Here is a 55,409-nt window from a genome sequence, read left to right on the forward strand (position 1 = left end):
GCCCGCGCACCGGTAGCGGATGCGGACCGGCTGCACCGGAACCCCGGCGTCCAGAGCCGCCTGGAAGACCGCGCGGCGGAAGTGTCCCTGGGCCCGGCCGCACCAGGTGCTGCCCTCGGGGAACGCCGCGACCGCCGCACCGTCGCGCAGCACCCCGGCGACGGCGGCGACCGTGCCCGGCAGGGCGCGCAGCCGGTCGCGGTCGATGAACAGCACGCCGCCGCGCGCGGCCAGCGCCCCCGCCACGGGCCAGCGCCGTATCTCGGACTTGGCCAGCATGCGGGCCGGGCGGACCACCGCGAGCAGCGGTACGTCCAGCCAGGAGATGTGGTTGGCGACGAGCAGCAGTCCGCCCGTGGGCGCCGCGGTTCCGGCGATGCGGACCCGGACTCCGGCGGCACGCACGATCCACCGGCACCACCGGCGCACCGGGCCCGCCGGGATCCGCGGCCCGAGCGGCAGCAGCGCGATCCCGGCGAGCAGCAGGAGACCGACCGCCGCCAGCCGCAGCACCGCCAGCGGTACGGCCGCCGCGCGCGTCGTCGGTTCCACACAGCCCCGCGGGGTGCAGGGCGCGCCGGGCAGCCAGACGCTCATCAGGACGGGACGAGGGAGAGGAAGTGCCGCAGATAGCGGGGGTTGACCCGGTTCATCGGCAGCAGGACGTAGAGGTCGGCGACGCCGAAGTCCACGTCGTGCGCGGGCTCGCCGCAGACCCAGGCGCCGAGCCGCAGGTAGCCGCGCAGCAGGGCGGGCAACTCGGTGGGGGCGGCGGGCGCGGCGGTCTTCGGCAGCCAGGGCAGCAGGGGGCGTACCCGGTACTCCTCGGGTGCGAGGTGCTTGTCCCGCACGCGGTCCCAGGTGGCGGAGGCGAGCGCGCCCCCGTCGGCGAGCGGGATGGAGCAGCAGCCGGCCAGCCAGGCATGGCCGTGGTCGGTCATGTAGCGGGCTATGCCGGCCCAGATGAGCCCGATGACCGCGCCGTCGCGGTGGTCGGGGTGCACACAGGAGCGGCCCACCTCGACGAGCGAGGAACGGATCGGGTCGAGCGCCGACAGGTCGAACTCGCCCTCCGCGTACAGCCGTCCGGCGATGCCGGCGCGTTCCGGCGGCAGCAGGCGGTACGTGCCCACGACCTGCCCGCTCACCTCCTCCCGCACGAGCAGGTGGTCGCAGTACGCGTCGAAGGGGTCGATGTCCAGACCCGGCTGCGGGGTGGACAGCAGGGCGCCCATCTCCCCCGCGAAGACGTCGTGACGCAGCTGCTGCGCGGCACGCACGTCCTCCTCGTCGCGGGCGAGGGTGACGGTGTAGCGGGTCGGTGCGGTGGACTGCGGGGGGTGGTCGACGGTCAGCACGCCGGTCATGGCTCTCTCCTGATCACGCGGCGGAGCGGGAGGTGGGGACACCTCTGTTTCTTCCGATGCGGGTTGGCGTGTACGTGACCGGAGCCGGGAGTACGGATGTGGGAATGCTGAATGCCAGGAGCGGGAAAGCGAGACGGGGCCGGGAGGAGCACCTCCCCCGGCCCCGTCCGTCCGCACTCTCCGGCGAACGTTCAGTGCAGCGCCCGAAGGGCGCGGGAAACCGCGCGACCAGCCACGACACACTGTCCGGTGCCCTGCCGGGCGCGCTCGGCCAAGCCCGGGCGCTAGCGCCCGGCCGCCTTGCGGGTGGCCCGCAGCCACTCCTTGTTCATGCCCGTGATGGAGGTGAGCGGGATGCCCTTCGGGCAGGCGGTGGCGCACTCGCCGGCGAGGGTGCAGCCGCCGAAGCCCTCGTCGTCCATCTGCGCCACCATGTCCAGCACCCGGGTCTCACGCTCGGGGGCGCCCTGCGGCAGGACGTTGAGGTGGTTGATCTTCGCGGAGGTGAACAGCATCGCCGCCCCGTTGGGGCAGGCGGCGACGCAGGCGCCGCAGCCGATGCACTCGGCGTGCTCGAAGGCGAGGTCCGCGTCCGGCTTGGGCACGGGCGTCGCATGGGCGTCCGGCGCGGAGCCGGTGGGGGCGGTGATGTAGCCGCCGGCCTGGATGATCCGGTCGAAGGCCGACCGGTCGACCACCAGGTCCTTCACGACGGGGAAGGCCGCCGCCCGCCACGGCTCGACGTCGATGGTGTCGCCGTCCTCGAAGGACCGCATGTGCAGCTGGCAGGTGGTGGTGCGCTCGGGCCCGTGGGCGTCGCCGTTGATGACCAGCGAGCAGGCGCCGCAGATGCCCTCGCGGCAGTCGTGGTCGAAGGCGACCGGGTCCTCGCCCTTGAGGATGAGCTCCTCGTTGAGGGTGTCGAGCATCTCCAGGAAGGACATGTCGGGCGAGATGCCGTCCACCTCGTACGTGGACATGGTGCCGTCGGCGTCGGCGTTCTTCTGCCGCCAGACGCGCAGGGTGAGCTTCATGCGTAGCTCCGCTGGGTGGGGTGGACGTACTCGAAGACCAGGTCTTCCTTGTGCAGGACGGGAGCCTCGCCGGCGCCGGTGAACTCCCAGGCTGCGGCGTAGGAGAACGCGTCGTCCTTACGGGCGGCCTCGCCGTCCGGGGTCTGGGACTCCTCGCGGAAGTGGCCGCCGCAGGACTCGTCGCGGTGCAGCGCGTCGAGGCACATCAGCTCGGCGAGTTCGAGGTAGTCGACGATGCGGTTGGCCTTCTCCAGCGACTGGTTGAACTCCTCGCCGGTGCCGGGGACCTTGATGCGCCGCCAGAACTCCTCGCGGATCTGCGGGATCCGTTCGAGGGCCTTGCGCAGCCCGGAGTCGGTGCGGGCCATGCCGCAGAACTCCCACATCAGCTCGCCGAGTTCGCGGTGGAAGGAGTCCGGGGTGCGGTCGCCGTCGACGGACAGCAGCAGGCTCAGCCGGTCCTCGGTCTCGGCCAGCACCTCCCGCACCACCGGGTGCTCGGGGGTGATCTCGTCCTGGTGCGGGTTGCGGGCCAGGTAGTCGTTGATGGTCGCCGGGAGGACGAAGTAGCCGTCGGCCAGGCCCTGCATCAGCGCGGAGGCGCCGAGCCGGTTGGCGCCGTGGTCGGAGAAGTTCGCCTCGCCGACCGCGAACAGGCCGGGGACGGTGGTCTGGAGGTCGTAGTCGACCCACAGGCCGCCCATCGTGTAGTGCACGGCGGGGTAGATCCGCATCGGCACCTCGTACGGATCCTCGTCGGTGATCCGCTGGTACATGTCGAAGAGGTTGCCGTACTTGGCCTCGACGGCCTTGCGGCCCATCCGCTGGATGGCGTCCGCGAAGTCCAGGTACACGCCCTGGCCGCCGGGTCCGACGCCCCGGCCCTCGTCGCAGACGTTCTTGGCGGCGCGGGAGGCGATGTCTCGCGGGACCAGGTTGCCGAAGGAGGGGTAGATGCGCTCGAGGTAGTAGTCGCGCTCGTCCTCGGGGATCCTGTTCGGCGGCCGGTCGTCGCCCTTGGCCTTGGGGACCCAGATGCGGCCGTCGTTGCGCAGCGACTCGCTCATCAGCGTGAGTTTCGACTGGTGGTCGCCGGTGCGCGGGATGCAGGTGGGGTGGATCTGGGTGAAGCAGGGGTTGGCGAAGTACGCGCCGCGCCGGTGCGCCCGCCAGACGGCGGTGGCGTTGGAGTTCATGGCGTTCGTCGACAGGTAGAAGACGTTGCCGTAGCCGCCGCTCGCCAGCACGACGGCGTCCGCGAAGTACGTGTCGATCTTCCCGGTGATCAGGTCCCGGGCGACGATGCCGCGGGCCCGCCCGTCCACGACGATCAGGTCGAGCATCTCGGTGCGCGGGTGCATGTCGACGTTGCCGACGGCGATCTGCCGGGACAGCGCCTGGTAGGCGCCGAGAAGGAGCTGCTGGCCGGTCTGGCCGCGGGCGTAGAAGGTGCGGGAGACCTGGACGCCGCCGAAGGAGCGGGTGTCGAGCAGTCCGCCGTACTCGCGGGCGAAGGGCACGCCCTGGGCCACGCACTGGTCGATGATCTCGACGGAGATCTGCGCGAGGCGGTGGACGTTGGACTCGCGGGCCCGGAAGTCGCCGCCCTTGACGGTGTCGTAGAACAGGCGGTGGACGGAGTCGCCGTCGTTGCGGTAGTTCTTCGCCGCGTTGATGCCGCCCTGCGCGGCGATGGAGTGGGCGCGGCGCGGGGAGTCCTGGTAGCAGAACTGGACGACGTGGTAGCCCTGTTCGGCGAGGGTGGCCCCGGCGGAGCCGCCCGCGAGGCCGGTGCCGACGACGATGACCGTGTGCTTGCGCCGGTTGGCGGGGTTGACCAGCTTGGCCTCGAAGCGGCGCTTGTCCCAGCGCTCGTGGACCGGGCCGGCGGGGGCCTTGGTGTCGACGACCGGCTCACCGGTCGCGTACTCGGTGTAGGAAGTCATGTTCAGCTCACCACTCCGGTCATGACGCCCACGGGTACGGCGAGGAAACCGGCCGTGAGCAGCAGCGCGAGGACGTTGGCGACGGTCTTCAGGGCGCGGTCGCGGGTGCGGCTGCCGACGCCGAGGGTCTGGGCGGCGCTCCAGAAGCCGTGCCGTATGTGCAGGCCGACGGCGAGCATCGCGACGACGTAGACGGCGTTGCCGTACCAGGTGGAGAAGGTGTCCACCACGTTCTGGTAGGGCTTGCCCGTCTCGAAGCCGCCGGAGTGCACGGTGCCGGTGGTCAGGTCGAGGAGGTGCCAGACGATGAACAGGGCGAGGATGATGCCGCCCCAGCGCATGGTGCGCGTGGCGTAGCTCGCGCGCGGCTTCTTGTGCACGTACTTGCTGGGGCGCGCCTTGATGTCGCGGCGGCTGAGCTGGTAGGCGGAGACGGCGTGGGCGACCACGGCGACGACGAGCACGACGCGGATGAGCCACAGCGTCCACTCGTAGTGCATGAAGGGCTCGCCGACGGTGCGCAGCCAGTGGGCGTAGTGGTTGAACTCGCCTGCCCCGAAGAAGATCTTCAGGTTTCCGATCATGTGGGCGACCAGGTACAGCAGCATGATCAGGCCGCTGACCGCCATCACTGTCTTCTTGCCGACGGTCGAGTCCCACACGGTGCGTGCCATGGACGGCCGTCGGTCCGTCCGCGTTGCCAGAGCCATGTCACCGACGCTAGGGCCGGAGGGCCCCATCGGTCCAAGACATGGTCCGGCTGGTTTCGATAGGGAGACCCTATGATGACCGGGTGCAGTTCCAGCAGCTCCAGTACTTCGTGGCCGTGGCCGAGACCCGGCACTTCACCCGGGCCGCCGAGACGGTCCATGTCGCCCAGCCCTCCTTGTCGCAGCAGATCAGGGCGCTGGAGCGGGAGCTGGGGGCGGATCTGTTCCGGCGGGCGCGCGGGAACATCACGCTGACCGACGCGGGCGAGGCGCTGCTGCCGCTGGCCCGGCGGATCCTGGCGGACGCGGACACCGCCCGGCACGAGGTGCAGGAGGTGGCGCAGCTGCGCAGCGGCCGGGTCCGGCTGGGCGCGACGCCGAGCCTGTGCACCGGCCTGCTGCCGGATGTGCTGCGCGCCTTCCACGACCGCTACCCGGGCGTCCGCCTGCTGGTCGAGGAGGGCGGCTCGCACGACCTGGTACGGGAGCTGGCCCGCGGCGCGCTGGACCTCGCCCTGGTGGTGCTGCCGCTCCCGACCCCCTCCCCCGCGCTCACCACGGTGGAGCTGCTGCGCGAGGACCTGGTGGTGGTGTCCTCACCGGACGCCACCAGGCCGGGGCGGGGCCGGCGTACCGTGCGCATCGCCGACCTGGAGGGCGAGCGCCTGGTGATGTTCCGGCACGGCTACGACCTGCGCGAGCTGACCGTGGCGGCATGCCGCGCGGAGGGCTTCGAGCCGGAGTTCGCGGTGGAGGGCGGCGAGATGGACGCGGTGCTCGGCTTCGTGCGGGCGGGGCTGGGCGTCGCCGTCGTCCCGCGCATGGTGGCCGCACGGTCCGGGCACGGGCTGCGGGTGACTCCCCTGGCCCGCCCCGGTCTGCACCGCGCCATCGCCCTGGCCCACCGCAGCGATGTGGCCCCGCCCAGGGCGGCACGGGAGTTGCAGCGGATGCTGCTGGAGCGGTGAGCCGTCCGGCAGCCGTCCTACGGCACCACCGTCACCGGCCACCGCCCCGCCTTCACCAGCCGCACCGCGACCGACCCGATGATCCGGTGGCCCGCCTGCTCGGAGGCACCCACCACGACCGCGTCCGCCTTGAGGTCGTCCGCCGCCCTCACCAGGCCGTTGTAGGGGTCGCCGCGGAACGTGTGGAACTCCCAGCGGATGTCGAAGATCCCCTTGATCCGCTCCATCGCGTCCCTGATCTGCGCCACCAGTTCCTCGGCGATCTCCTCGGTCGTGTCGGCGACCGGAGCGCCGAGCGCCGCACCCGCCGCCAGCACCGGCTGCACGTACACGATGGCGAGCAGGGCGCCCTGGCGCCGGGCCAGACCGGAGGCGTACGCCGCCGCCCGCAGCGAGGAGTCGGACCCGTCCACTCCGGTCACGATCACCTTCGGGCCGTCCGTGCCCCGTTCGAACCGAGAGGACTGTTGTTCCATCACGGCAGCGAGGCTATCGGACCTCACCGCCCCGGCCGGCACGCGTCCCCGGGAGGTCCGCCGCCCCGCACTGCGCCGAAGGGGTGAAATCGTGCCGCCGCACCGGTGTCGTCGAGGTGCGTCGGCCTTCCGTGTGGCGACTGATGAGTCATGGAGAAGGATCAGTTGCTCACCCGGCGCCGGGCGCTGCTCGCCGGCGCCGCCGCCCTCGGCGCCGCCGGTGTGGCCTCGGCGCTCGTGCCGGGCACCGGGAAGCGGGCCGCACCCGAGTCGGCGTCCGCCGCCGGAGCCCCGCCCGCCCGCCGCCCGCTCAGGCCCTCCGAGTACCGCCTCAGCCCCCTGACCGGCTACGGCCCGCCGCCCACCACGCCCGGCAGGACCCCGGTACGGCGGGAACCGCTGCTGCGGGTGTCCGGGCGCGGTCGCACCATGGTGCTGACCTTCGACGACGGGCCGGATCCCCGCTACACCCCGCCCATCCTGGACACGCTGGCCCGGTACGAGGTGCGCGCGATGTTCTTCGTGTGCGGGGGGATGGCGGCCGACCACCCAAACCTGCTGGCCCGGATGGCCGACGAGGGGCATGTGGTCGGCAACCACACCTGGTCCCACCCCCTGCTCACCGACCTCGGCCGCCACCGGATCCGCTCCGAGATGGAACGCACCAGCGACGTCATCGAAAAGGCCTACGGCGCACGCCCGGAATGGTTCCGCGCGCCTTACGGGGCCTGGAACCGCGCCGCCTTCCAGCTCGGCGCCGAACTGGGCATGGAGCCGCTGGCCTGGACGGTCGACACGCTCGACTGGACCACGCCCGGCACCCGCACCATCGTCGGCCGGGTGGAGGACGGCGCCGCCCCCGGCGTCGTGGTGCTCTCGCACGACGCCGGGGGCGAACGCTCGCAGAGCGTACGGGCCCTGCGCCGTTATCTGCCCGCGCTGCTGGACTCCGGGTACCACGTCACCGTGCCTCGCCGGCAGTACGTCTGAGCGGCCCCTCGCCCGGTCGGGGTCCGCTCAGCGGACCTCGACCAGGCGGGCGAAGACGACGACGTTCCCGTCGTAGCCGTTCTGCTGGGAGAAGCCGCCGCCGCAGGTGATGACCCGCAGCTCCGCGGCCCCCTTGGAGGCGTAGACCCGGTCGCCGGGGAAGTTGTTCTTCGCGAAGACCTCGATGCCGTAGATCTCGAACACGGCGGTCTTCGCGTCCATGCGCGCGATCTCGACGCGGTGTCCCTTCTTCAGCGCCCCGAGTCCGTAGAACACCGCCGGTCCCTGCGCGTTGTCGACATGGCCGACGACGACCGCCGTGCCCTTCTCGCCCGGCGAGACGGCACCGGTGAACCAGCCCGCCAGATTGGGGTCCTGGGGCGGCGGTGCGTCCACCCAGCCCTCCGCGTCCAGCCCCACGGCCATGACCGGCGCGTCCACCTGGATCGCCGGGATCCTGACCCGGTCCGGAACCCCGTACGGCAGCGGCTGCACCACCCCGGCCGCGATGCCGCCGGGCACCCGGCTGTCGGCGGCGGCCGCGCCGGCCGGCTGCGGCGGGCCCACGTCGAACTCCCCCGAACCGTTCCGGATGAGCGCGAGTCCGGTGAGCAGGACCAGCGCTATCACGCCCCATGGGGCGCGCCTCTTCCGCGGCGCCTCCTCTTCGGCTTCGGCCGGCCAGAAAGCAGACATTCGCCTTCCCCTCTCGACACAGCCGTCGCCGTGTCACTCGCGCATGAGAAAACGCTAGATCGCGCACGCGCAACCGGCGACGGGGCGGCGGCGAACGGGTGGCCCCCGCGGGACGAGGTGCGCCATCCGGGGTGGAGCCCGACGAAGATTTTCTGACGGTCCGTGACCTGCGGCGATATCGCCTCGCGCGGTGGCCCGCGAGGGGGCGGCCTCACCGGGACGGACCATCGCCGAAATGCGGGGCCGCGCAGGGCAACTGAGGGTCTTTCTGGGAGGCGCTTTCTCGCCGATCGACCGGGGACGGGACCCGGGGCGCCTTCCGCGGAGGATCACATGCGTAACTCACGTGCCCTGGCGGCCGCCGGCGCCGCGGTCGCCGTCCTCGGGGTCGCCGCCCCGGCGGCCGTCGCGGACGACGGCCGGCATCCCAACCCGTCCAACATCGTCGCCCTGCCCAGCGTCATCGCCCCCGGCGGCCAGCTGACCATCACGGTCGACGGCTGCCCCAACGGCGGCACGGCGACCTCCAACGCGTTCCCGAGGACCGATCTGACGCCCATCCACGGTGCCAACGACACCTCCAAGGGCACCGCGACCGTCGACGCCGACGCCCGGCCCGGTCCGTACGACATCACGGTCCACTGCTCCGGCAGGAGCCTGACCCGTCCGGCCGCCTTCACCGTCATCGGCGGCGTCCGCGGCGGTATCGGCGGCAGCAGCACCAGCGGGGCGACCCCGACCGACATCGCCATCGGCGGCGCGCTGGTGACCGCGGCGGTCGTCGGCAGCGGGGTCTTCTGGATGCGCCGCCGCGCCGAGAAGCGGATCTGAGCAGCTGTCCCCTGCGGGCCGCCGTTGCACGTGTTCGACGAGACAGCGCCCCGGATCCCCGCGGGGATCCGGGGCGAAGCGCCGCCCCGCGGGCGGTCTCAGCCGTCGATGTGCGGGAAGAGCCGCAGGAACGGGTCCGCCGACGCGGCGATGCCCCGGCTGTAGGGCGCGTCGAAGTCCCAGATGAGGAAGAGCAGGAAGGCGATCAGCGCGGAGAACAGCCCGGCCAGGATCATCTCCCGGCTGGTGCGCCGGATCTGCAGCGCGAAGATCATGCCGATGGTGATGACGGCCCCGGAGATCAGCCCGAACCACACCACGCCCGGCATGGTCTCCCCGGTCGACTCGGCCCGCGCGCTGCGCGCCTGGTCGGCGGCGGCCACCTGGTCCACGAGCGGCTGGTAGGCCTGCGCCTCGAAGTCCGTGCGCGGCTCGTAGTCGGTGACGTCCCGCCGGACGCGGTCGAGCAGTTCGGTGCCGCGCCCGGTGACCCGTCCGTCGTCGGCCATGGTCCGCCACTCGGTGGTGACCACGTGTCCGACATAGGCGTTGACATCGTCCCGGATGCGGTCGCGCACGTCCGCGGGGTAGACCCGCACCCGCTCCGTGATCTCGTGCAGGGCCACGGCCTCGGCCCGTACGTGCTCCTGGGCGGCGCTGCGTCCCTCCCAGACGCCGGCGATGGCGAGACCCAGGACGATGGCGTACACCACACCGATCCACATCGTCATGTACTCGATGACGTCCGGGGTCTCGCTGGGATCCTCGTCGTCGGCCGCCCGGCGGTGCCGTACGAGGGTGATGACCACCACGACGGCACAGGCGGCCAGCATCGCGAGGGTGAGAACAAGCCATTCCGGCAAGACGAGCCTCCAGCAGGAGTCGGATCGGGTCGGTCGTCAGCGCGGACGGAGCGCTGCGACGGCGACCACCGCGGGCATCGTGATGAGCAGGACGAAGGTGAGCGGCGACGTGGCACCGCCGGAGGGCCGCCGCACCGGGGCCGCGCGGTAGCGCGGGTAGTGCACGGGTGCCACGGACGGACGCGGCTCGGGCGTGGCCGACGGTGTCGGGGGCGGTGGGGGTGGGGGTGCGGGTGCCGGTGACGGAGGCGGCGTGGGGGGCGACGGTGGGCGTGGCGGCGGGGTGGGGGCCGGGGTCGGCCGGGCAGCGGGTGGCACCGGGCGGGCCGCGGGCGGGGGCGGCTCCGGTTCCGGGGTGGGGCTGGGGCTGGGCGGCGGTGGTGGAGGCGTGGTCGGCGTGGGCTCGGGCGGAGGCGTCGGAGAGGGCGTGGGTGTGGGTGTGGGTGTGGGTGTGGGTGTGGGTGTGGGTGTGGGTGTGGGTGTGGGTGTGGGTGTGGGTGTGGGTGTGGGGGACGGTGGAGGCGGTGAGCAGGGCGGGGGGTCCGTCCAGGTGACGCTTCCCGCGACCGCCACCGCCTCCGTGCCGCCCGGCCCTGTCGAGGCGTAGGCGCAGGCGTCGGCCGTCGCCGCGCCGGGTGCGCCGACGAGTGCCCAGGTCAGCGTCGCCACCGCCAACGCACGTGCCGCCACGCGGGATTGGGTCGGTACGAGTGCTTGCACGACGAGGATCATGAGTCGCGAACGGCCGGGTCACGCCCCGGAACCGGGTGATTGCCCCGAAGGAGTTAATGAAAGAAATTCGGGCCGCGATTGAACACAACCTGTGCTCCGGTGCGTACCCATCGTCGAGCGGCGGCACAGCAGGGCGCTGCAACACCCTTGCGATCATGTGGAGTTGACGATGAAGACCTCCTGGCGAACCGCCTCGCTGGTGGCGAGCGCCGCGGCGGTGCTGGCCCTGACCTCGGCGTGCGGTCAGGACAGCCCGCCGCCCGCCTCCAGCCAGAACGTGGGTGCCACGGCCGCGGCCGGGGACTACGGCGACATCGGCAGCGGCGCCGGCGACGCGGCCGGCGGCGCACGGGCATCGTCGAGCCCTTCGAACACGGCGGGCGAGCTGAACGTCTCCACCAACGCCGAACTGGGCAAGGTGGTGACCGACAGCCTCGGTCTGACCCTGTACCGCTTCGACCAGGACACGGCCGAGCCCCCCGCGTCCCGCTGCGAGGGCGACTGCGCCAAGACCTGGCCCCCGGTGCCCGCCGACGACGCCACGGCCGGCGAGGGGATCGACGAGTCACTGCTCGGGGAGGTCACCCGGGCCGACGGCACCGAGCAGCTCACCGTGGACGGCTGGCCGGCCTACCGCTACGTCAAGGACGTGAACGCCGGTGACGTCAAGGGCCAGGGTGTGGGCGGCAAGTGGTACGCGCTGACCCCCGAGGGAAAGAAGGCGCAGGCGGCCGACCGGCCGGGTCTGTCCACCCGCCAGGACCCGAAGCTCGGCGAGATCGTCGTCGACCGGAACGGCATGACCGTCTACCGCTTCATGAAGGACGAGGCCTGGCCGAAACCCGTCTCGGCCTGCACCGGCGCCTGCCTGGAGAAGTGGCCGGTGGTGTCGCCGGTCGGCTTCGAGGACACCAAGGGCATCCAGGAGAAGGGCTACATGACCTTCACCCGCCCGGACGGCGCCGACCAGCAGACGATCAACTGCTGGCCCATCTACACCTTCGCCGGGGACAAGGCCGCCGGCGACACCAACGGTCAGGGCGTCGGCGGCACCTGGTACGCCGTGCGGCCCGACGGAAAACCGGTCGGCGCCCCGGAGAAGTAACAGCCTCCCCCCAGGGCGTCGTCCACTCCGGACGCGCCGGCCAGGTCCGCCCCTCCGCAGCCCGCGGAGGGGCGGACCGTTTTGCCGTGATTCACCGGAACCCATGGAATTATCGGGACTCTTCTCCCTGTACTTCTCAGCGCGCAGAAGCTCTCCGGAATGCCGCGGACACTTCTCGTGACGTTTACCGGGGGACGTCGATAAGGCACGTGCCACTGGCAGTGACCGGGAACGGATGGTCAATTTCCGTTTGGGGTCGCTCGTTTGGCGGGCGATCAGTAGCCTCTGCTCGAACACCGGATCGCCTACGCCTTGGAGAGATAGATGGAGCGTCCCGCCTGGGCCCCACGGAGCATCGACATCACGGTGCCCAGCGTCTCCCGGATGCACGACTACTACCTGGGCGGTTCGCACAACTTCGAGGTCGACCGGGAAGCGGCCCGCAGGGCCATGGAGTTCATGCCGGGCCTGCCCAAGATCGTGCAGGCGAACCGGGCCTTCATGCGCCGGGCGGTGCGTTTCGCGGTCGACGAGGGCATCAACCAGTTCCTGGACATCGGCTCCGGCATTCCCACGTTCGGGAACGTCCACGAAGTGGCCCAGGCGGCCGACCCGGACGCACGCGTGATGTACGTGGACCACGACCCGGTGGCCGTGGCGCACAGCCAGTCCGTGTTGGAGGGCAACGACGGCGCGGGCATCGTCGCCGCGGACCTCCGAAAGCCGCGGGAGATCCTCGACAGTCCCGAAGTGCAGCGGCTGATCGACCTGAATCGGCCAGTGGCGCTGCTCCTCGTTGCCATACTGCACTTCGTGGAAGACGCGGACGACCCGTACGCGGTGGTGGCCGACCTGCGCGAGGCCCTCGCGCCCGGCAGCATGCTCGTGCTCACCCATGCCTCGTACGAGGGGATCCCGCTGCCGCCGGAGCGGGCCGAGGGGGCGGTGGACGTGTACCAGGACATTCGCAACCCGCTGATCATGCGCACGCGCGAGGAGATCGCGCGGTTCTTCGAGGGGTACGACATGGTGGAACCCGGACTGGTGCCGATGCCGCAGTGGCGGCCGGACACTGCACCGGAGGACGAGGATCCCTACGCCTTCTCCGGTTTCGCGGGCGTGGGGCGTACGGCGTGAGCGCGGAGCCGGACGGGCCGGAGGGCAGACTGCGCCGGTTCGCGACGATCTGGAGCCGGGCGGTCTTCCCGGTGACCTCGACGTCGTCGACCCGGCCCGAGTTCGAGGCGCTTCTGCTGCCGCTGGCCCGGCTGCTCAGCGAGGCGCTGCGGGCCAGGTCGTTCGACGCGGACGCGGGCAGGGCGGTCGGTGCCGCCCTGGTGCGGGCGCACTGCACCGACCCGGAGGCGCTCAGCCGCACCCTGGACTGCGTGGACGCCTACCTCGTCCTGTACTGCGGCGAGGACGGCGACCGCGAGGACCTGCGGGCGCGCAGCGCCAGGCTCCAGCACGCCATGGCCGCCGGGTTCGCGCAGGCGCTGCGCGAGCGGACGCTGGCCGAGCAGGAGGCCATCGCGCAGGCGGCCCTGGAGGCGCAGGGCGTGGTGGCACAGGCGCTGCACGCCACCGAGGCCCGGTTCCGCGCGGTCTTCGAGGGCGCGGCCATAGGGATCGGCATCGCCGACCTGGAGGGCAACGTCCTACAGGTCAACGGCGCGCTGCGGCGCATGTTCGGCCTGTCCGAACAGGCCCTGCGCGGCCGCAAGGTCAAGGAGTGGGTCCACCCCGACGACGCCCCGCAGACCTGGCGGCTCTACCAGGAGCTGGTGAGCGGCGAGCGCGAGCACTACCACCTCGAGAAGGCGTTCTACCGCCCGGACGGAACGGTCCTGTGGACCAATCTGACGGTGTCCCTGCTGCGCGACGCCGACGGCGACCCGCAGTACCAGCTCGCCCTCATGGAGGACACCACGGAGCGCCGGCTGCTCAACCTCCGGCTGCGCTACGAGGCCACCCACGACGCGCTCACCGGCCTGCCCAACCGCACGTTCTTCTTCGAACGTCTGGAGAAGGCGCTGAACGCCGGCGAGGGCCAGCGCTTCGGCCTGTGCTATCTGGACCTGGACGGTTTCAAGACCGTCAACGACAGCCTCGGGCACGCGGCCGGTGACCGGATGCTCGTCGAGGTCGCCGACCGGCTGCAGGCCTGCGCCACCGCGTCCGGCGAGATGGTGGCCCGGCTCGGCGGCGACGAGTTCGTGGCGCTGACCACCGGCCCCGACACCGAGCGCACCGTGGACGAGCTCGCCGCCCGCATCATGAACGCGCTGCTCGCCCCGATCAGCGTCGACGGCCGGGAGCTCACCGTGCGCGGCAGCATCGGCATCGTCGAGGGGCCGGCCGGGGAACGCAGCGCGGCGGAGGTGCTGCGCAGCGCCGACATCACCATGTACCGGGCCAAGTCGGCGGGCGGCAACCGGTTCGAGCTCGCCGACCCGGAGGCCGACGCCCGCGCCATCACGCGGCACGGACTCACCACGGCGCTGCCGACGGCCCTGGACCGGGGCGAGTTCTTCATCGAGTACCAGCCGCTGGTGCACCTCGGCGACGGCAGTGTGCGGGGTGCCGAGGCGCTGGTGCGCTGGCTGCACCCGCAGCACGGGGTGCTGTCCCCGGACCGGTTCATCCCGCTCGCCGAGCACACCGGCCTGATCGTTCCGCTGGGCCGCTGGGTCCTGGAGCAGTCGGTGCGTCAGGCCCGTGCGTGGCGGGAGCGTCACGGGGGCGCGGAGGCGCTCGGCCCGCTGCGCATCAACGTGAACCTCTCGCCCTGCCAGCTCACCCATCCCGGGCTGGTCCAGGACACCGTCGACATCCTGGAGCGCACGGGTGTGGAGCCGAACGCGCTGTGCCTGGAGGTGACCGAGTCGGCGCTGATCGGCGCGGACGACGATCTGCTGAAGCCGCTGCGCCGGCTGGCGGAGATGGGCGTCGACATCGCCCTGGACGACTTCGGCACCGGCTACTCCAATCTCGCCAATCTGCGCCGGCTCCCGGTGAGCATCCTGAAGCTGGACCGTTCCTTCACCCAGAGCATGCAGCAGTTCCCGGCCGACCCCGTCGACCTCAAGATCGTCGAGGGGATCGTCTCCCTGGCCCACAGCCTCGACCTGGCGGTCACGGTGGAGGGCGTGGAGACGGGAGCCCAGGCCGAACAACTGCGCATCCTCGGCTGTGACACGGCCCAGGGCTGGTACTACGCCCGCCCGGGACCGCCGGAGCGGCTGCACGACCTGGCGCTCGTGGACGCGACCGGCTGAGCTGAGCGCCTGGGGCCCGTCCGACGGTTCCCGTCGCCCTCCGTGCGACGACGGGAAGGGTCGGACGGGCCCCAGAGGTACACGGGTGGTGCGCCGTGGCCGGCCGCCCGGTTCCACGCGCCTTTCGAGGCGGTCCATCATGTGCGGATGAACCGTCGAACAGACCCGGTGAAGGCGGCGACCGAGGGCGAGCTGCGCCTCATGGACCCGGCCGTACGGTCCTCCCGCACCGAGGTGGTGCGCCTGCTGGACCCGGAGTTCACCGAGGTCGGCGCATCCGGCCGGCGCTACACGTACGCCGAGATGGTCGCCGAGCTGCACGACCACCCGGGCAGCTCGGCCGGCGGCCCGCTCTACGAGCCGTCACGGATCACCGGCGTCCTCCTCGGCCCCGGACTGGTGCACCTCACGTACGAGACCGTCTTCGACGGGCACCGGGCCCTCCGCAGCTCCCTGTGGCGCAGGCGTGACGAGGAGACGGGCTGGCGCATGTACTACCACCAGGCCACCCCGGTGCCGCCGGACGCCGGCCGCTGATCGGGACCCGGACACGCGTGGTGTCTTCCGTCGGCGGCGTCCTGGGGGCATCATGATCCGCCGTCAGCCGTTTGCCTGTCGCGAAGAGGTGAGGCGCATGGCCGGGCTCTGGACGGGTGAGGGCGTTCTCCGCCGCAAACCCATCGAACACATCGAGGGGACGGAAATCGGCGAGGGTACGCAATTGGAGCGCACCCTGGGCCTGGGGCAGCTCACCGCGATCGGCGTGGGCGGCATCATCGGCGCCGGCATCTTCACGCTCGCGGGAACGGTCGCCAACGGCACGGCGGGGCCGGCGGTGCTGGTCTCGTTCCTCGTCGCCGGTGTCGCCAGCGCCGCCGCCGCGCTGTCCTACGCGGAGTTCGCGGGGCTGATCCCGAAGGCGGGCTCGGCGTACACCTACGGGTACGCGGTGCTCGGCGAGCTGGCCGGGTGGTTCATCGGCTGGGATCTTCTGCTGGAGTACACCGCGATCGTGGCGGTGGTCGCGATCGGCATCTCCGGCTACTTCAGCTTCCTGGTGAACGACATGGGCGCCGATCTGCCGCACTGGATGCTGGGCGCGCCCGGCACCGGTGACGGCCACCGCGTCGACCTGTTCGCGGCCCTGCTGTGTCTGCTCATCGCCTTCCTGCTGAACCTGGGCATCAAGAACGCGGCCCGGTTCGAGACGGTGGTCGTGGTGCTGAAGGTGCTGGTCGTGCTGCTGGTGATCGCGGTCGGGGTGTTCCACATCGACGCCGCGAACTACAACCCGTTCTTCCCGTACGGGGTGGGCGGCGCGTTCACCGGTGCGGCGACGGTGTTCTTCGCGGTCTTCGGTTACGACGCCATGTCGACGGCGGCCGAGGAGTCCAAGGACGCCCAGCGGCACATGCCGAAGGCGATCGTCTACTCGCTGATTATCTCGATGGTCCTGTACGTGGCGGCCTGCCTGGTGCTGACGGGCATGCAGGATTACAAGGACATCGACCCCGAGAGCGGCTTCTCCACGGCGTTCAAGTCGGTCGGGCTGAGCGGGCTCGCGGACGTGATCGCGGTGGGCGCCATCATCGGCATCCTCACCGTGATGTTCACGTTCATGCTCGGCGTCACGCGGGTGTGGTTCGCCATGTCGCGCGACGGGTTGCTGCCCCGCTGGTTCGCCAAGACCCACCCGACCCGGCACGTGCCCACGCGGGTCACCTGGATCGTCGGGGTGGCGTCGGCCGCCATCGCCGGGTTCCTGCCGATCGGCGAGGCGGCCGAACTCACCAACATCGGGATCCTGCTGGCGTTCGTCGTGGTGTGCACGGCGGTGATCGTGCTGCGCTACCGGCAGCCGGAGCTGCCGCGCACCTTCCGCACGCCGTGGATGCCGGTGGTGCCGGCGGCGGGCGTGGTGTTCTCGATCTGGCTGATCACGTTCCTGCAGTGGCAGACCTGGGCGCGGTTCGCCATCTGGTTCGTGGTGGGACTGGTGATCTACTTCTCCTACTCCTTCCGGCGTTCGGAGCTGGCGCGGCGTTAGAGGGCGCGGAGGAAGTCGAGCAGGGTCCGGTTGAAGAGCTCCGGCCGCTCCATGTTCGGGTAGTGGCCGGTGCCGTCGATGGTGACGGCCCGGCCGTCGGGGACGGCCTCGGCGAGACGCTGGGCCGCGTCGCGCGGGTCGGCGGGTTCGAGGGCGCCGTTGACGGCGAGCACCGGGACGTCGATCTCCGGCAGGCGGGACCAGGTGCCGGTCACGGGCACCAGCAGGTTCTTCTCGCCCGGGGTGTGCTTGGAGATGGTGTGGAGCGCCATCTCCCGCAGCCGGCGCAGGATGTCGGGGTCGACGTCGTCGGCGGTCCGGTGGGGGCCGGGTACGACGCGGAGGAAGGCCGCGAGCCAGGCCTGCACGTCACCGGCGGCCAGCGCCCGGGCGCTCTCGGCCTGGACCTCCTGGTACCAGGGATCGGTGTACTGGACATCCCCGGTCGCGGCGCCGCAGGTGACCACCGCACGGACGAGTCCGGGATGTTCGAGCACCGTGTCGGTGGCGATCACGCCGCCCATCGAGAGGCCGACGAGGACCACGGGCCCCGCGTCGAGGTGGCGCAGCAGTCCGGCCAGGTCGTCGGCCCAGCGGAACGGCTCGGTGGCGTTGGCCGAGAAGCCGTGGCCGCGCACGTCCGGGGCGATGACCCGGTGGTGTGCGGCGAGGGCGGGAATCTGGGCGTCCCAGACCCGGTGGTCGACGTACCCGGAGTGAAGGAGGACGACGGGGTCGCCGGAGCCGGTGTCGAGGTAGGCGAGATCGCCGTCGGCGGAGGGGAAGAAGCGCAGTTCCGAAGGACCAGTCATGACAACTAAGGTGTCATCTTCGGGAGACTTTGGCAACCCAGGTGTCATAATGAGGGAGTGAACGAGATGGACAAGCCCCTTTCCCCGGACGAGCTCGGCCGCCGCCTCACCGAGGTGTACGACCTGGTCGGCCCCCTGTACCGGCGCGCCCAGCGCAGTGTGGAGCAGGGCCTGGCCGCCGACGACGGCCTGTCGCTGGGCGTGCGCGCCGTCCTGACCCTGCTGCACCGGAACGGGCCGATGACGGTGCCGCAGATGGGCAGGGCCCAGGCGATCAGCCGGCAGTTCGTGCAGCGCATGGTGAACGACGCGGCGGCCCAGGGCCTGGTGGAGAGCATCCCCAATCCCGCCCACCGGCGGTCCTCCCTCATCCGCCCCACGCCGGAGGGCTCGGCGGCGATCGCCGCCGTCCTCGAACGTGAGCACCTGTTCCTGAGGGGGGTCGGCGGAGACCTCACGGACACCGACGTGACGACCTGCCTGCGGGTGCTCGGCGAACTGCTGACGGCCCTGGACCACATCGACCTCAGCTGACGGCACCTCACTCCCCCATGACGAGACCGTCCTGCGCCGCGCCCCGGCTCAGCACCACGTCCCGGATGCGGTCGCGCACGGCCCGCACCTCGGCACCCCGGGCGAGCGCCTGGTTGAGGTTGACCGCCCGCCCGGCGTCCACGTCGAAGAGCTGCGGGACGAACTCGGCCCGGGTCACCTCCCAGCGCCCGCCGGGGCGCGACGGCGGGGAGAAGGTGAAGCGGCCCAGGGTGGACTGGTTGCCGCGCGGGTCCTGGACGCCCTCGTGGTTGGTCATCTCGCCGGCGATCTGGTCGCCCATGCCGTAGACCACCCAGGTGCCGTTGACCTTCTCGTAGGCCTGCGGGACGTGGGCGTGAGTGCCGAGGATCAGGTCGATGTCGGGGCGGCTCCCGGTGTGCGACGCGGTGAGCGAGCGGGCCAGCGCGATCTGCCGCTCGTCGGGGGCCTCCTGCCATTCGGTGCCCCAGTGCAGCGATACGACGACGACATCGGCTCCGGCCTCGCGGGCGGCCCGCGCGTCGGCGACGATCCGCGCCTCGTCGATCAGGTCGACGGCCCAGGGCCGGTCCGGCGGCAGCTGGTGGTCGTTGATGCCGTCGGTGTGGGCGAGGTGGGCGACCCGCGCCGGGCCCGCGCGCAGCACGGTCACCGTACGGGCCTCCCGCTCGGTGCGCGCCGAGCCTGCGTGGCGCACGCCCGCGTGGTCGAGGGCATCCAGGGTGCGGCGGATGCCCTCGCCGCCGTCGTCCAGGGTGTGGTGGGAGGCGGTGGAGCAGCCGTCGTAGCCGGTGTCGGCGAGGCCGCGGGCGACCTCGGGCGGGGACTGGAAGAGGGGGTAGCCGGTGTAGTCACCGCCCGCTCCGTACACGGTCTCCATGTGGCACAGCGCCACATCGGCGGGGGCGACGACGGAGCGGACGCCGGAGAGCATCGGCCGGAAGTCGTAACCGGTGCCGCCCGCGTCGTAGCGGGCGCGTTCGATGATCGAGCTGTGGGGCAGCACATCGCCCGAGGCGACCAGGGTGAAGCCGCGGTGCCCGGTGGCGGAGGGGGCCGGGCGCCCCGGTTCCGGCGGTCGCTGGTCACGGGCCTGGCAGGCGGCGCCCGCGGCGAGGACGACGGTCAGGGCCAGGGCCACCTGCCGACTGCGTGTGATCATCGCTCCACTCCGCTGTAGTCGTATTTATGGATCAACAGGTAAGAATCCCCGTCCCGCTCGTCGCTGTTCCGACACGCTCTTTAGGCCGTCCGGTGTGCGCGAACGGCCGCCTCGACCGTTCGTCGAACCGTTCGTCGACGCGATCGACCGTCCGCCGCACGCTCCTGTGCGCGCCCTGTCCACGGGTGACGTCGTGCGCTGGCATACGGCCATGACGGCCGGAATGACACTCACGAACGGGACGACCGCCGAGCACGAGCTCGCCGCACTGCAACGCGAGCACGGCCGGCCCCTCTTCGCGCTGCTGCTCCGGCTCTGCGACGGAGACCGGCAGCGCGCGGAGGATCTCGTCCAGGAGACGCTGGTGCGCGCCTGGCAGCATCCCGAGGCCCTGCGCGCCGAGCGCTTCGATTCCGTACGGCCCTGGCTGCTCACCGTGGGACGGCGGCTCGCGATCGACGCGCGACGGGCGCGGCAGGCGCGGCCCGCCGAGGTCGGGGACGCCCAGCTGGAGAACGCGCGGGTGATCTCCGACCACGCCGAGCGGGCCGCGGCGATGCTCGATGTCCGCGAGGCCGTGAAGACACTCACGCCGGAGCACCGTGACGTCCTGGTGCTCGTGTACTTCCAGGGGGCGAGTGTGGCGGAAGCGGCGACGGCCCTCGGAATCCCGCCCGGTACCGTGAAGTCCCGCGCGTACTACGCGCTGCGCGCCCTGCGCCGGGTGCTTCCCGGATACGCCTCCGACATGCGGTGAAACCGACGGTCGAGTCAAACCTCCGTAAAGCGCCTTGCCGATGACCCCGGATCAGTAATCGGCTGTCCTCATCCGTGTTCCGGACCGGGGGGCCGGGTTCGGGCGACGCGCACGCACCGGAGGAAGGCAGGAAGGGATGCTGCACAGAGGTCGAGAGAGCACGGACGGCACCGGCGACGGTGAACTGACCGTCCCCATGGCCTGGTTGTACGCCGAGTACATCGCCGACGAACTGCTGCGCAGCGGCGATCTCATGCCGCCGACGTCCTTCGAGTTCCGGGCCGGCCGGGACGCGCTGGCGCTGACCGTCTTCCTGTCCGACACCGACGGCGAGCTGTCCGGCATCCGGGTGGTCACCCAGCTGGACACCTGGCTGTCGCTGACCGCGTACGACCAGCCGTGGCAGGAGTGGGTGCAGGGACGCCTGGCCGAGCTGGCCGCGGACGCCACCGCGTCCGGCCGGACCGCGCCGGATCCGGACCTGGGGCTGGCCCGCGAGGCGTGGCGCTGGCTGCGGGAGACGGAACTGCTCGCGCCCGATCTGAACGCGGTGCCGGGCGGCGGTGCGGTGGCCGGTGAGGACGAGGGACCCAAGGTGTGGACACCGGCCTGGCAGCTCGGGCTGCCGCTCGGCCACCTCGCCATCCATCTTTTCTAGCTTCCTCGAGACGTCGGCCAATCCGCGGGCCGGAGGCTCCGAATCCTCCTGTCACGATTCGGCACGTGGCTTGAGTGATTCGGCTGTCTGGTGCGTACCGGTGGGAGCAAGGAGTAACCCCACCCACACCCAACGGCACGAGGATGCGGCATGAGGTCCCTGGAGAGGCATCGCGACGTCGGCGCCTACGCGCTCGGCGTGCTGGACGAGGCGGACGCGTTCCGCTTCGAGGACCACCTCATGGAGTGCCCTCGCTGCGCTGCCCAGGTGACCGAATTCGGTCCTGCGACACGGCAGTTGATGCTGTACCGCAGTTCCACCCCGCGGCTGGTGCACCCGCTGGCCGAGCCCGGTCCGAGGATGCTGGACCGGCTGCTGTCGCAGGTGGCCGCCCGCGACCGTGCGAGCCGTCACCGGCTGCTGCTGGCGCTGGCCGCCTCGGTGGTGTTCGCGGTGTCCGCGCCGGCGATCGCGCTGGTGGCGGAGGACGGCGGCGGGAGGGCCGTGAGTATCGCGGCGACCGACGAGCGGTCCGGGGTGTGGGCGCAGGTGACCACCGAGGACCGGGCGTGGGGCAGCCATGTGGAGCTGAAGGTCAAGGACGGCGCGGGTCCGCGCGCCTGCCACCTGGTGGTGGTCGGCCGTGACGGCTCCGAGGAGACGGTGACCACCTGGGGCGTGCCCCGTCACGACGCCCGCCCCCACACGATGCTGGGCGGATCCGCCCTGCATCCCGAGGAGATCGTCCGCTACGAGGTGCGGGCGGGGGACGGCGAGCACCTGGTGACGCTGGAGCCACGGTGAACCGGCAGCGGCCGGGGGTCACTTCAGCAGGCGGGACAGCCGGCGGTCGGCGAGGGGTTTCCCACCGGTCTGGCAGGTCGGGCAGTAGTGCAGCGAGGAGTCGCTGAAGGAGACCTCGCGGATGGTGTCCCCGCACACCGGGCAGGCCTCGCCGGTGCGCCCGTGCACCCTCAGGCCGCTCTTCTTCTCGGCCTTCAGCCGTCCGGCCGCGACCCCGCGGGAGCGTTCCACGGCCTCGGTGAGCGTGGTGCGCAGGGCCTGGTGCAGCCGGGTGGTCTCCTCGGGGGTGAGGGAGGAGGCCAGTTTGAAGGGGGACATGCGGGCCGCGTGCAGGATCTCGTCACTGTAGGCGTTCCCGACGCCCGCGATCAGGCTCTGGTCCCGCAGCGCCCCCTTGAGCTGCCGGCGTTCCCCGGACAGCAGGTCCGCCAGGCGCCGCTCGTCGAAGTCGTCGGCCAGCGGGTCCGGGCCCAGCCGGGCGACACCCGGCACCTCCCCGGGGTCGGCCACGATGTACACCGCGAGCCGCTTCTGGGTGCCGACCTCGGTCAGATCGAAGCCCGCACCGGTCTCCAGAGCGACGCGCAGGGCGAGCGGGCCCTTGCCGGGGCGGGGCGGGCCGCCGGGGAGCCGGTCCTTCCAGTGCAGCCAGCCCGCGCGGGCCAGATGGGTGACGAAGTACGGTCCGCCGTCCGTCTCCAGGCAGAGGAACTTGCCGTACCGGTGCACGGCGGTGACCTCCCGGCCCTCGACGGCCGTGAGCGGCGGGTCGTAGGTCTTCAGGACGCTGATCGCCACGGGCAGCACCCGGACGATCTCGTGGCCGGCCAGGTGCTCGGAGAGGAAGTCCTTGAGCGCCTCGACCTCGGGGAGTTCCGGCATACGTCCAGAGTGCCACCGGGGACCGATGTGGTCAGGACGTGTCGGCCCCCTTCGCCACCACGAACTCGCTCCATACGCACTTGCCGCCGCCCCGCGCCTCCACGCCCCACACGTCCGTGAGCATCTCGACCAGCAGCAGGCCCCGGCCGGAGACGCCCGACTCCCCCGCCTCACGGCGGCGCGGCAGGGCGCTGGAGGAGTCCTCGACCTCCACGCGCACGCGCCGCTCACTGCCGGTGGTGACCCGGAGGGTGACGACCGCGGAGCCCTCGGTGTGCATCAGGACGTTGGTGATCATCTCGTCGGCGACCAGCTCGATCTCCTCGGCCCGGTCCGCCGCGCCCCAGCCGGCGGCCGCCGTACGGATCAGACGCCGGGTCTCGGAGAGCGCCTCGGGGTCACCGGGCGGCACGTGCCGCTTGAGCCGGCCGCCCGGCCGCGGGCCGTCCGAGACGCGGCGGCGCAGCACGAGCAGCGCCACGTCGTCGTCGCAGCCGCGTTCCTCGGCCACGTCGATGAGCCGGTCGGCGAGGTCGCGCACGTCGTCGGGGCCGGCGGTGATCAGCGCGGACAGGGTCTCCATGCCCTCGTCGAGATCGGCGCCGGGCTGCTCGACCAGGCCGTCGGTGCACAGCAGCAGGGTGTCGCCGGGGTCCAGCTCCATCGTGCCGACCGGGTAGTCGAGCCGCCCGAAGTCCGCGGACAGCCCGAGCGGCAGTCCGCCGGGCACGCGGACCCGGTGGCAGGAGCCGTCGGGGCGCCGCACCAGCGGGTCGATGTGGCCGGCCCGGACCGCCTGGAGCACGCCGGTGGACAGGTCGGCCTCCGCGTAGAGGCAGGTCGCCGAGCGGTCGGTGTCGAGTTCGTGCAGGAACACGGAGGCACGGGCCATCACGGTGGCGGGCGGGTGGCCCTCGGCGGCATAGGCGCGCAGCACGATGCGCAGCTGGCCCATGACGGCGGCGGCGTGCGTGTCGTGACCCTGGACGTCGCCGATGACGGCGCCGACCCTGCCACCGGGCAGCGGGATCAGGTCGTACCAGTCCCCGCCGATGTCCCGGCCGACGGAGCCGCCGATGGTGGCGGCACGGTAGCGCACGGCGAGGTCGGCGCCGGGCACGCTGGGGATGGTGCGCGGCAGCATGGCCTGCTGCAGACCCTGGGCGAGGTCCATCTCCTGCTCGTAGAACATCGCGCGCTGCAGGCTCTGGGAGATGCTGCTGCCCAGGGCGACCAGGACGTTGCGCTCCTCGGCGGAGAAGCCGCGCCGGTCGCTGTAGAGCAGCCCCATGGCGCCGATGGGGCGGGCCTGGACGATGAGCGGCAGATAGGCCGCCGAGGTGATCCTCAGCCCGGTGATGCCCTGCCACAGCCGCGGATAGCGCTCGGCGAACTCCTCCGGGGACTCGATGAAGCACGGGCTGAGGGTGCGCACCGCGTCGCTCATCGGGTACGGCTCGTCGATCCGGGTGACATCGGTGCCCGGTACGAAGCTGCCCGCGGGTCCCTCGGCGATGAGCCGGATCCGGTCGGCCTCGACCAACCCCATGACGAGGCTGGTGGCGCCCAGATGGGTGAGGCCGTGGGTGTCCTTGAGGACGTCGATGACGTCCCGCACGGTGCGGGCGTGGGCGAGGGCGGCGGTGGTGAGCTGGACGACGTTGGTCTGCCGGCGGCGGGCGTCCGCCTGGGCGGCCTGCTCGCGTCTGGCCTCGCTGTCGCCGAGTTCCCGGGTGGCGTCCCGGATGATGCCGATGATGCGGCGGGGCCGTCCGGTGTCGTCGCGGCGGATGTAGCCCTGGGTGTGGGTCCAGCGCAGGGAGCCGTCGCGGCGGCGGATGCGGAAGTAGCCGCCGTAGTTCTCCTCGCCGGCCTTCAGCGCCTGGGACACGGCGGCGTCCATGCGGCGGGCCTCGCCGGGCGGGATCCGGCTGCCCAGGCTCTCCGGGTGGTCGTCGTACTCGTCGGGGCGCACGTCGAAGATCTCGTGCGCCTGGGCGTCCATCTGCATCACCCCGGCGTCCAGGTCCCAGTCGAAACTGCCCATGCGGTTGAGCGCCAGGATCGGATCCGGGTGGTCCGGCCAGTCGTCCGGGAGTGACAGGGGGCTCGCTCCCCGATCAGCCATGGCTTCACCATGCCAGGATTCACGCGATTCCTCGACCGCTGCACCCTGTTGTGCCCCTGCTCCCCGTGGGTTGCACGGGCCGCCCGGTGGTAGACGGAGAGTCACGCGGGTTCGGCGGGACGCCGGAGGAGGGAGCGAACGGCCGTGGAGTGGTTCACCGCGCCGGACTACTGGCTGAGCCGGCTGGTCTTCCAGCGGGCGCTGGCCGGGCTGTACCTGTTCGCGTTCCTGACGGCGGCGCTGCAGTTCCGTGCGCTGATCGGGGAGCGCGGCATGCTGCCGGTGCCGCGCTTCGTGGAGCGGGTGCCGCCGCGCCGGTCGCCGAGCCTGTTCCACGTGTACTACTCGGACCGCTTCTTCGCGGGTTGCGCCTGGGCGGGCTGCGCGGTGTCGGCGGCGCTGCTGGCGGGGCTGGACTCGCTGCTCCCGCTGTGGGGCGGCATGCTGCTGTGGCTGGTGCCGTGGGCGCTGTACCTGTCGATCGTCAACGTCGGACAGACCTGGTACGCGTTCGGCTGGGAGTCGCTGCTGCTGGAGGTCGGCTTCCTCGCCGTGTTCCTCGGCAACGACGAGGTGGGCCCGCCGATCGTGGTGCTGTTCCTGCTGCGGTGGATCCTGTTCCGGGTGGAGTTCGGCGCGGGGCTGATCAAGATGCGCGGCGACGAGTGCTGGCGGAAACTGACCTGCCTGGACCACCATCACGAGACACAGCCCATGCCGGGTCCGCTGAGCTGGTACTTCCACCATCTGCCGAAGCCGCTGCACCGGGTCGAGGTGGCCGCGAACCACGTCACCCAGCTCGTGGTGCCGTTCCTGCTGTTCACCCCGCGACCGGTCGCCACGGCCGCCGCCTCGCTGATGATCGTCACCCAGCTGTGGCTGGTGCTCTCCGGCAACTTCGCGTGGCTGAACTGGATCACGATCGTGCTGGCCCTGTCGGCGGTCCGGTTCCCGGCCGATCCGCCCACGGTGCCCGACGCGCCGCTGTGGTACGTGGTGGTCGTCCTGGCGGTGTCCGCGCTGCTGCTCGGCCTCTCCTTCCGGCCGGTCCGCAACATGCTCTCCCGCCGCCAGGTGATGAACCGCTCCTTCGACCCACTGCACCTGGTGAACACCTACGGCGCGTTCGGCAGCGTCAGCCGGATCCGGTACGAGGTGGTCGTGGAGGGCACCGCGGACGAGGTACCCCGGAAGGACTCCGACTGGCGGGAGTACGAGTTCAAGGGCAAGCCGGGTGATCCGCGGCGCTGGCCGCGCCAGTTCGCGCCGTACCATCTGCGGCTCGACTGGCTGATGTGGTTCGCGGCGCTGTCGCCGGCGTACGCCGGGCCGTGGTTCGGCGCACTGGTGGAGCGGCTGCTGGAGAACGACCGCGACACGCTGAAGCTGCTGCGCCGCTCCCCGTTCCCCGCGGACGCGCCGCCCCGCCACATCCGCGCCCGTCTGTTCCGCTACCGCTACACGACCTGGCGGGAGCTGCGGGAGACGGGCGCGTGCTGGGAGCGGACGTATGTGCGGGAGTTCCTGCCGCCGACCCGGCTGGCGGAGGAGGCTCAGAGGTCGTAGACGCGGGTGGCGGTGGCCTCGAACAGCTGTTGGCGTTCGTCGTCGTCGAGGCTGCGGGTCAGCTCCCGCGCGGTGGCCAGGACGTCGCCGTACGCGGCCGCCAGGGTGCACACCGGCCAGTCCGAGCCGAACATCAGCCGTTCGGGCCCGAAGGCGTCCAGCACGACGTCGGCGTACGGGCGCAGGTCGTCGACACCCCAGGAGGCCGGGTCGGCCTCGGTGACCAGTCCGGACAGTTTGCACACCGTGTTGGGCCGTGCGGCCAGGGCACGGACGCAGGACGCCCAGGGTTCGAGCGTGCCCGAGGCGACGGGGGGTTTGCCCGCGTGGTCGAGGACGAAGGTGAGGCCGGGCAGTGCGGCGGCCGCCCCGGCGCACGCCGGGAGCTGGTGCGGCAGTACGACCAGGTCGTACACCAGCCCCGCGTCGGCCACGGCGGCCAGTCCGCGCCGCACGTCCGGTCGCAGCAGCCAGCGGGGGTCGGCTTCGCTCTGGACCTGGTGGCGGACGCCCTTCAGATGCCGTCCACCGGGCAGTTCCCGCAGCCGGGCCAACTCGTCGGCGAGGTCGGGTCGGGTGAGGTCGGTCCAGCCGACGACGCCCGCGACCAGGGGGTGCGTCTCCGCGAGAGCGAGCAGTTCGGGGGTCTCCCCGGGAACCGTGACCGTCTGCACCAGGACGGTGCGGTCGACACCGGCGGCGCGCGCCTCGGGTGCGAGGTCGGCCAGGGTGAAGTCCCGTCGCAGGGGCGCCAGCCCGGGTCCGGTGATCCAGTCCTGGTCGCGGACGGACAGGTCCCAGACATGGTGGTGCGCGTCGACGGTCACGGCCGCTCCCCCACGACGGGCGGGCCCGCGTCGGCGCCCGGGCCCGAGCAGTCGTGGACGGCGTCCAGGAGCCCGGCCATCCGCGACCGCCGGGCGACGTCGACCGGCAGCCGCTCCAGGGCGGCGGGCAGCCGGGCGCAGTCCTGCACGTGGAGAAGGTCCGGGCCGCTGCGGTGGAGGGTCCACGAGGTGGCACCGGCGGCGCGGATCGCGGCGGTGAGCTCCTCGGGGACCTCGCGGTGGGCGGCCTCGTACGCGGAGATCACGTCGGGGCGGACCCCGGTGTGCGGGGCGACTCTCATGATGGCTCCTCGGCGGGGACGGGGACGTCGGGCGGGAGCAGGCCGGTGTCGCGCAGCTCCTGCCAGAGGGCGGCGGGCACCGGGGCGGCGAACTGGTCGGCGCAGTCGTGGACCTCGGCCGCCGAGCGGGCGCCGACCAGCACGCTCGCGACCGCCGGGTGGGCGGCGCAGAAGGCCAGGGCGGCGGCGCGCAGGGTGGTGCCGTGGCGCTCGGCGGCGTCCTTCATCCGCAGGGCGCGGTCCAGCATCTCGGCGGGCGCCCGGCCGTAGTCGTACGTCGCGCCAGGTCGCGGATCCGCGAGCAGACCGGAGTTGAAGGCGCCGCCGACGACGACGGATGTGCCGTTATCCAGGGCGGCGGGCAGCAGGTCGGTCAGGGCGCTCTGGTCGAGCAGGGTGTGGCGGCCGGCGCACAGGACGACGTCGACGTCGGTGTCGCGGACGAAGCGGGTGAGCATCGCGGACTGGTTCATGCCGGCGCCGATCGCCCCGACCACGCCCTCCGAGCGGAGCCTTTCCAGGGCCGGGTACGCCTCGTTGAAGGCCTGGTCGGCGTGGTCGTCGGGGTCGTGGAGGTAGACGACGTCGACGCGGTCCAGACCGAGGCGTTCCAGGCTCGCCTCCAGGGTGCGCCGTACGCCGTCGGCGCCGAAGTCCCAGACGCGACGGTGGGTGGCGGGGACGGCGAAGCCGTTGGCGAGGTCGTCGCCGCCGGCGCCGGTGGGTTCGAGGCGGCGGCCCACCTTGGTGGACACGGTGTACTGGTCGCGCGGGTGCTCGCGCAGGGCCGCGCCGAGGCGGCGTTCGGCCAGGCCGAGGCCGTAGTGCGGGGCGGTGTCGAAGGAGCGGATGCCGCGCTGCCAGGCGGCCCGCACCGCCTCCCGCGCCTCCTCCTCGCCGACCTCCCTGTACAGGTTGCCGAGGCCGGCGGCGCCGAAGGCCAGGCCGGTGACCTCGACGCCGCTGCGGCCGAGCCGGTGCCGGTTCACCGGCCCGCCGGGCGCGGCCGCAGTCCCTGCATGCCGCCGTCGACCGCGAGGGCGGTGCCGGTGGTGGCGCCGGACAGCGGGCTCGCCAGGTAGGCGATGGCGCCCGCGACCTCGGCGGGCGAGACCAGGCGGCCGGTGGGCTGGCGAGCCTCCAGGGCGGCACGTTCGGCGGCCGGGTCGTCGGCCGCGTCGAGCAGCCGGCCGACCCAGGGGGTGTCGACCGTGCCCGGGTTGACGCAGTTGACGCGGATGCCCTCGCGGACGTGGTCGGCGGCCATGGCGAGGGTGAGGGAGTACACCGCGCCCTTGGTGGCGCTGTACAGGGCGCGCTGCGGCAGGCCCGCGGTGGCGGCGATGGAGCAGGTGTTGACGATCGCCGCGTGCGCGGAGGCGCGCAGATGCGGCAGGCAGGCGCGGGCGGTGCGGACCATGCCGAGGACGTTGACGTCGAAGACGCGGTGCCACTCCTCGTCGGAGTTGGTCTCCACGGTGCCCTGGGCGCCGATGCCGGCGTTGTTGACCAGGACGTCGAGGCCGCCCAGCTCGTGGACGGCGGCGGCGACCGCCGCGCGCACCGAGACGTCGTCGGTGACGTCGGCGAGGTGGCCGGTGAGGGGCTTGTCGACCGGCGAGGGGTCGAGATCGAGGACGGCCACCTTGGCGCCGCGCTCCGCGAGGAGGTCCGCGGTGGCCCGGCCGATGCCGGAGGCACCGCCGGTCACCAGGGCCGTCAGGCCCTCGAAGTCGCTCATACCGCCTGCTCCTTCTTCTCCGTGTCCCCGTCGGCGGCCCAGAAGGTGCCGTCGGGATAGGTGTAGCGCGCCAGGGACTCCGGCCGCATGGCGGCGGAGAAGCCCGGCGCGAGGGGTGCCGTGTAGTGGCCCTCCCGGATCACCACCGGGTCGAGGAAGTGGTCGTGCAGATGGTCGACGTACTCGATGACCCGGTCCTCGGTGGTGGTGGAGAGCGCCACGAAGTCGAACATCGACAGGTGCTGGACGAGTTCGCACAGACCGACCCCGCCGGCGTGCGGGCACACCGGAACGCCGAACTTGGCGGCCAGCAGCAGAATGGCCAGGTTTTCGGGGACGCCGCCGACGCGGGCCGCGTCGATCTGGACGATGTCGAGGGCGCCGGCCTGGAGGAGCTGTTTGAAGACGATCCTGTTCTGTACGTGTTCGCCGGTGGCGACCTTGACCGGGGCGACGGCCCGGCGGACGGCCGCGTGGCCGAGGATGTCGTCGGGGCTGGTGGGTTCCTCGATCCAGTACGGATCGAACTCGGCGAGCGCCTTGGTCCAGCGGATCGCCTCGTCCACGTCCCAGCGCTGGTTGGCGTCGATCGCCACGCGCACGTCCGGTCCGACGGCGGCGCGGGCGACCCGGCAGCGCCGGATGTCGTCGTCGAGGTCGGCGCCGACCTTGAGCTTGATCTGCCGGAAGCCGTCGGCGACCGCGCGGGCGGCGAGCCGGGTCAGTTTCTCGTCGTCGTAGCCGAGCCAGCCGGGCGAGGTGGTGTACGCCGGGTAGCCGCGCTCCAGCAGCAGGGCGGTGCGCCGCTCGGCGCCTTCCCGGCCGCGGCGCAGCAGGGTCAGGGCCTCCTCGGGGGTGAGGGCGTCGGTGAGGTAGCGGAAGTCGATCTGCCGCACCAGCCAGGCGGGGTCGGCCTCGGCGAGCAGCCGCCACAGCGGCTTGTCCGCGCGCTTGGCGGCCAGGTCCCAGACGGCGTTGACGACGGCCCCGATCGCCATGTGCATCACGCCCTTCTCGGGTCCGAGCCAGCGCAGCTGGCTGTCGCCGATCAGGTCCCGGTTCAAGGCGGAGGGGTCGGCGCACAGCGCGTCGGCGGACCGTCCGACCAGGTGACCGCGGAGCGCCTCGATCGCGGCGACCTGGACGTCGTTGCCCCGCCCGATGGTGAACGCGAAGCCGTGCCCCTCGTGTCCGTCGGCGGCGTCGGTGCGCAGGACGACATAGGCCGCCGAGTAGTCGGGGTCGGGATTCATCGCGTCCGAGCCGTCGAGTTCGCGCGAGGTCGGGAACCGGACGTCGTACGTGTCGACGGCCGTGATGCGGACGGGTTTCGGGGGCACGGAGGGCCTTTCGGTGGGTGACGGGGACGAACGCGGCGTCTCGGTCCCGGGCGCGGCCCGTGGTGACGCGGGCGATCACGAGCGGGGCGACGACCGGGCCCGCCACACGCTGGTCGAGCTGCGTTTCGTGCCGGGCACAGGGCGGCTCCTGGTGTGGGATGCGAGCAGACGACGGCATATTTATCAGACCTCTTGGCGGACGGAACACCCTCCGGACGCGGTTTTCCCCGCTTTTTCTCCGGAGTGGTCGGACCACTTCCGTCGTTAGACTGCGGCGCACCGCATGAGTGGAGGAGTGGCGTGGAGGAGACGGCCCCGCAGAAGGGCACGGTGACGCAGCGCGCCATCGAGCGGATCACGGCGATGATCCGCGAGGGCGAACTGGAGCCCGGCGAGCGGCTGCCCACCGAACGGGATCTCGCCGTCCGGCTCGGCATCTCCCGCAGTTCGATGCGGGAGGCGATCCGCGCGCTCACGGTGCTGGGCGTGCTGGAGGCCCGGCACGGTTCGGGCATCTACGTCACCCGGCTGGAGGCCGGGGACCTGCTGGAGACGTTCGGGGTGGTGGCCGATCTGTCCCGGGGACAGCGGCTGGTCGAGCTGCTGGAGGTGCGCCGCGTCCTGGAGTCGACGGCGACCGCGCTGGCCGCCGCGCGGATCACACCGGACGGGCTGGCGAAGGTCGAGAAGCATCTGGCGGCGATGGACGCCACCGACGATCCGGAGGAGATCCTCGCCCACGACCTCGCCTTCCACCGGGAGATCGCGGCCGCCGCCGACAACGAGACGATGGCCGCGATCCTGGAGGGCCTGTCCTCGCGCACCTTCCGGGCCCGGGTCTGGCGCGGCTATCAGGAGGAGGGCGCCTTCGCCCGCACCCGGTGCGAGCACGCCGCGATCCACCGCGCCCTGGCCGCCCGCGACCCGGAGGCGGCGCGGGCGGCGGCGGCCACGCACGTGGGCGCGGTGGAGGAGTGGCTGCGCAGCCGGCTGAGGGGCTGAGGGGGTCAGGCGCGCTTCAGCCGCAGCGTCATCAGCTCGAAGGGACGCAGCCGTACGGTGATCCGGTCGCCGTCGAGCGGAGGCGCCTCCGTGTCCGCCAGCGGGCGTTCCAGCAGGTCGGTCACCTCGATGCCGGTGGCCGCGAACCCGGTGGTGAGGGTGGCGCGGGCGCGGGCACCGTGTGCCTCGTGGAAGCGGACGACGATGTCACCGCTGCCGTCGTCGGCCAGCTTGACCGCCGAGACGACGACCGCGTCCCGGTCGGCCGTCACCAGCGGGGCGACCTCGCCCGCCCCGGTGAGGTGCCGCTCGGGCAGGTTGATCCGCCAGCCCTCGCGCACCGCGTCGCCGATCGACGAGCCCGGCACCAGCGCGTGCCGGAAGCGGTGCACGCCCTGGTCGGTCTCGGGATCGGGGAAGCGCGGGGCGCGCAGCAAGGAGACCCGGACGGTCGTGGTCGTGCCGCCGTCGCCGTCCTCCCGGACCGTGCGCGTCACGTCGTGGCCGTACGTCGAGTCGTTGACGACCGCCACGCCCCAGTCCGGCTCCTGGAGGTGGACGAAACGGTGGTTGCACGCCTCGAACTTGGCCGCCTCCCACGAGGTGTTGGTGTGCGTGGGCCGGAAGAAGTGCCCGAACTGCGTCTCGGACGCGTACCGTTCGGCGTGCAGGTCGAGCGGGAAGGCGAGCTTGAGGAACTTCTCCGTCTCGTGCCAGTCGACCTCGGTGTCCACCACGAGCCGCCGCTCCCCCGGCGGCAGCGACAGCACCTGGGTGACCCGGGAGCTCCCGAAGGAACGGACGATCCGCACCGAGGCGCCGTCCTCGCCCTCGACGACCTCCTCCGCGTCGGTCAGATCGGTGACCGTGTTGCGGTAGAACTCGTCGACGTCCCAGGCGTCCCACATGTTCGGCAGGTCCGGGTGGAGCTGGAGGAGGTTGCCTGCCCGGCCGGGGGCGATGGTCTCGCGGTCGGCCTCGATGTCCTGGGCGGAGACCACCAGACCCCGGGCGTCGATCTCGACCCGGAGCAGGCCGTTGTCCAGGATGTGCCCGCCGCCGGGGCGCGCGCCGAGCGTCGTGCGGCCCTCGACGGCCGCCGTCCGGGCGCCGCCCGCCGGGACGCCCGCGCGGGGGTGCGGTGCGGCGTTGAAGACCAGCGGAACCGTCCCCTCGCCGGCCAGGGCGCGCTGCGCGGAGTCGATGATGCCGTTCAGTTCCCCGGCGATCCGCGCGTAGGTGGCGCGGGCCTCGCGGTGCACCCAGGCGATGGAGGAGCCGGGCAGGATGTCGTGGAACTGGTGCAGCAGCACCGTCTTCCAGATCCGGTCCAGCTCCTCGTAGGGGTAGGGGAATCCGGTCCGCACGGCCGCCGTGGCCGCCCACAGCTCGGCCTCGCGCAGCAGGTGCTCGCTGCGCCGGTTGCCCTGCTTGGTGCCGGCCTGGCTGGTGAGGGTGGCCCGGTGCAGTTCGAGGTAGAGCTCCCCGACCCACACGGGCGGTTCGGGGTACTCGGCCTCGGCCTTCGCGAAGAACGCGGACGGTGTCTCCCAGGTCACCGTCGCCGAGCCCTCCAGGTCCCGCAGCCGGGCCGCCTTGGCGACCATCTCACGGGTGGTGCCGCCGCCTCCGTCGCCCCACCCGGTGGGCGCGAGGGAGTGGCGGGCCACGCCCTTGTCCTTGAAGGTGCGGACCGCGTGGGCGATCTCGGCGCCCCGCATGGAGCAGTTGTAGGTGTCGACGGGCGGGAAGTGGGTGAAGATCCGGGTGCCGTCGACGCCCTCCCAGCGGAAGGTGTGGTGCGGGAAGCTGTTCGTGCGCGACCAGGAGATCTTCTGCGTCAGCAGGTACTTGGAGCCCGCCGCCTTGATGATCTGGGGCAGGCCGGCGGCGAAGCCGAAGGTGTCCGGCAGCCACGCCTCGTCGTTCTCGATGCCGAACTCGTCCAGGAAGAACCGCTTGCCGTGCACGAACTGCCGGGCCATCGCCTCCGCACCCGGCATGTTGGTGTCCGACTCCACCCACATGCCGCCGGCCGGCACGAACCGCCCGTCGGCCACCGCCTTCTTCACCCGCGCCCACACCTCGGGCCGGTGCTCCTTCACCCACGCCCACTGCTGGGCCTGCGACATGGCGAAGACGAACTCGGGTTCGTCGTCGAGCAGGGCGGTCATGTTGGCCGTCGTACGGGCGACCTTGCGGACGGTCTCGCGCAGCGGCCACAGCCACGCCGAGTCGATGTGCGCGTGTCCGACGGCGCTGATGCGGTGCGCGGAGGGCGCGGCGGGCGCGGCGAGGACATCGGTGAGACAGGAACGGGCCTGTTCGGCCGTGCCGGCCACGTCCTGGAGGTCGACGGCGTCCAGGGCCCGGTCCACCGCGCGAAGGATCTCCCAGCGGCGGGGCGAGTCCACCGGCAGCTCGGCCATCAGCTCGCCGAGCACGTCCAGGTCGACGACCAGCTGCCACACGGTCTCGTCGAACACGGCGAGGTCCATGCGGGCGAGCGTGTACAGCGGTGCGCTGCCCACGGTCTCCTTGTCACCGAGCGGGGTGGGCAGGAAGGGGTGGTAGCCCATGATGACGGGGTTGGAGGCGGCCTCGACGTGCAGGCGCACCTCCTCCCCGCCCTCGACGGGCGCACCGACCCGCACCCACTGGTTGCGCGGGTTGAGGCCCTTCACGGGGGTGCCGTCCGGCCGGTAGACCAGGCCCTCGCACTGGAAGCCGGGCATGTTCTCGTCGAAGCCGAGGTCGAGGACCGCCTCCACGGTCCTTCCGGCCCACGCCTCGGGGACGGTCCCGGTGACCCGGAACCAGCTGGTGCCCCAGGGCGCGCCCCAGCGGGCACCCACCTCGACGGGCTCGGGCTCGGCCGCGAGGCCCTCGGCGACGGGGACGGGTTCTCCAGGCGCGTGCCACACCGCGACCTCGAGCGGTACGGACTCGGGGTACACGGCGGGACGGATGCGCTCATCGAGGACGCGCTTGAGGCGGGCTTCGACCAGAGTGCGGTCGTCGTGCATGCGGGGCGCTCCATGGTTGAGGGCGGGTGGTCACCAGGGGTACAACTCCCCCGGCGCGAACCCGTTCGAACCGGACCCGCCGCTCAGTCGGCGGTGCTGTGCCCGTCCGAGGCGTTGGCCTGCGCCTGGGCCTGGACCGCGATGCGGCGCTTGGCATCGTCCCAGTCGATCGGCAGCCTGTCGACGGGCACCTCCCAGAACGTGAACGTCGAGTCGCGCATCGTCTCGCGCACGCCGGTCATGACGCTCTTGTGCGGGTCGGTCCGGGCGTAGGCGTACAGCGCCTCCCGGCTCTCCCACGCGGACAGCGTGTAGAAGACCTTGCCGAACGGCCTGGCCTCCAAGGAGGCGCCGAGCGCTCCGGGCGCCTTGCGGACCTGGCCCCAGGCGGCGAGGGACTTCCAGAAGAAGCGGGGGACGTCCTTCAGTGACCGCACCTCGAAGCGGGAGGCCATGACGAAGGCTTGGGTGTCGGGCCGGGCCGGATGCGGCGTGACCCAGGGAAGAGTAGGCACGATAGTCTCGCCTCCACGATTGGTGAGTGGCACTATCCAGACTAGACAGTGGAGCTATCCAATGCCAGGGGAAAGCCGGAGAAAGCCAGAGGGGAAGCGGGAAGGCACGTGAGGATCTCGGAACTCAGTCGCCGCAGCGGGGTGCCCAACGCGACGATCAAGTACTACCTGCGCGAGGGCCTGCTGCCGCCCGGCCGGGCCACCGCGGCGACTCAGGCCGAGTACGACGAGACCCATCTCAGACGGCTGCGGCTGATCCGCGCGCTGACCGGCGTGCGCGGACTGTCCGTCGCTGCGGCCAAGCAGGTCCTGGACGCCATGGCCGAGCACCGGGGCGACACGCACGAACTGCTCGGCATCGCCTTCGGCATCCGGCCGGCCGGCACCGGCGCACCGGGCACCGCCGACGACGACCGCAGCGCCGAGCATCCCGAGGCCGCCGCCCTGGTCGACGCGATGGGCTGGTCGGTCTCCGCGGGCAACCCGGCGCGGCAGATCATCGACCGGACCCTCCAGACCCTGCGCTCGCTGGACATCGAGTACGACTGGCAGGCGCTCCTCCCCTACGCCGAGCTCGCGGAGCGGACGGCCCGGCACGATCTCGACCGCATCGAGACGATCACGGACCCGCTGGAGAAGGCCGAGCACGCGGTGCTCCTGACCTTCCTGCTGGAACCGGCGCTGATGGCCCTGCGCCGGCTCGCGCAGGAGAACGAGTCCACGGCACGCCACGGCGGGGACGGACCGGCCTCGACCGCCCGGCCGGCGCCGCCGGAGGGACATGGCCCGTAACGGCGTTGCCGTGATCGACCGAAAGGACCTAGGGTCGGCCGGGTGACTGCCGGGTCGGCCGTAGGCCATTCACGTAAGGCGCTCCCGGCCTCGGTGTGAGGCCCGTGCGGGGCATGCCCCCGCTCGCGCGAGGCGGCCGGGCCACAGCCCGTGGCCCGCCGCACCTCTCCGCGTCCCCTTTTCCCGTCGCGCGCCGCCGCGCGGCCTCACCCGTGGAAACCGACACCGGAGACGAATCCAGCCATGCCCGAAGCACCACACGTCCAGTTGAACCACACCGCCGTCTACGCCAGTGACCGCCGGCTCTCCGCCGAGTTCCTCGCCGGGATCCTCCACCTGGAGGTCGGCGCGCCGTTCGGTCCGTTCCTGCCGGTCGACCTCGGCAACGGCGTGACCCTCGACTACTACGAGAAGAGGGACGAGCCGATCCAGGGGCAGCACTACGCGTTCCTGGTACCCGAGGAGCGGTTCGACGCCATGATCGCGCGCCTGGAGGCGGCCGGGGTCACCTACTACGCCGACCCCGGCCACACGGAGCCGGGACGGGTCAATGATCTCTTCGGCGGTCGCGGCGCCTACTTCGACGATCCGGACGGCCACAACATGGAGATCATGACCCGGCCCTACGTCCGGCCCTGAGGCCGCGCCCCGCCGTCACAGCGCCCTGTACATGATGTGCAGTCCGACCAGGCCGTGCCGGGGATGGTCGAAGGCCTCGGGCACCGTCCCGAGGATCGTGAAGCCGAGTGAAGTCCACAACGCCACGGCGGGGTTGGTCTCGACGACGGCGTTGAACACCATGCCCCGGTAGCCGGCGGCCCGCGCCTCGGCCACCACGTGCTCGGCGAGGCGGCGGCCCACGCCCCGGCCGGCCCGGTCGGGGTCGACCATGAAGCCGGCGTTGGCGATCCCCGCGGCGGGGCCGCCGTAGTTGGGCGTGAGATAGGCGGAGGCGACGACGGTGGAGGTGTCGCCCTCGACGACGTACACCTGTTTCGCCGGGTTCATCCACAGGGCCCGGGCGACCTCCTCGGAGGTCCCCGGGTCCCAGGCGTAGGTCTCGCCCGCGGAGACGATGCGGTGCCAGAACGGCCAGATGCGCGGCCAGTCGTCGTGGCTCGCTTCCCTGATCAGCATGAATGCGAGTCTGGCACGTCCGCGGGCGCGGCGATCTCGGAGGGGGCGACGCGTGTCAGTCGACGCTGGGCAGGATGTGCGGCTCGGCGAGGTCGTCCTCGTAGCCCGCGAGGCGGATCGGGGCCGAACGGGCCCACACGTCGAGGCTGCCGAGCTCGCCGGGCCTGCGGGGGGCACGCTCCGGGCGTTCCTCCGGGCGTTGTTCGCGTTTCGTCTTCTCCGGTGTCACCGCGCACTCCTTATGTGTCGGTCCCCTCGGGACGCGCCGCGCCGGCCCTGCGCCTGGCGTCTGACGTCCGCTCGGGTCAAGTCGAAAGCCGTTCGGACGCGGTGGCGCCGGTAACTCGAGGGAGAGCAGGCCGTTGTGAACCGGCTGGTCCCATGACGGACCGTGGGTGCGGGTTGGACCCTTTCTGCTGTCCGTCCGCATCAGAGTAACCAAATGAGCGGCCCCCCGCTCGATGGGGCTCGAAACCGTCGGTAACAATCACGCGACAGAGGGCGCTCAATCAACCTCAATATGCTCCTATTTGGTCATTCGTGCGACGTCCTGGAGTCACTCATTCGGAGTACCCGGGCGTCGACGCCTTCGACAAGGCCGTGTGGTCATGGCGCAGTTCAAGTCCCGTTGGCCGACACGCAAGGTCGACATGATCTGCTGCCGCACGGCAACGGCCTACTCCCGGGAGGACCGGCGCATGGAGCTGCGCACCGTCGAGGAGCTGATGGACCTGCTGTACGCGTGCCGGGGCACGCGGGACGTCACGGGCCATGACCGGGCCCCGGTCGACGCCCACGACCACGCCCTGCGGACCGCCGCGTTGCTGCGCCGCGGCCGGCCGGCGGACAAGGAACTCCAGGTGGCGGGCCTGGTCCGGCCCGTCGGCCGGCTGCTGTGGCCGGGCGAGCCGGCGTCACGGGCCGACCGCGCGGCGGACGCGATACGGGCGCTGCTGGGCGAGCGGGTGGCCGGTCTGGTCCGGCTCCACCCCCGGCTCGGCCTTCCGGCCGACGACGACCTCCTCACCCTGCGGGCGGCGGACGAGGAGGCCCGCACCGCCTGCTTCGACGCCGGCGTCCTGGAGGACTGGCGCACCGTGCTCGAGCTGCTGGCGGCGCGCAACTCCCGCTTCGGCATGGTCGACTGACGCGTCCGCCCCGGAGGGGGAGTTGCCCGTCGGGCCGCCGTACGTCACCACCTGCCGGGCGCGTAGTCCTTCAGGAAGACGCCGTACAGGTCCTCGCCCGCCTCGCCGCGCACGATCGGGTCGTAGACCCGGGCCGCGCCGTCGACCAGGTCGAGCGGGGCGTGGAAGCCGGCATCGGCGAGGCGCAGCTTGTCGAAGTGGGGACGCTCGTCGGTGATCCAGCCGGTGTCGACCGAGGTCATCAGGATGCGGTCGGTCTCGAACATCTCGTGCGCGCTGGTCCGCGTCACCATGTTCATGGCGGCCTTGGCCGCGTTGGTGTTGGGGTGGCCCGCGCCCTTGTAGCCGCGGGCGAAGACGCCTTCCATCGCGGAGACGTTGACGACGTACGCGCGCCCGGCGGACGCCCGGCGCGCGGCCTCGGCCATCGACGGACGCAGCTTGCTGATCAGGATGAACGGCGCCGTGTAGTTGCACAGCTGGGTCTCCAGCAGCTCCACCGGGGAGATCTGCTCGATGGTCTGCACCCAGGTGTTGGTGTCGACGACGTCGGGGACCAGGCCGCCCGCGTCGATGGCGGTGCCGTCACGGTGCCGGACCACGCTGGCGTTGCCCGCGACCAGGGCGAGGTCGGCCACCTTCTGCGCGTCGAGTCCGCTGACGCCGACGGGCAGCGCGGTCAGTCCGTCGACCGCGCCGGAGTTGAAGGCGCCGATGACGTGGTGGGCGGGCAGTTCACCGGCCGGCAGGGGGGCGCTCTCGCCCTCGACGAGCGCGGCGTACGCGGACGGCAGACGGCGTACGGTCTGGGTGGCGTTGTTGATCAGGATGTCGAGCGGGCCCTGCCGCGCGACCTGGTCGGCCAGCGCGACGGCCTGGGCCGGGTCGCGCAGGTCTATGCCGACGACCTCCAGGCGGTGGATCCAGTCCGCGGAGTCGTCCATGGCCTTGAAGCGGCGGATGGCGTCCTTGGGGAAGCGCGTGGTGATCGTGGTGTGGGCACCGTCGCGCAGCAGCCGCAGCGCGATGTACATGCCGATCTTGGCGCGTCCGCCGGTGAGCAGCGCCCGCTTGCCGGTGAGGTCGGCGCGGGCGTCGCGCCGGGCCCGGTTCTCGGCGGCGCAGTCCTGGCAGAGCTGGTGGTAGAAGTAGTCGACCTCGACGTAGCGGGTCTTGCACACGTAACAGGAGCGGGGGCGCTGGAGCACTCCCGCGATCGCGCCGGGCTCGACGCGGGAGGACGGCAGGATGCCCTCGGTCTCGTCGTCGATGCGCTCGGCCGAGCCGGTCGCGGTGGCCTCGGTGACCGCCTTGTCGTGGGCGGTCTTGGCGGCCCGGCGTTCCTGTCGGCGGCGCTGCTTGACCGAGCGGTAGATGTGCGAGGTGGCCCTGCGGACCAGGATCGCGTCGGGGTGGTCCACGTCGATCTTGTCGAGTTCCTCGAGCACGCCGAGGCACACGGCGAGCCGCTCCGGGTCGATGCCGGGCCCGTGTGCCACCGCGTCCGTGGCCTGGGGGCCGTCCTCTGTCACCGTCATCGCCGCTGCCGTTTCCCGCTCTGCCTCGCGGCGCTCCGTTCGCATCCGCTGTCGAACGGGGGATTTTACGGAGCGCCGGGCCGCAGTACCAAACCCGCGTCTACCGGTGATCGCAGGCGGTGATCAGCGTGCTCACCTCCCCGGTCACCGCGCGGGCCAGGCGGTCGAGGTCCGGGACGGCCGCGCCGTCGGCGACCAGCCCGTAGTGGACGTGTCCTCGGTAGGTGGAGACCGCGACCGCGAGGGAGTGTCCGGGGGCCAGCGGGGCGAGCGGGAAGACGGCCCCGAGCGGGTCGCCGCCGAGTTTCAGCCCGAAGCCCGGCAGCGGCACGCTGGTGACCAGGACGTCGAACCAGATGCGGGCCGCCTGGCCGAGCAGCGGCCCGCCGAGCCGGTGGCCGAGCGGCGGCACGTGGTCGGCGAGCAGGGCGACGGCGCCCGCGCCCCGGTGCGGACCGGCGTCCTTGTTGCGGTCCATGGCCGTACGCACCTGCGTGAGGCGGGCGAGCGGGTCCCGCTCGCCGACGGGGAGCCGCATCAGGTACCCGGAGAGCCGGTTGCCCTGTGGGTGGGCGGTGCGCGGCCGGCGCCGGGAGACGGGGACGAGGGCGCGGGGCGCGACCCCCTCGCTGCCGTCGCCGCGCTCGTCGAGCCAGCGGCGCAGCGCGCCGGCGACGACCGCGATCAGGACGTCGTTGACGGTGCCGCCGGCGCTCTTGCGGATCCGGTGCACGTCGTCCAGGTCGACCACCACTCCGGCGGTACGGCGGGTGCCGCTGGGCGCGCAGGTCAGCGCGGGCGAGGAGCGCACGTCGAGGGTGGCCCGGGCGACGGCGGCCCCGATGTCCAGGGCCCGGCCCGCGTCCGACAGGGCGCCGCGCACCAGGCCGGGCACCTCCCGCACGTCCGGGAGCAGCCCGCGTGCCGGCTCGGTGGGGCGGGGCCGGGGCGTGGGCAGGTCCGTGGGGTCCATCAGCGCGGCGGCGAGGGTGAGTGCGCGCAGCCCGTCGGCGAGGGCGTGGTGGAACTTGAACAGCACGGCGAAGGAGGCGCCGTCCTCACCCGGCAGCACATGCGCCTCCCAGGGCGGCCGGGTCCGTTCCAGCGGGCGTCCCATGAGCCGCCCGGCCGCGGTGTGGAAGCAGGCGGCCGGAGGGTGCAGCCGGACGTGGTCGAGGGGGTCGAAGGCGGGGTCGGGCTCCCGGGTGGCGCCGCCGAAGGCGAGCGACCGGCGCAGGGCGGCGGCGAGCGGCTGCCGCAGGGCGGCGGCGAGGGGCTCGCCGGGGGCCGGCCACGGACGGCGGAGCGCCGACAGGGACTCCCGCAGCCCGAGCGGCTGCCAGGTGTCCCGGATGCGCATCCGCAGTCCGGGCACGGCGGCGGCCCGGGCGGCCAGCAGGTCCACCGCGTGGGCCGCAGCGGAGGGCGAGCGGGCCGAGAAGACGCCGAGCGCCGCGAGGTGCATCGGGTGACCGGCGGACTCGATGTTCCAGAAGGCGAGGTCGAGGGGAGCGAGCGGGTCTGCGGTCATGGGCGGTGCCTCGCGTCGACGACGGGACGGATCAGCAGTCAATCGCTCCCGGCCGATTACGGTCAAGTACGATCTGGCTACACATAGTTAACATCAGATGACGCGTCCGCCCCTCCCACCGGTGCGGCGGGAGGGGCGGGACTCGGTCGAAGGGCGGGGCTACAGCGGCACGGTCACCGCGTCACCGGGTGACAGACGCCACCCGTACGGGCGCCACCCGTCGGAGGAACCGCTCATCGCGCGGCACCCTCGGCGGCGGCGCAGCCCGCGGGCTGCGCTCGGGAGGCGTCCCGGATCAGCGCCTCGTGCGCGGCCTTCACGCGAGCCACGTCCGGCTTCGTGACGCGCCGGTCGTAGGTGAGCAGACCGTTGAGTTCGCCCTCCACATCCGTGATCTGGGTGTACACGGCGCCGTTGCTGCCCCGGCACACCAGCGCGCGCACCTCGTCGAGCTTGGTGAGGTAGTCGTCGGTGTAGGTCGCCGGGTCGACGTCGACGTACGACTGCTGCACCGGCCAGGCGTGTCCGGGCACGGCGAGGCCGAGACCGCCGTACTCGCCGCTGACCAGGGCACGTCTGCCGTCCGGGCGGGGTGGGAGCGCCGGGCTGGGATAGCCGTGCTCGTCCATGATGTCGCCGGCGTTCCCGTCCGCGCCGAGGTTGAGCCCGGACTGGTTGTTGACCAGCCGGCTCGGGTCCCAGGCCTTGGCCTGTTCGGCGATCCGGCCGATGTCGTACTGGCCCCAGCCCTCGTTGAAGGTGACCCACATGACGATCGACGGGCTGCTGATGTGCTCGTCGATCATCTGTTTCATCTCGCGCTCGTAGCGCTCGCGGGACTCGGGGCCGGGGTTCACGCCGGCCGTCATGGCGGGCATGTCCTGCCACACCAGGAGCCCGAGCCGGTCGGCCCAGTAGAACCAGCGGTCCGGTTCGACCTTGATGTGCTTGCGCACGGAGTTGAAGCCGAGCTCCTTGTGCGCCCGCAGGTCGTACGCGAGGGCCTCGTCGGTGGGCGCGGTGTGCAGGCCGTCGGGCCAGAAGCCCTGGTCGAGGGTGGCCATCAGGAAGACGGGTTCGCCGTTGAGGACCGTGCGCGGCACCCCGTCGATCTGCTCGACGGCGATGGAGCGCATCCCGAAGTAGCTGCCGACGCGGTCGGCGCCGACGGTCACCTTCAGCCGGTACAGGAACGGGTCGTCGGGCGACCACAGACGCGGGTTGTCGATCCTCAGGGTCAGCGGTTCCCCGGTACGGCCGGTCGCCGTGGCGACCTTGCGCCGTCCGTCGTACGCGGTGGCCCTGACCGGTACGCCGTCCCGGACGCCCTTCGCCTCCACGGTGAGCCGCTCGCCCGGCACGTCCGGGACGAGCTCGAGGGAGTCGACGTGGTCGCGGGCGACCGGTTCCATCCAGACGGTCTGCCAGATGCCCGAGCTGGGCGTGTACCAGATGCCGCTGGGGTCCAGGCGCTGCTTGCCGAGCGGCGGGTTCTCACCGTCGGCCGCGTCGGTCGGGTCGTACACGCCGACGATGAGCTCCTGGGAGCGGCCCGGCTTCAGCGCGTCGGTGATGTCGGCGCCGAACTTGTCGTAGCCGCCCTCGTGCGCGGCGACCTTCGTGCCGTTGACGTACACCTCGGACCGCCAGTCGACCGCGCCGAAGTTCAGCCGCAGCCGCTGGCCGGAGCCGATCTCCCAGTCGCGGGGCACGGTGAAGGTGCGGCGGTACCACATGCGGTCCTCGTGCCGCTGGATCCCGGAGAGCTGGGACTCCACCGGGTACGGGACGAGGATGCGCTCCTTCAGGGTCTTGCCGACGGGCGGCTGCTCGCCCTCCTCGGCGGCGGCGAACTGCCAGCGGCCGTTGAGGTTCCGCCACGCGTCGCGGGTGAGCTGCGGGCGCGGGTACTCGGGCAGGGCGTTGTCCGGGCCCACCTCGTCGGCCCACTTCGTGCGCAGTTCGTGGGTGGAGCGGTTGGGGCCGCTGCTCAGGAACGCGTCCACGGGGTCACCGTCTGCGGCGGTCAGGCCGCCCCGGCCGTCGTAGCGGATGTCGGCGCTGCCGCGGGCCGTGCCGGTCCTGTTGCCGACGACGGGCTCGGCGAGGGTGACGAGGAGCGCCCTGGGGTCGGCCGGGTCGGGTTCCGCCGACTCCAGGGGCCAGTCGGCGCCGCCGATGACGGCGTCGATGTGGTCGGTGAAACCGGCCGGAGGTGTGGCCAGCGGCTGCGGGAAGTCGAGCTTCAGGGTGCGGCCTGAGGCGAGGACGGTGGCGGAGAGGGCACCGTCGTAGTCGAAGCCCTCGGGGAGGCGGAACGCCGACTGCGGGACGGGTTCCTTGGTGCCGCCGGGCTCGGTCCAGCGCAGGTGGAGGTTGGAGCCGCCGTAGTGCTCGAAGTACTCGACCTTGATGTCGTAGGCCCGGCCGGCGGTCAGTTCGACCGGCTCGGCGGTCTGTTCGCGGTCCCAGTCGTCGACCCAGTGGTCGATGGCGAGCCGGCCGTCGATCCACAGCCGGAAGCCGTTGTCGGCGGTGACCGAGAAGGTGTGGGCGCCGGTCGTCTCCGGCACGATCCTGCCGGTCCAGCGGACGCTGACGTCGTCCGACCGGCCGGTGGTGAAGTTCAGTCGCGGCTCCAGGTTGTCGAAGTCCAGGGCGGAGTCGAAGGCGGTGGCCTTGAGCTCGTGGAAGTCGAAGGCGCCGGGGGCGGACTGGGTGTAGTACTCACCCTTCAGTCCGTGGATCTCCACCGGGTCGTCCTCCGCGGCGGTCGCGGCCGGGCCGGCCGCGGTGAGTCCTGCGACTCCCAGTGCGGCGGCCAGGAGTAGTGCGAAACGGTTCCTGAGTCGTCTGATGCGCACGGATCCTCCGTCGGTGAGGAAGGTGACGGCTCGCTGCTCAGTACATGTACCTGTTCTGCGTGTTCTGTTCTGTGCGTTGCACGGGCCCGTACAACGTTGTCACGAACAGTAGTTGGCATAACAGCACGGATTCCGTCACACGTCCAGGGACATGACAAAGGCCCCGGTGGCCACAGCCGACCGGGGCCCGCGCACCCGCACCTACGGCACGCGCTGTCCCTTCCCGAGCGCGATCACCCCGCCCTTGGACACCGTGTACAGCTCCGCGTCCCGCTCCGGGTTGACGCCGATCGTCGCGCCCGGCGGCACCTCGACGTTCTTGTCGAGCACCGCGCCGCGCACCACCGCGCCCCGCCCTACATGGACGTTGTCGTGCAGCACCGAGCCCTGCACCACGGCCCCCGGGTCGACCACCACGCCCGGCGACAGCACCGACCGCGTGACCTGGCCCCGGATCAGACACCCGGCACTGATGATCGACTCGCTCGCCATGCCGCCCGCGTTGAACCGGGCCGGCGAGAGCTGGCCGGAGTGCGTGTAGATGGGCCACTGCCGGTTGTACAGATTGAACGCGGGGCGCTCGGCGATCAGGTCCATGTGCGCCTCGTAGTACGCGTCCAGCGTGCCGACGTCGCGCCAGTAGCCCTGGTCCCGGGTGGTCTCGCCGGGCACGTGGTTGGAGCTGAAGTCGTACAGATGGGCCTCACCCCGGTCGGTGAGCTGGGGCAGGATCGAGCCGCCCATGTCGTGCACCGAGTCCTCGTCCTCGGCGTCCCGCTGGAGCGCCTCGATCAGGGCCTTGGTGGTGAAGAGGTAGTTGCCCATGGAGGCGAACACGCACTCGGGGTCGTCGGCGAGGCCGGGCGGGTCGCTGGGCTTCTCCAGGAAGCGCTCGACGGTCCGGCCGTCCGAGCCCGGCGTGATCACGCCGAAGGAGGAGGACTCCGAGCGCGGCACCCGGATCCCGGCCACCGTGACGCCGGCGCCGCTCTCGATGTGCTGGGCGAGCATCTGGCTCGGGTCCATGCGGTAGACGTGGTCGGCGCCGAACACCGCCACGTACTCGGGCCGTTCGTCGTAGATCAGGTTCAGCGACTGCAGGATGGCGTCGGCGCTGCCCAGGTACCAGCGCGGGCCCAGGCGCTGCTGGGCGGGGACCGGGGTGACGTAGTTGCCGAGCAGGCTGGACATCCGCCAGGTGGTGGTGATGTGCCGGTCCAGCGAGTGCGACTTGTACTGGGTGAGCACGCAGATGCGCAGGATGTCACCGTTGACCAGGTTGGACAGGACGAAGTCGACCAGGCGGTACGTCCCGCCGAAGGTGACCGCCGGTTTGGCGCGGTCCGCCGTGAGGGGCATCAGACGCTTGCCCTCGCCGCCCGCCAGCACGATTCCCAGGACCGAAGGACCACCACGACGCATGGCCGCTCCCCTCACGCCGAATTTCCCCAAGACTGCCCCGGACGGGCCGGACTAAGCCTGTTCGAGGATCTCCTCGTACAGCCCGACCGTCCGGCGGGCCACCGCGTCCCAGCCGAACTCCGAGACCGCCCGCTCCCGTCCCGCCTCGCCCATCCGCCGTGCCGTCGCCGGGTCGCCGAGGACCGAGTCGAGAGCCCGCGCGAGACCCGCCTCGAAGTCGTCGTCCGGCTCCACGAGTACCCCCGTCGAGCCGTCCGCCACGACCTCCGGGATGCCGCCGACGCGGGACGCGACCACCGCGGTGCCGCACGCCATGGCCTCCAGGTTGACGATCCCGAGCGGCTCGTACACCGAGGGGCAGACGAACACGGCGGCATGCGTGAGCAGCTGGATCACCTCCGGGCGCGGCAGCATCTGCGGGATCCAGTGCACGCCCTCGCGGGCCCGGCTCAGCTCCTGGTACTGCTCGCGGAACTCCCGGTCGATCTCGGGTGTGTCCGGGGCTCCCGCGCACAGGACGACCTGCGCGGCCGGGTCGATGCCGCGCACCGCCCGCAGCAGCTGGGGCACGCCCTTCTGCCGGGTGATCCGTCCGACGAACAGCACGTACGGGCGGGAGCGGTCGAGGCCGATCCGGTCCAGGGCGTCGGTGCCGGGGTCGGGACGGTACAGGTCGGTGTCGATGCCGTTGTGGACGACACGCACCCGGCCGGGGTCAAGGGCCGGGTAGCAGGCCAGGATGTCCTCGCGCATGGCACCGGAGACGGCGATCACCGCGTCGGCGGCCTCGACGGCGGTGCGCTCGGCCCAGCCGGACAGGGCATAGCCGCCGCCCAGCTGCTCGGCCTTCCAGGGGCGCAGCGGCTCCAGGGAGTGGGCGGTCAGCACGTGCGGGATGCCGTACAGCAGCTTCGCGAGGTGGCCGCCGAGGTTGGCGTACCAGGTGTGGGAGTGGACGAGTTCGCGGCCCTGCAGGGCGGCGGCCATGGCGAGGTCCACGGAGAAGGTGCGCAGCGCGTCGTTGGCGCCGTCGAGCGCGGACCAGGGCCGGTGACGCAGCACGCCGTCGGTGCGGCCCTCGCCCCAGCAGTGCACCTCCAGGTCCACCAGCGGCCGCAGTTCCCGGGCGAGGAACTCCACATGGACCCCCGCGCCGCCGTACACGTCCGGGGGGTACTCCCGGGTCAGCAGTCCGACTCGCACCCGTGAACTCCCTGTCTCGGCGGACGTTCCCTTCATGGTCACGCAAGTGGGGCGCGTGGGGAAGAGCGGGGCGGCCGTGGGAAGCAGCAGTCGCCGCAGACGCCCCCGCCGGGCACCCGGTAGTACAGGCAGCAGCTGCGGCGCCGGAAGGCGGTGCCGGTGAGGGTTCCGGTCCCGCTCAGCAGGGGGTGCGCGAGGAGTTCGCGGGTCAGGGAGGCGGCCCGGGCGGCGACGTCCGTCCGGCCGTGGCCGCGCCCCCAGCGGTCCAGTTCCCGGGCGGCGCCCGCCAGCGCGGAGGCGGCGTTGCCGCGCAGCAGGCCCGGCGCGAGGCGGTGGCGGGCGCGCAGGGCCGCCGCGAGGGGTTCGAGGTGGCCGCGCAGCACCAGTTCGGCGATGGTCGCCGCGTCACCGGGCAGCGGCCGTACCCCGGTCAGCCACAGATCGTCGGGGGCGCTGCCCTCGGGGTCCCACAGCAGCAGCGGCGGGGCGAGGTCGGGGACGGCGCCGTACAGGGCGGCGCTGCCGAGGGCCACGGACCACAGGCGGGCGGCGAGCCCCTGCTGGGCCACCGACGCGGCGACCCGCGTCTCGGGGGTGCGCAGGGCAGCGGCGACTCGGCGGACCCGCGAGGTCAGGAAGTCGCCCTGAACATCCGGACGCCCGGGGCCGTATGCCTGGGCGAGCGTGGGCAGGCGGCGGTGCGGCACTCCCGCCGTGCGCGGGTCGGTCACTCCTGCCGTGCGCGGGTCGGTCACTCCTGCCGTGCGCAGTACGAAGAAGCCACCGAGCCGGTGGAGGGCGGTGAGAGGCGGGTCGAGGTCCACGAGGTGCAGTAGTACCAAGTTTCCTAAGGGAAGCCACCAAGGGTTCCCGGTCGAGGGGCACCCACCCTGGGTATGACGGGGTCGTCGTCGTACTCCATCGGCAGTAGGACTCATCGCGTGCTCAGGGACGACGACGGGAACAGCCTGGCACGGCATCGTGTTGGTTATGAAAGCCGACCGTTCGCCGCGCCGGGTCCACCGCCCCGGCCTCACGCAGAGGAGCAGCCGATGAGCTCCCTCGCGTTGTCCGTGCTGCTGTCGTTCGTCTCTGCCGTGGCGTACGCCGGCGGAGCGATCGTGCAGGAGCAGGTCGCGGTGTCCTCGCCCGACGCGCAGCAGTACGCACCGCTGCGCCGGCCGGGCTGGTGGGCGGCGGTCGCGCTCAACGGCCTCGGCGGACTCCTGCACGTGGTCGCGCTCGCCTACGGCCCGCTGAGCCTCGTACAGCCGCTGGGCGCGCTGACCATTGTGTTCGCGCTGCCCATGGCCGCGCTGTTCGTCGGCCGCAAGGCCGGGGCGACGGCGTGGCGGGGCGCCATCATGGCGACGGTCGGGCTCGCGGGTCTGCTCTCCCTGGTCGGCGCGTCCGACGCGCAGTCGCTGGACACCGCGCAGCGGGTGGCGGCGGCGCTGGGGACGGCCGGGGCGGTCGTGGCGCTGATGATCGCGGCCCGGGCCGTGCACCGTCATCCCGCGGTCCGCAGCATCCTGCTGGCCACCGCGTCCGGTGTCGCGTTCGGCATGTCCTCCGTCTTCACCAAGACCGTCGCGGTCGACTGGACCGGCGGGGTCACGGCGGCCGACCTGCCCTCCCTGGCGGTGATCGGCGTCCTCGCCACGGCGGGCATGCTGCTGTCCCAGGCCTCCTACCGGGGCGCCGGACTCGCGGCCCCGCTCGCCACTCTGACGGTGGTGAACCCGGTGGTGGCGGCCGCGGTCGGCATCACGATGTTCGGCGAGACCTTCCGCTACGGCACGACCGGCACGGCGCTCGCGCTGAGCTGCGGCGTGGTGGCGGCCGGCGGACTGATCCTGCTCACGACGGAGCGGCTGGCCCGCGAACAGCGGGAGGCGGAGGCGGCCGACGGCGAGGCCCTCGTACCGGGTTCCGCAGCCGAGGCGGGTCCTGCCGTCGGTTCCGCGGCAAGGACCGCCGAACAGCCGCCCGCCGACCCCGCCGAGCGGCTGCTGGCCGAACTCACGCTCCCCGGGCTCCCCGGGCTCCCCGAGGACGTGCGGATGCCGGTTCCCCTGCCGTCACCGGCCGGCGCACCGGACGACATGGCCGCCGTCACGGTGCCGCTGGTGTCGTACGCGCCGTTCTACGGCGGCCCGTACGTCCCGGTGCCGGCGGTGGACCGGCACCGGACCCGCGTCAAATCCTGACGCCGCCCGCCCTGAGGTAGGCGACCGGGTCGACGTCCGACCCGAAACCGGGCCCCGTCCGCACTTCGAAGTGCAGATGCGGGCCCGAGCTGTTGCCGGTGGAACCGGAGCGGCCGATGCGCTGGCCCGCGGTGACGGACTGGCCGCCCTTCACCGAGATCGCCGACAGATGCGCGTACTGGCTGAAGCGGCCGTCGGCGTGCCGGACCACCACCTGGTAGCCGAACGACCCCTCCCAGCCCGCGCTGACGACCGTGCCCGCGGCGACCGCCTTCACGGACGTGCCGGTGGGAACGGGGAAGTCGATGCCGGTGTGGTAGCCCTTGGACCAGGCGGATCCGGCCTTGTGGTACGGCGTGCCGAGCGAGGCGCTGACGGGGGCGACCAGGCCGCCGCCGGCCTGCTCGGCGCGGTCGGCCCGGTCCTCGGTGCGCTGCGGAGCGGGTTTCCTGTCCGCCTTCTTCCCCTGCGACGTGGACTGTTTCCTCTCGGCCGACCCGGCCGGTTTCGACGCCCTCTCGGGCGCCTTGGCCGTCCCGTCGGGCAGTGCGAGTCGCTGGCCCGGCACGATGAGGTGGGGGTCGGTGCCGATGGTCGAGCGGTTGGAGTCGTACAGCCCCCGCCAGCCGCCCCGGAGCCGCTCGTCCTCGGCGATCTGGGAGAGGGTGTCACCGCGGACCACGGTGTACATCTCGGCGCGGCCCGCCCGCGACTGGGGTGTGGTGTGCGGTTTGACGTCCTCGACGGAGGACCGGCGGGTCGTGTCGCCGCCGCCCGCCCTGTTCTTCGTGCTCTTCGTGCTCTTCGTGCTCTTCTCGCCGTCGGCGCCGCCGTCCGTCTTCTTGTCGTCGCCCCTGGACTTGTCGCCGGCCGGCCGGATGTCGGGAGTGTCGCCGCCCCGGGTGAGTCCGGCCCGTTCCGAGCACACCGGCCAGGCTCCGGGGCCCTGTCCGTCGAGGACCTTCTCGGCGACGGCGATCTGCTGGTCCTTGGTGGCCAGATCCGCACGCGGCGCGTAGCGGGTACCGCCGAACGCCTCCCAGGTGGACTGGGTGAACTGGAGACCGCCGTAGTACCCGTTGCCGGTGTTGATGTCCCAGTCGTTGCTCGACTCGCACGCGGCGACCTTGTCCCAGGTGGCCACGTCGGCCGCCTGGGCGGCGCCCGTGCCCAGGAAGGGGAGCGCCATCCCGGCGCCGCCCGCGGTCACGGTGAGTGAGGCCCGGTTGATCCTGTTCGGCTGATACCGGCGATGCCGGCCGCGCACGGCCATGGAATCCCCCTCGACAATGCGTCAGGAGGGGCAAAAGTATGCGTTGCGAACTGGCTGTGACAAGACGGCTATCGGCCGCACGGATGCGCCAAGTGGCCAGGAATCGGCGGACGTTGCGCCCCCCTTCGTGCCCGAGGCGGAGCGTGCGCGGGCGGGTGTGCCCGTCCGCTGGGGCACGCGGGTGTGTGCGCCGGCCCGGCGCTCGGGATGAGCACGGCGTGACCGTGGAATTGCCACACAGTGACCCCGTAGTGAGTGCGCCAGGTACCTTCGCCCGTATGTGCCTGCGCGGTGTCGTGCGACCCGCGCGTGCGCACGCACGTACGGCACGTCAGGATGGTCGATGGCGGGACTGGCGGGCATCGAGCGGCAGCACCGCCACCCGGCGGTACCGATACCAAGGTCATTAGGAGCCACCCCAATGAGCAGTTCAGCGCAGATCGGCGTCACGGGGCTCGCGGTCATGGGCCGCAACCTCGCACGCAACTTCGCCCGCAACGGTTACACGGTCGCGGTGCACAACCGGACGGCGTCCCGCACGCACGCGCTGGTGGAGGAGTTCGGGCACGAGGGCAGCTTCGTGGCGGCCGAGACGGCCAAGGAGTTCGTGGCGGCGCTGGAGCGGCCGCGGCGGCTGGTCATCATGGTGAAGGCCGGCGAGCCGACGGACGCGGTGATCGAGGAGTTCGCCCCGCTGCTGGAGCCCGGCGACATGATCATCGACGGCGGCAACGCCCATTTCGCGGACACCCGCCGCCGGGAGCGCGAGCTGCGCGAGAAGGGCATCCACTTCGTCGGTACCGGTATCTCCGGCGGCGAGGAGGGCGCGCTGCACGGGCCGAGCATCATGCCGGGCGGTTCGGCGGAGTCGTACGACTCGCTCGGCCCGATGCTGGAGAAGATCTCCGCCAAGGCGGCCGACGGCGCACCCTGCGTCACGCACGTCGGCCCGGACGGCGCCGGCCACTTCGTGAAGATGGTCCACAACGGCATCGAGTACGCCGACATGCAGCTGATCGGTGAGGCGTACCAGCTGCTGCGCGATGTCGCCGGGTACTCCCCCGCGCAGATCGCGGACATCTTCCGCACCTGGAACACGGGCCGGCTGGACTCGTACCTGATCGAGATCACGGCCGAGGTGCTCTCGCACGTGGACGCGGCCACGGGCAAGCCGTTCGTGGACGTGGTGGTGGACCAGGCGGAGCAGAAGGGCACGGGCCGCTGGACCGTGCAGATCGCGCTCGACCTGGGCGTGCCGGTGTCGGGTATCGCGGAGGCGGTGTTCGCCCGTTCCCTGTCCGGCCACGCGGCGCTGCGCGAGGCCTCGCGCGGCCTCGCGGGGCCGAAGGCCACGCCGCTGAGCGAGTCGGAGGCGGCGGCGTTCGCCGACCGGGTGGAGCAGGCGCTGTACGCCTCGAAGATCGTGTCGTACACGCAGGGCTTCCACAAGATCGCCGCGGGCAGCGAGGAGTACGGCTGGAACATCGACCTCGGCTCGGTCTCCGCGATCTGGCGTGGTGGCTGCATCATCCGGGCGGCCTTCCTGGACCGTATCCGCGCCGCCTACGACGCTCGGGCGGACCTGCCGAGCCTGCTCTCGGACGAGACGTTCGCGCGGGAGATCGCCGACGCGCAGGACGACTGGCGCGAGGTGCTGGTCGCGGCGACCCGCCAGGGCGTGGCCACGCCCGGTTTCGCCGCGGCGCTCGCCTACTACGACGCCCTGCGCGCGGAGCGGCTGCCTGCCGCGCTCACCCAGGGCCAGCGGGACTACTTCGGCGCGCACACCTACCGGCGCACGGACCGTGACGGCTCGTTCCACACGCTGTGGGGCGGGGACCGCTCGGAGGTGTCCGCGTAGGAGGGACCGGGCGGGGGCTCGTGGCCCCGTGACGTGCCGCTGACAGGGCGGTGGACTGCCTTCGGGCGGTCCACCGCCCTGTCGTTTCCGACGTCCGGTCAGCTCAGCGGCGGGCCCGGCTCCGGGTCGGGTACCGGCTCGGGGCCCGGCGGGATCGGTGAGGGCGACGGCTCGGGCGGGCCCGGAGCGGGCGGGCCCGGGGTGGGGTTCGGCGGTGTGGGTGCCGGTGCTGGTGTGGGTTCCGGTCCCGGGGGCGGCTGCGGGGGGCGCGCCGGGTCGGGGTAGGGCTCGGGGTGTGCGGGGTCCGGGCCCGGCGTGGGGCCCGGCGGGACGGGATCCGGATACGGGTTCGTCATGACGGGTGTCCTCCGGCCAGTCGGTCGACGTCGGCTCTGGACTACTCCCCCGCCTACCCGACGCCCGCGTCTCCAGTCACCCGCGCGCGTGACGGCACGGGGACCAGGTGGCGCATCACGGGCGGGCGGGGCGAGAAGGGCTCGGCCGCTGCTATCGGGCGTCCGCCTGTCGCAGGGCCACTGCCGCCGCGCCCGCCGCGAGTCCCGGACGTGGACTGGACAGCACCGGGACCGTGGCCGTGGTGAGCCGTTCGGCCGGAGCCATCGACGCCTGGGCGAGGACGATCACATCGGCGCCGGTGACCGCGTCGGCCGCGTCCGCGATCCGACGTACGTACCCCTCGGCATCCCCCGCTTCGAAGCGCTCCCAGGCCCCTGCCACCCACACCGTCCGCACCTCGACGGCCTGGCCGGCCCTCCGGGCCTCCTCCTCGATCAACGCCACCGTCGGCCGCAGGGTGCTCTCCAGTGCGGCGAGGACGACGACCCGCGGCCCGGCGGCCACGGCCACGCCCGCCATGGGCCGGTCCACGCGCAGCACGGGAACGCCGGCCCGGGCGGCGGCCTGCTCCGCGATGTGGCCGATGGTCGAGCAGGTGCACAGCACGGCCCGGGCACCGCCGTCGACGGCCTCCCGCACCCTCGCCCGCACGTCGTCGGCGACGGCGGCGGGACCCGTGGCGCGGGCCCGCTCCAGCAGTTCTTCGGCGACGAAGTGCCGCAACTCCAGGCCGGGGTGGCCCTCGTCGCGCAAGGCGTCGAAGACGGGCACGTGGACGGGTGAGGTGTGCAGGAGCGCAAGCATGCGGGCCCTGTCGTCAGAACCGCTCGGGATGCGCCGACAGCCACGCCTTCGCCGCCCGGATCAGCTCCGGACCGGCCGCAGGGGCCTGCTCGGGATGACGTTCAACCCATTTGATGACGTACGGGCAGAGCGGAGCGACGGCACTGTCCTCGCGGGCGGCGACGGCGTAGAGCTCGCGGGCGAGGGATCCGGCGATGCCGTTGCCCTCGTGGGCGGGCTCCACGATGGTGTGCACCGGCACGAGCGCGCGCTCGGGGGCATCGAGGACGAAGTACTCGATCCGCCCGACGACCTCGCCCTCTGTCACCGCCTCGAGCCGGCCCGCCGCCCGGTCGTCACGGATCTCGAAGTCACCCATGGCCACGTCACGCTCCTGCCTCGGTCTGCGCCGGTCAGGCCGTGACGGCCTGCGGGCTGCGCTCCTGGTCCGACCCCGGCACCGGCTCGGACGGGTCGGCCCCCAGAGCCACGATGCGGTTGTCGCCGTCCACATGCACGACCCGGGGTTCCAGCGCCCGCGCCTCGGCGTCGGTCACCTGAGCGTAACTGATGATGATCACCAGATCACCGGGGTGCACGAGATGGGCTGCCGCCCCGTTGATCCCGATCACCCCGGACCCCCGCTCGCCCTCGATGACGTAGGTCTCCAGCCGGGCCCCGTTGGTGATGTCGACGATGTGCACCAGCTCACCGGGCAGCAGATCGGCGGCATCGAGCAGCTCGGCGTCGATCGTCACGGATCCCACGTAGTGCAGGTCGGCCTGGGTGACGGTGGCGCGGTGGATCTTGGACTTGAACAGAGTACGCAGCACTTTGGACTCCTGGAAGACGGCTCCCTGCCTGCTTTGTGCAGGTCAAGGGCGTCCCTCACTGTACATCGGCATGCCTTCGGCTCGAAGACATACAGGAAAATCGTGCGTTGCTGTGACCAGGCTTGCCGCCTGCGTATTTCTGCGCCAGCAGGCTGCCGCGAAGCCACCGACTGGGCGCACGCACGAGGAGCCGTGCGGGACTGATGCTGAGTGGATGCTAACTTACCTGACGTCTCATCAGACATGTCGAGAGTCCGCGACATTGGCCTGCTCGGGGGCTAATTCGATCCCGGCTCGCAGGCGAGTGCGAGAGCGGGAAGGGAGAGCCGACCAGCACGCTCCCCCACCACACGATCGAGCGCTTCCGCGTCATTTCCCCTCTTCGCCATGCCCAAGGCGCAGGGGCAGTCGGGGGCTGGTCGCCACCGCCGTCCTGCACGGCCGCGTGCACGGCCCACCCTGCGGCAAGACCGTCCGGGCGGTGCTGACGACGCCGGTCGAAGCATGGCGCACACGGCTTCGCCCTCGCCCCGTCGCGGGCGCCGGAAGGGCTACCCACTCACCGCCGGTAACGCCAGATCTGCCGCAACCGCAGAGCCTCCACGGCCCGATGAGTCTCGAGCTCCGCATCAGGGACGGGCTCCCGGCCGAGGCCGAGGCGCACCTGGCGATAGAGCCGGTGCGGGGCGGCTACGGAATTGTCGATCAGTGTGGACAGGAGCGGCTCGTCAGCCGGTGTGCCCCGATCCACCACGACAAGCAACGCGACCTGGTCGTCGGGGTGCAGGCACGGGAGCTGCCCACCCGCCCGAAGCCGGAGGTCGCCCCAGCTCAGAGGAGTGCCGTCGGCGCGGGCCAGTTCTTCAAGGATGTCGCGGACCGTGGGGGCCAGCTTCTCGATCCTCTCGGCCGGCAGGCGGTCGTCTTGCGGTGGCTCGGCGGTGCGTCCCGTCCGCGCCGATGTGTTCCGCGAGGCGGCGGCCGCCTGGGCGGAGCGCTCGGCGGACCTTCGGTCCTCCAGCCTGCTCTGCCACCGCTCGACGAGCTTGGTTTCCGCGGCGGGCAGTGGTCGGGCGAGCTGATCGCGATGTTTCCCGATCTCGTCGAGCAGCCGCAGCAGGTCCTGGGTGGGCCGGTGCCCATGGGTCCGGTCCAGTTCACCGAGCAGGCGTCGGATCTTCCTGAGGTTCGGATCCTTCTTCTCGACCGGCTTCGGTTCAAGAGCCTTGGCCGGTTTCGGGTCGGGAGCGACGGCCCGACGCTCCGCCCTGGCCGGGGTGACGGTAATGGGGCGGCCGATCAGACCGATGAGGAGGTCCAGGACGCGGTCGCCCTCTCCTAGCCAGTCACGGAGGGCC

The 55,409-nt window shown here is 72.1% G+C and carries 54 protein-coding genes (2 of these 54 running past the window's edge); 21 read left to right on the top strand and 33 right to left on the bottom strand.

Features of this window, described 5'->3' with window-relative positions:
- The 5 genes from IE178_RS08680 to IE178_RS08700 form a co-directional block, all read right to left on the bottom strand.
- On the bottom strand, window positions 1-597 hold the 5' portion of the coding sequence (locus IE178_RS08680) for a lysophospholipid acyltransferase family protein (protein WP_193511828.1). Its footprint begins 204 nt before the window's first position; only the first 597 of its 801 coding nucleotides appear in the window; its start codon is at window positions 595-597; its stop codon lies beyond the left edge, outside the window.
- The gene (locus IE178_RS08685; RefSeq protein WP_193511829.1) at window positions 597-1,367 is read right to left on the bottom strand and encodes a GNAT family N-acetyltransferase; all 771 of its coding nucleotides are present in this window, start codon (window positions 1,365-1,367) and stop codon (window positions 597-599) included. The genes IE178_RS08680 and IE178_RS08685 overlap by 1 nt, the downstream gene beginning before the upstream one ends.
- A gap of 284 nt (window positions 1,368-1,651) precedes the next feature.
- The gene (locus IE178_RS08690; protein ID WP_184762563.1) at window positions 1,652-2,401 is read right to left on the bottom strand and encodes a succinate dehydrogenase/fumarate reductase iron-sulfur subunit; all 750 of its coding nucleotides are present in this window, start codon (window positions 2,399-2,401) and stop codon (window positions 1,652-1,654) included.
- Window positions 2,398-4,347 carry a fumarate reductase/succinate dehydrogenase flavoprotein subunit gene (locus IE178_RS08695; protein ID WP_193511830.1) on the bottom strand — a complete coding sequence of 650 codons (1,950 nt, stop codon included), beginning with the start codon at window positions 4,345-4,347 and terminating at the stop codon, window positions 2,398-2,400. Before IE178_RS08695 ends, IE178_RS08690 begins: the two co-directional genes overlap by 4 nt.
- A gap of 2 nt (window positions 4,348-4,349) precedes the next feature.
- A complete protein-coding gene (locus IE178_RS08700; protein ID WP_193511874.1) occupies window positions 4,350-5,021 on the bottom strand; it encodes a succinate dehydrogenase in 672 nt (223 codons plus the stop codon).
- A gap of 119 nt (window positions 5,022-5,140) precedes the next feature.
- On the opposite strand from IE178_RS08700, the gene IE178_RS08705 reads away from it, so the two are divergent.
- Complete coding sequence (locus tag IE178_RS08705) at window positions 5,141-6,025, top strand: LysR family transcriptional regulator (RefSeq protein ID WP_184762561.1); 885 nt, start codon at window positions 5,141-5,143, stop codon at window positions 6,023-6,025.
- 17 nt (window positions 6,026-6,042) lie between these two features.
- On the opposite strand, the gene IE178_RS08710 is transcribed toward IE178_RS08705, so the two are convergent.
- Window positions 6,043-6,501 carry a universal stress protein gene (locus IE178_RS08710; RefSeq protein ID WP_221492029.1) on the bottom strand — a complete coding sequence of 153 codons (459 nt, stop codon included), beginning with the start codon at window positions 6,499-6,501 and terminating at the stop codon, window positions 6,043-6,045.
- Between the two features lie 150 nt (window positions 6,502-6,651).
- On the opposite strand from IE178_RS08710, the gene IE178_RS08715 reads away from it, so the two are divergent.
- A complete protein-coding gene (locus IE178_RS08715) occupies window positions 6,652-7,491 on the top strand; it encodes a polysaccharide deacetylase family protein (RefSeq protein WP_193511831.1) in 840 nt (279 codons plus the stop codon).
- Window positions 7,492-7,518: 27 nt separating this feature from the next.
- Here IE178_RS08715 and IE178_RS08720 read toward each other — a convergent pair whose 3' ends face one another.
- The gene (locus IE178_RS08720) at window positions 7,519-8,187 is read right to left on the bottom strand and encodes a class F sortase (protein ID WP_193511832.1); all 669 of its coding nucleotides are present in this window, start codon (window positions 8,185-8,187) and stop codon (window positions 7,519-7,521) included.
- 333 nt (window positions 8,188-8,520) lie between these two features.
- Between IE178_RS08720 and IE178_RS08725 the strand changes: the two genes are divergently transcribed.
- Window positions 8,521-9,018, top strand: coding sequence for a hypothetical protein (locus IE178_RS08725; RefSeq protein ID WP_184762557.1), 498 nt, complete (start codon window positions 8,521-8,523; stop codon window positions 9,016-9,018).
- Between the two features lie 98 nt (window positions 9,019-9,116).
- Here IE178_RS08725 and IE178_RS08730 read toward each other — a convergent pair whose 3' ends face one another.
- Both IE178_RS08730 and IE178_RS08735 read right to left on the bottom strand, forming a co-directional pair.
- Entirely contained in the window at window positions 9,117-9,881 is a 765-nt protein-coding gene (locus IE178_RS08730) for a bestrophin-like domain (protein WP_318279919.1), read from the bottom strand.
- Between the two features lie 36 nt (window positions 9,882-9,917).
- Window positions 9,918-10,055 carry a hypothetical protein gene (locus IE178_RS08735; protein ID WP_184762862.1) on the bottom strand — a complete coding sequence of 46 codons (138 nt, stop codon included), beginning with the start codon at window positions 10,053-10,055 and terminating at the stop codon, window positions 9,918-9,920.
- A gap of 65 nt (window positions 10,056-10,120) precedes the next feature.
- Between IE178_RS08735 and IE178_RS08740 the strand changes: the two genes are divergently transcribed.
- From IE178_RS08740 to IE178_RS08765, 6 genes are all read left to right on the top strand, one after another.
- On the top strand, window positions 10,121-10,435 hold the full coding sequence (locus IE178_RS08740; RefSeq protein WP_193511833.1) for a hypothetical protein: 315 nt from the start codon (window positions 10,121-10,123) through the stop codon (window positions 10,433-10,435).
- 347 nt (window positions 10,436-10,782) lie between these two features.
- Window positions 10,783-11,718, top strand: a complete 936-nt coding sequence (locus IE178_RS08745) for an SCO0930 family lipoprotein (RefSeq protein WP_193511876.1) — start codon at window positions 10,783-10,785, stop codon at window positions 11,716-11,718.
- A 324-nt stretch (window positions 11,719-12,042) separates the two neighbouring features.
- Entirely contained in the window at window positions 12,043-12,855 is an 813-nt protein-coding gene (locus IE178_RS08750; RefSeq protein ID WP_193511834.1) for an SAM-dependent methyltransferase, read from the top strand.
- Complete coding sequence (locus IE178_RS08755) at window positions 12,852-14,996, top strand: putative bifunctional diguanylate cyclase/phosphodiesterase (protein ID WP_193511835.1); 2,145 nt, start codon at window positions 12,852-12,854, stop codon at window positions 14,994-14,996. Before IE178_RS08750 ends, IE178_RS08755 begins: the two co-directional genes overlap by 4 nt.
- Window positions 14,997-15,143: 147 nt before the next feature.
- A complete protein-coding gene (locus IE178_RS08760; RefSeq protein WP_193511836.1) occupies window positions 15,144-15,533 on the top strand; it encodes a nuclear transport factor 2 family protein in 390 nt (129 codons plus the stop codon).
- A gap of 97 nt (window positions 15,534-15,630) precedes the next feature.
- The gene (locus IE178_RS08765) at window positions 15,631-17,043 is read left to right on the top strand and encodes an amino acid permease (RefSeq protein ID WP_193511837.1); all 1,413 of its coding nucleotides are present in this window, start codon (window positions 15,631-15,633) and stop codon (window positions 17,041-17,043) included.
- Here IE178_RS08765 and IE178_RS08770 read toward each other — a convergent pair.
- On the bottom strand, window positions 17,040-17,855 hold the full coding sequence (locus tag IE178_RS08770; protein ID WP_184762551.1) for an alpha/beta fold hydrolase: 816 nt from the start codon (window positions 17,853-17,855) through the stop codon (window positions 17,040-17,042). The two genes, IE178_RS08765 and IE178_RS08770, sit on opposite strands and share 4 nt — an antisense overlap.
- A gap of 57 nt (window positions 17,856-17,912) precedes the next feature.
- On the opposite strand from IE178_RS08770, the gene IE178_RS08775 reads away from it, so the two are divergent.
- On the top strand, window positions 17,913-18,389 hold the full coding sequence (locus IE178_RS08775; protein WP_193511838.1) for a MarR family winged helix-turn-helix transcriptional regulator: 477 nt from the start codon (window positions 17,913-17,915) through the stop codon (window positions 18,387-18,389).
- A 7-nt stretch (window positions 18,390-18,396) separates the two neighbouring features.
- Here the strand turns inward: IE178_RS08775 and IE178_RS08780 are convergent, their stop codons facing one another.
- Window positions 18,397-19,551, bottom strand: a complete 1,155-nt coding sequence (locus IE178_RS08780; protein WP_193511839.1) for a CapA family protein — start codon at window positions 19,549-19,551, stop codon at window positions 18,397-18,399.
- Window positions 19,552-19,762: 211 nt separating this feature from the next.
- Here IE178_RS08780 and IE178_RS08785 point away from each other — a divergent pair, with 211 nt between their 5' ends.
- The 3 genes from IE178_RS08785 (at window position 19,763) to IE178_RS08795 (ending at window position 21,770) form a co-directional block, all read left to right on the top strand.
- Window positions 19,763-20,308, top strand: coding sequence for a sigma-70 family RNA polymerase sigma factor (locus IE178_RS08785; protein WP_193511877.1), 546 nt, complete (start codon window positions 19,763-19,765; stop codon window positions 20,306-20,308).
- 136 nt (window positions 20,309-20,444) lie between these two features.
- The gene (locus IE178_RS08790) at window positions 20,445-20,966 is read left to right on the top strand and encodes a hypothetical protein (RefSeq protein WP_184762547.1); all 522 of its coding nucleotides are present in this window, start codon (window positions 20,445-20,447) and stop codon (window positions 20,964-20,966) included.
- A 150-nt stretch (window positions 20,967-21,116) separates the two neighbouring features.
- Complete coding sequence (locus IE178_RS08795) at window positions 21,117-21,770, top strand: zf-HC2 domain-containing protein (protein ID WP_193511840.1); 654 nt, start codon at window positions 21,117-21,119, stop codon at window positions 21,768-21,770.
- Between the two features lie 18 nt (window positions 21,771-21,788).
- Here IE178_RS08795 and IE178_RS08800 read toward each other — a convergent pair whose 3' ends face one another.
- Window positions 21,789-22,652: an Fpg/Nei family DNA glycosylase gene (locus tag IE178_RS08800; protein WP_193511841.1), complete on the bottom strand. Its 864-nt coding sequence runs from the start codon at window positions 22,650-22,652 to the stop codon at window positions 21,789-21,791.
- A gap of 31 nt (window positions 22,653-22,683) precedes the next feature.
- Window positions 22,684-24,780: a SpoIIE family protein phosphatase gene (locus IE178_RS08805; RefSeq protein ID WP_193511842.1), complete on the bottom strand. Its 2,097-nt coding sequence runs from the start codon at window positions 24,778-24,780 to the stop codon at window positions 22,684-22,686.
- A gap of 144 nt (window positions 24,781-24,924) precedes the next feature.
- Between IE178_RS08805 and IE178_RS08810 the strand changes: the two genes are divergently transcribed.
- A complete protein-coding gene (locus IE178_RS08810) occupies window positions 24,925-26,346 on the top strand; it encodes a lipase maturation factor family protein (protein ID WP_193511843.1) in 1,422 nt (473 codons plus the stop codon).
- Here the strand turns inward: IE178_RS08810 and IE178_RS08815 are convergent.
- Genes IE178_RS08815 through IE178_RS08835 form a run of 5 tightly spaced genes read right to left on the bottom strand, consistent with a single transcriptional unit; the run spans window position 26,334 to window position 30,556 of the window.
- Window positions 26,334-27,173, bottom strand: a complete 840-nt coding sequence (locus IE178_RS08815) for an amidohydrolase family protein (protein ID WP_193511844.1) — start codon at window positions 27,171-27,173, stop codon at window positions 26,334-26,336. The two genes, IE178_RS08810 and IE178_RS08815, sit on opposite strands and share 13 nt — an antisense overlap.
- Entirely contained in the window at window positions 27,170-27,475 is a 306-nt protein-coding gene (locus IE178_RS08820) for an L-rhamnose mutarotase (RefSeq protein ID WP_193511845.1), read from the bottom strand. The genes IE178_RS08815 and IE178_RS08820 overlap by 4 nt, the downstream gene beginning before the upstream one ends.
- Entirely contained in the window at window positions 27,472-28,464 is a 993-nt protein-coding gene (locus tag IE178_RS08825; protein WP_184762540.1) for an aldo/keto reductase, read from the bottom strand. The genes IE178_RS08820 and IE178_RS08825 overlap by 4 nt, the downstream gene beginning before the upstream one ends.
- Window positions 28,461-29,216, bottom strand: coding sequence for an SDR family NAD(P)-dependent oxidoreductase (locus IE178_RS08830; RefSeq protein WP_193511846.1), 756 nt, complete (start codon window positions 29,214-29,216; stop codon window positions 28,461-28,463). Before IE178_RS08830 ends, IE178_RS08825 begins: the two co-directional genes overlap by 4 nt.
- On the bottom strand, window positions 29,213-30,556 hold the full coding sequence (locus IE178_RS08835) for an enolase C-terminal domain-like protein (protein ID WP_184762538.1): 1,344 nt from the start codon (window positions 30,554-30,556) through the stop codon (window positions 29,213-29,215). The genes IE178_RS08830 and IE178_RS08835 overlap by 4 nt, the downstream gene beginning before the upstream one ends.
- A 300-nt stretch (window positions 30,557-30,856) precedes the next feature.
- Between IE178_RS08835 and IE178_RS08840 the strand changes: the two genes are divergently transcribed.
- Complete coding sequence (locus tag IE178_RS08840) at window positions 30,857-31,558, top strand: FadR/GntR family transcriptional regulator (protein WP_193511847.1); 702 nt, start codon at window positions 30,857-30,859, stop codon at window positions 31,556-31,558.
- 5 nt (window positions 31,559-31,563) lie between these two features.
- On the opposite strand, the gene IE178_RS08845 is transcribed toward IE178_RS08840, so the two are convergent.
- Together IE178_RS08845 and IE178_RS08850 are read right to left on the bottom strand one after the other, a co-directional pair.
- Window positions 31,564-34,584, bottom strand: coding sequence for an alpha-mannosidase (locus IE178_RS08845; RefSeq protein WP_193511848.1), 3,021 nt, complete (start codon window positions 34,582-34,584; stop codon window positions 31,564-31,566).
- 83 nt (window positions 34,585-34,667) lie between these two features.
- Window positions 34,668-35,099 (bottom strand): DUF3291 domain-containing protein, encoded by a 432-nt coding sequence (locus IE178_RS08850; protein WP_184762535.1) that lies wholly within the window; start codon window positions 35,097-35,099, stop codon window positions 34,668-34,670.
- A 108-nt stretch (window positions 35,100-35,207) separates the two neighbouring features.
- On the opposite strand from IE178_RS08850, the gene IE178_RS08855 reads away from it, so the two are divergent.
- Both IE178_RS08855 and IE178_RS08860 read left to right on the top strand, forming a co-directional pair.
- Entirely contained in the window at window positions 35,208-35,891 is a 684-nt protein-coding gene (locus IE178_RS08855) for a MerR family transcriptional regulator (protein ID WP_193511849.1), read from the top strand.
- 243 nt (window positions 35,892-36,134) lie between these two features.
- A complete protein-coding gene (locus IE178_RS08860) occupies window positions 36,135-36,530 on the top strand; it encodes a VOC family protein (RefSeq protein ID WP_184762533.1) in 396 nt (131 codons plus the stop codon).
- Between the two features lie 15 nt (window positions 36,531-36,545).
- Here the strand turns inward: IE178_RS08860 and IE178_RS08865 are convergent, their stop codons facing one another.
- Window positions 36,546-37,028 carry a GNAT family N-acetyltransferase gene (locus IE178_RS08865; protein WP_193511850.1) on the bottom strand — a complete coding sequence of 161 codons (483 nt, stop codon included), beginning with the start codon at window positions 37,026-37,028 and terminating at the stop codon, window positions 36,546-36,548.
- Window positions 37,029-37,083: 55 nt separating this feature from the next.
- A complete protein-coding gene (locus tag IE178_RS08870) occupies window positions 37,084-37,257 on the bottom strand; it encodes a hypothetical protein (RefSeq protein WP_184762531.1) in 174 nt (57 codons plus the stop codon).
- A 469-nt stretch (window positions 37,258-37,726) separates the two neighbouring features.
- Between IE178_RS08870 and IE178_RS08875 the strand changes: the two genes are divergently transcribed.
- Window positions 37,727-38,176: a hypothetical protein gene (locus tag IE178_RS08875; RefSeq protein ID WP_193511878.1), complete on the top strand. Its 450-nt coding sequence runs from the start codon at window positions 37,727-37,729 to the stop codon at window positions 38,174-38,176.
- Between the two features lie 44 nt (window positions 38,177-38,220).
- Here the strand turns inward: IE178_RS08875 and IE178_RS08880 are convergent, their stop codons facing one another.
- From IE178_RS08880 to IE178_RS08905, 6 genes are all read right to left on the bottom strand, one after another.
- A complete protein-coding gene (locus tag IE178_RS08880) occupies window positions 38,221-39,714 on the bottom strand; it encodes an SDR family NAD(P)-dependent oxidoreductase (protein WP_184762530.1) in 1,494 nt (497 codons plus the stop codon).
- A gap of 100 nt (window positions 39,715-39,814) precedes the next feature.
- Complete coding sequence (locus IE178_RS08885) at window positions 39,815-41,245, bottom strand: wax ester/triacylglycerol synthase family O-acyltransferase (RefSeq protein WP_193511851.1); 1,431 nt, start codon at window positions 41,243-41,245, stop codon at window positions 39,815-39,817.
- A gap of 233 nt (window positions 41,246-41,478) precedes the next feature.
- A complete protein-coding gene (locus IE178_RS08890; RefSeq protein ID WP_193511852.1) occupies window positions 41,479-44,109 on the bottom strand; it encodes a PA14 domain-containing protein in 2,631 nt (876 codons plus the stop codon).
- Window positions 44,110-44,310: 201 nt separating this feature from the next.
- Complete coding sequence (gene glgC / locus IE178_RS08895) at window positions 44,311-45,531, bottom strand: glucose-1-phosphate adenylyltransferase (protein ID WP_184762527.1); 1,221 nt, start codon at window positions 45,529-45,531, stop codon at window positions 44,311-44,313.
- A 51-nt stretch (window positions 45,532-45,582) separates the two neighbouring features.
- Window positions 45,583-46,734 carry a glycogen synthase gene (gene glgA, locus IE178_RS08900; RefSeq protein WP_193511853.1) on the bottom strand — a complete coding sequence of 384 codons (1,152 nt, stop codon included), beginning with the start codon at window positions 46,732-46,734 and terminating at the stop codon, window positions 45,583-45,585.
- Window positions 46,735-46,772: 38 nt separating this feature from the next.
- A complete protein-coding gene (locus IE178_RS08905) occupies window positions 46,773-47,576 on the bottom strand; it encodes a (2Fe-2S)-binding protein (protein WP_244971861.1) in 804 nt (267 codons plus the stop codon).
- A gap of 210 nt (window positions 47,577-47,786) precedes the next feature.
- Between IE178_RS08905 and IE178_RS08910 the strand changes: the two genes are divergently transcribed.
- Window positions 47,787-48,944, top strand: a complete 1,158-nt coding sequence (locus IE178_RS08910) for a DMT family transporter (RefSeq protein WP_193511854.1) — start codon at window positions 47,787-47,789, stop codon at window positions 48,942-48,944.
- Here the strand turns inward: IE178_RS08910 and IE178_RS08915 are convergent.
- Window positions 48,934-50,217, bottom strand: a complete 1,284-nt coding sequence (locus tag IE178_RS08915) for a transglycosylase family protein (protein WP_193511855.1) — start codon at window positions 50,215-50,217, stop codon at window positions 48,934-48,936. The two genes, IE178_RS08910 and IE178_RS08915, sit on opposite strands and share 11 nt — an antisense overlap.
- 421 nt (window positions 50,218-50,638) lie before the next feature.
- On the opposite strand from IE178_RS08915, the gene gnd reads away from it, so the two are divergent.
- Window positions 50,639-52,078: an NADP-dependent phosphogluconate dehydrogenase gene (gnd, locus tag IE178_RS08920; RefSeq protein WP_184762522.1), complete on the top strand. Its 1,440-nt coding sequence runs from the start codon at window positions 50,639-50,641 to the stop codon at window positions 52,076-52,078.
- Window positions 52,079-52,585: 507 nt separating this feature from the next.
- On the opposite strand, the gene IE178_RS08925 is transcribed toward gnd, so the two are convergent.
- The 3 genes from IE178_RS08925 to panD are packed head-to-tail and all read right to left on the bottom strand — an operon-like array spanning window position 52,586 to window position 54,051.
- Window positions 52,586-53,239 (bottom strand): aspartate/glutamate racemase family protein, encoded by a 654-nt coding sequence (locus IE178_RS08925; protein WP_193511856.1) that lies wholly within the window; start codon window positions 53,237-53,239, stop codon window positions 52,586-52,588.
- A 13-nt stretch (window positions 53,240-53,252) separates the two neighbouring features.
- Entirely contained in the window at window positions 53,253-53,603 is a 351-nt protein-coding gene (locus tag IE178_RS08930; RefSeq protein ID WP_369075342.1) for a GNAT family N-acetyltransferase, read from the bottom strand.
- Window positions 53,604-53,631: 28 nt separating this feature from the next.
- Window positions 53,632-54,051: an aspartate 1-decarboxylase gene (panD, locus tag IE178_RS08935; RefSeq protein WP_193511857.1), complete on the bottom strand. Its 420-nt coding sequence runs from the start codon at window positions 54,049-54,051 to the stop codon at window positions 53,632-53,634.
- Window positions 54,052-54,661: 610 nt separating this feature from the next.
- On the opposite strand from panD, the gene IE178_RS08940 reads away from it, so the two are divergent.
- Window positions 54,662-55,393, top strand: coding sequence for a hypothetical protein (locus tag IE178_RS08940; RefSeq protein WP_193511858.1), 732 nt, complete (start codon window positions 54,662-54,664; stop codon window positions 55,391-55,393).
- A 4-nt stretch (window positions 55,394-55,397) separates the two neighbouring features.
- On the opposite strand, the gene IE178_RS08945 is transcribed toward IE178_RS08940, so the two are convergent.
- Window positions 55,398-55,409 carry the final stretch of a hypothetical protein gene (locus IE178_RS08945; RefSeq protein WP_193511859.1) on the bottom strand. Its footprint extends 555 nt past the window's final position, so the window shows 12 of its 567 coding nt (coding positions 556-567); the start codon falls outside the window, past its right edge — the gene reads right to left on this strand; it ends in the stop codon at window positions 55,398-55,400.

Source organism: Streptomyces griseoloalbus (assembly GCA_014650015.1).
Lineage (GTDB): Bacteria > Actinomycetota > Actinomycetes > Streptomycetales > Streptomycetaceae > Streptomyces > Streptomyces griseoloalbus.

Excerpts from the sequence above, each read along its gene's own strand:
- IE178_RS08685 (WP_193511829.1), bottom strand. The coding sequence starts at position 1,367 with ATGACCGGCGTGCTGACCGTCGACCACCCCCCGCAGTCCACCGCACCG.
- IE178_RS08690 (WP_184762563.1), bottom strand. The coding sequence starts at position 2,401 with ATGAAGCTCACCCTGCGCGTCTGGCGGCAGAAGAACGCCGACGCCGAC.
- IE178_RS08695 (WP_193511830.1), bottom strand. The coding sequence starts at position 4,347 with ATGACTTCCTACACCGAGTACGCGACCGGTGAGCCGGTCGTCGACACC.
- IE178_RS08700 (WP_193511874.1), bottom strand. The coding sequence starts at position 5,021 with ATGGCACGCACCGTGTGGGACTCGACCGTCGGCAAGAAGACAGTGATG.
- IE178_RS08710 (WP_221492029.1), bottom strand. The coding sequence starts at position 6,501 with ATGGAACAACAGTCCTCTCGGTTCGAACGGGGCACGGACGGCCCGAAG.
- IE178_RS08715 (WP_193511831.1), top strand. The coding sequence starts at position 6,652 with ATGGAGAAGGATCAGTTGCTCACCCGGCGCCGGGCGCTGCTCGCCGGC.
- IE178_RS08720 (WP_193511832.1), bottom strand. The coding sequence starts at position 8,187 with ATGTCTGCTTTCTGGCCGGCCGAAGCCGAAGAGGAGGCGCCGCGGAAG.
- IE178_RS08725 (WP_184762557.1), top strand. The coding sequence starts at position 8,521 with ATGCGTAACTCACGTGCCCTGGCGGCCGCCGGCGCCGCGGTCGCCGTC.
- IE178_RS08745 (WP_193511876.1), top strand. The coding sequence starts at position 10,783 with ATGAAGACCTCCTGGCGAACCGCCTCGCTGGTGGCGAGCGCCGCGGCG.
- IE178_RS08750 (WP_193511834.1), top strand. The coding sequence starts at position 12,043 with ATGGAGCGTCCCGCCTGGGCCCCACGGAGCATCGACATCACGGTGCCC.
- IE178_RS08760 (WP_193511836.1), top strand. The coding sequence starts at position 15,144 with ATGAACCGTCGAACAGACCCGGTGAAGGCGGCGACCGAGGGCGAGCTG.
- IE178_RS08765 (WP_193511837.1), top strand. The coding sequence starts at position 15,631 with ATGGCCGGGCTCTGGACGGGTGAGGGCGTTCTCCGCCGCAAACCCATC.
- IE178_RS08770 (WP_184762551.1), bottom strand. The coding sequence starts at position 17,855 with ATGACTGGTCCTTCGGAACTGCGCTTCTTCCCCTCCGCCGACGGCGAT.
- IE178_RS08780 (WP_193511839.1), bottom strand. The coding sequence starts at position 19,551 with ATGATCACACGCAGTCGGCAGGTGGCCCTGGCCCTGACCGTCGTCCTC.
- IE178_RS08785 (WP_193511877.1), top strand. The coding sequence starts at position 19,763 with ATGACGGCCGGAATGACACTCACGAACGGGACGACCGCCGAGCACGAG.
- IE178_RS08790 (WP_184762547.1), top strand. The coding sequence starts at position 20,445 with ATGCTGCACAGAGGTCGAGAGAGCACGGACGGCACCGGCGACGGTGAA.
- IE178_RS08795 (WP_193511840.1), top strand. The coding sequence starts at position 21,117 with ATGAGGTCCCTGGAGAGGCATCGCGACGTCGGCGCCTACGCGCTCGGC.
- IE178_RS08800 (WP_193511841.1), bottom strand. The coding sequence starts at position 22,652 with ATGCCGGAACTCCCCGAGGTCGAGGCGCTCAAGGACTTCCTCTCCGAG.
- IE178_RS08805 (WP_193511842.1), bottom strand. The coding sequence starts at position 24,780 with ATGGCTGATCGGGGAGCGAGCCCCCTGTCACTCCCGGACGACTGGCCG.
- IE178_RS08820 (WP_193511845.1), bottom strand. The coding sequence starts at position 27,475 with ATGAGAGTCGCCCCGCACACCGGGGTCCGCCCCGACGTGATCTCCGCG.
- IE178_RS08830 (WP_193511846.1), bottom strand. The coding sequence starts at position 29,216 with ATGAGCGACTTCGAGGGCCTGACGGCCCTGGTGACCGGCGGTGCCTCC.
- IE178_RS08845 (WP_193511848.1), bottom strand. The coding sequence starts at position 34,584 with ATGCACGACGACCGCACTCTGGTCGAAGCCCGCCTCAAGCGCGTCCTC.
- IE178_RS08860 (WP_184762533.1), top strand. The coding sequence starts at position 36,135 with ATGCCCGAAGCACCACACGTCCAGTTGAACCACACCGCCGTCTACGCC.
- IE178_RS08865 (WP_193511850.1), bottom strand. The coding sequence starts at position 37,028 with ATGCTGATCAGGGAAGCGAGCCACGACGACTGGCCGCGCATCTGGCCG.
- IE178_RS08875 (WP_193511878.1), top strand. The coding sequence starts at position 37,727 with ATGGAGCTGCGCACCGTCGAGGAGCTGATGGACCTGCTGTACGCGTGC.
- IE178_RS08880 (WP_184762530.1), bottom strand. The coding sequence starts at position 39,714 with ATGACGGTGACAGAGGACGGCCCCCAGGCCACGGACGCGGTGGCACAC.
- IE178_RS08885 (WP_193511851.1), bottom strand. The coding sequence starts at position 41,245 with ATGACCGCAGACCCGCTCGCTCCCCTCGACCTCGCCTTCTGGAACATC.
- glgC (WP_184762527.1), bottom strand. The coding sequence starts at position 45,531 with ATGCGTCGTGGTGGTCCTTCGGTCCTGGGAATCGTGCTGGCGGGCGGC.
- IE178_RS08910 (WP_193511854.1), top strand. The coding sequence starts at position 47,787 with ATGAGCTCCCTCGCGTTGTCCGTGCTGCTGTCGTTCGTCTCTGCCGTG.
- IE178_RS08915 (WP_193511855.1), bottom strand. The coding sequence starts at position 50,217 with ATGGCCGTGCGCGGCCGGCATCGCCGGTATCAGCCGAACAGGATCAAC.
- gnd (WP_184762522.1), top strand. The coding sequence starts at position 50,639 with ATGAGCAGTTCAGCGCAGATCGGCGTCACGGGGCTCGCGGTCATGGGC.
- IE178_RS08925 (WP_193511856.1), bottom strand. The coding sequence starts at position 53,239 with ATGCTTGCGCTCCTGCACACCTCACCCGTCCACGTGCCCGTCTTCGAC.
- IE178_RS08940 (WP_193511858.1), top strand. The coding sequence starts at position 54,662 with ATGAGTCTCGAGCTCCGCATCAGGGACGGGCTCCCGGCCGAGGCCGAG.